This is a genomic window from Paenibacillus aestuarii (assembly GCF_027789125.1).
Lineage (GTDB): Bacteria > Bacillota > Bacilli > Paenibacillales > NBRC-103111 > Paenibacillus_E > Paenibacillus_E aestuarii.
The window spans coordinates 1-57,671 of record NZ_JAQFVF010000033.1; the positions used below are offsets into that span (position 1 = coordinate 1).

A 57,671-nucleotide genomic window follows, 5' to 3' on the forward strand; every position below is an offset into this window, starting at 1 on the left:
CATCTAAGCCGGCGTGGCGGAATGGCAGACGCGCTCGACTCAAAATCGAGTGGGAAACCGTGGAGGTTCGAGTCCTCTCGCCGGTATTAACGGGATGTAGCTCAGCTTGGTAGAGCACCTGCTTTGGGAGCAGGGGGTCGCATGTTCAAATCGTGTCATCCCGATAGGGGATCGGTCGAACAAGCATAATTCGTACAGTGAAAAACTGTCAATTATGCTTGTTTTTTGTTTTGAAGAAATACGGGTATGGCGATGCTTTATGGTAAAATAATGATATAACAAATGCCTATTTTAGCAGCGGAGGCAATCCTGTGAATAAACGATCAATGCGCGCTCATTTAACGATTACATTTGCCATAATTGCTTTAATTCCAATTCTCATTCTTGGCGGCTTTCAGGTGTCGCAGATCACGCATATTACGAAGGAAGCGAAGCAAAACCAGGAGCAGATGACATACCGGCTAGCGGATGCTGTAGACGCTTATATCAGTTACCGCCAGAATGCGGTGGAAACATTAGCGGCTACGATCAGCGCGTCGGATCCTCCTTTTCGCACGCGGGAGAGTCTGACACTGAAGCTGCAGTCGCTTCAGGAGACGTTGGCCGGTTTCAGCGGGCTGTTTGTGGTTGATGCGAATGCGTCGATAAAAGCGATGAATACGGCGGCCAATCCTAACCTAATCGGATTGGATGTGAGTCAACGCGACTACACAGAGCGCATTCGGGCTACGGGAAAAACGGTGATCTCCCCGTTATTCCGAAATCTGGAAGGAGCGAATCAGCCAGCTGTCGCGATTGCAGTTCCCATTTTTGCCGCGAACAAACGGATGGACGGATTTGTCCTAGCTGTGCTGGATTTGGCGCCGGTCAAATCGCAAGCGATCAAATACGAGTACGGCACAGGCGCGTACCCGGTTATTGTCGACCAAGCGGGGAGACTTGTGTATCATCCGAATGAAACACTGACAGCATCCTTGGCAGATTTTTCGCATGAGCCTGTCCTTCTCGATGCGGCTAGCAGGCCGAAAGGCGAAGGGACCTATAAGCTCAGCAGTTCTTTGCAAGCGGAGTTTATTACCTATGCGACAATTCCAGATATCGGATGGACAGTGTGGGTTAGCCGGTCGCAGGAAGCGGTAAATGCGGCCTTTTACGAATCCTTGCAGATTACGGTGATGCTGCTGGTGCTGACGCTGCTTGTAACGCTGCGCTAGGCAGCCTACTGGCGAAACGACTGAACCAGACGATCCATACGTTGGTCGGATATACGCAGCGGTTGGCATCAGGATCGTTCGAACAAGTCGATGACGAAGCCGTACCCAGAGAAGCGCCGAAGGAGCTGCAGCTGCTGGCAGAGCATTTTTTTCGGATGGCGACACAAATCAAAGAAAACCAACAAGCGCTGCTGCAGCTGAATGCGGAGTTGGAGATGCGTGTTGAGGAGAGAACGCAGAGCTTGCTGCGCAAAAATCAGGAGCTGGAGATTGTGAATACTTTGCTGCTGCCGTCTATTCAAGGTCGCGCGGCGGGGCAGCATATTGCCGAAGCGCTGCAGCAGCTTCGTGATTTCGTCCAGGCGGCGGTACATCTCAGGTTAGCGCATACGGGGCCATCAACATTAAGCGATGTACATGACTGGGAGAGCCTTGATGGGAGCAGCGAGACGCGAGGCCGAGCGGACTTGGAGACGCGGATCCCTGTACAAACGGGCAGCCTGGTGCTAGGGGATATGACCGTGCAGACCAGCGGGGAGGAGAGCGGACAAGCCGGCGGTCATGAGGCGTTTTTACATACTTTTGCGAATACTGTGGCCATTATCCTGCAAAATGATATTTTGCTGAAAAGCATGCAGAACGAGCATGCGACGTTGAATGCTGTGCTCGAAAGCATGTCGGATGCAATCGTGTTAGTCGATGTGCAGCATCGGGTCGTTTATGCCAATCACCGGATGTGTGACATTTTCCGCATTCCGATGGCGAATCTGCTAATGATGAGTGAACAGGATCTATTTCACGCCTTGTCCGGCATGCTGTCCGAGCAGCAGGCGGATCTGCATAAGCTTACGCAGGAGCGCAGCACACAAGGGACTTTTACACTGACAGGCAGTAATGGAAAGGAACGATTCCTCACGGTGTCGGCTTTTGAGGTTTCCCGGGAGAACCGCGTATTTGGCCGTGGTTATGTATGGCGGGATATGACGAAGGAGCATGAAATCGATGCACTGAAAAATGATTTAATCTCGCTGGCCTCCCATGAGTTCAAAACGCCGATCACGAGTATTAAAGGCAGTGTCGAAACGCTTCTAAGGACGGATGCCAAGTGGGAGGAAAGCTTTAAGCAAGAGCTGCTGGAAGGGATTCACGAGGATATTGGGCGGATTCAAGACTTGATCGAAGAGTGGCTGGATATATCCAAAATCGAAGCAGGCGCGATGCGGATTAATCCCCAGCCTTTACGTCTGGCAGACGTGGTAGAAAGCGCGAGAAGACGTTTGCCACAGCAGGCGGTTTATATCCATACTCGTTTTGAAGTAGAGCTGGATCAGGAATTGCCGCTGGTTTATGCGGATAAGCTGCGGCTTGAGCAGGTGTTAATTAATTTGTTCACCAATGCTGTGCGATACAACTTGGGCCAGCCGATGATACGGATACGAGCCAAAGTTGCGGATTCCTTCGTACGACTTGAGGTAGAGGACAACGGTATAGGGATAGCCGCTGAACATTTGGACCATATTTTTGATCGTTTCTATCGGGTAGATGTGTCCTCCATTCGCCAAACTGGGGGAACTGGACTTGGTCTCGCCATCTGTAAAGGGATTATGCAAGCGCATGGCGGGGATATCAAGGTGAAAAGTGAATTCGGCCAAGGCAGCACGTTTACGCTATTGATACCGAAGTATCAAGGAGAGGAGAAGGGTTGATGATAAATAAGCAAAAAGTCATGATCGTCGATGATGAGCCGAAGATTATCCGCTTCGTTGCTGCGAATCTGAAATCTTTGGGCTATGAAACGATGGCCAGCCAGAGCGGGCAGGAAGCGCTTGATGCGATAGATGCTTTTGATCCGGATCTGGTTTTGCTTGATTTGATGATGCCCGGCATGGATGGATTCGAGGTGCTGAAGCGGCTGCGCACGTATTCCAGCGTCCCTGTGATCATGTTGACGGCCAGAAGCAACTCGAGCGATAAAGTGCAGGGGTTGAATCTGGGTGCGGATGATTATTTGACGAAGCCGTTTTCTTTGGATGAGTTATTTGCCAGAGTGAATGCGGTTCTCCGCCGCATGAATGGACGCGTGTCTCCCCCGGCGCAGACGAGCGAAATTACGCTCGGTCCGGTAACGGTGAATTTAGCGCAGCGCAGGACATGGCTGAATGAGACGGAAATAAAGTTCACGGAGACGGAGTATAATCTGTTCACGCTGCTCTTGCAGCACGCAGGTAAAGTCATGACGCATGAGCAGCTGCTCAGCGAGGTCTGGGGAAGCGAGTACCGCGATGAGGTAGAGTATTTGCGAGTCACGATTGCGAGAATCAGGCAAAAAATCAAATCCGCAGCCGAAGGGCTGGATTTCATCGTCACGTACCCTGGCGTTGGCTATATGGCGCAGTACGAATAAAAAGAGGAGAGCCCTTGGGAAGGGACTCTCCATTTTTGTTTATTTGATCACCGTGACCCCATTCGCTGTTGCCCAAATGCCGATCGGTGTTACGTTGTACGTAGTACCTGGTACTAATTTTTCTTTGTTTAACGTTGCAAATGAAGCGACAGCGCCTTTACGGGAAGATTGCACGTATTCCGCCGTCAAGGTTTTGCCGTCGGGAGCTGTAAGCAATACTTGGCGCAGGACGAACATTTCATCTTTTGGGTCTTGCGTCATCGTGACGGTGATCGATTGCTCGTCGATTGCGGCAGCCGATTGAATGGTTAAAGGCGCGATGTCTTTCGCCACGAATGTGGAGCTGGCAAAAGTAGCCCAATCCGCCGTGACCGTATAAGTGACGCCTGGCTTGAACGTTTCGCCGTTAGGAAGAATGAATTTTGGCGCTTGTCTGCCGTCTGTCGCTTGCGTGAACGGCGAATAGGTCGCTGTCATCGGTGCACCGTTCTCAGGTGTAATCTGCACTTGGCGCATCCGCATGGACGAAAGGATTTGATAGGCTTTGCCATTGCTTACATTATTCTCGTCAACGATGAATGAACCTGGACGGCTTTTGCTGTAAGCAGCGATGACGTAACCGTAGTCGGCAATTCCGTCCTCAAGCGTGGACTCGATCTCGAACATATCGTTCGCCACTTGCTGGGTGGATTTCAGGGCGATTTTCTCGCCGCTTCCTTCGAAAGACCCAGCAGGCTGATTTTTATAAGTGAGCGTGTACAGCGTCCCCGCTTGTTGCGTCGGCGTTGGGATGATGTAGGTCGATGTGGAGCCTGTTTTCAAGCGCGGCACGTTGGAAATGGCAAGCCCGTTATCGAAGACAAAATTTTTGCTGGCCGGGCCAAGCTCCAGCTCGGCACTTGGAATCGGCGCAGAGAACGTAACCTGCAGCGTGATGGCATTCAGCGCGCGGATGCTTGTGATGTGGATTGGCGCTAGTTGTTGCGCTTGAACGATGATTAGCGCTGCCTCACCACGCGTAACTTGATCGCTGGTCAGAGCAGAACTGCCCGCAAGTTGTTGAACCACACTCTGATCAACGTGAAGCGCTCCAGCCAAAAGCTCACGAAGCTCATCCGCGGAAACGGTATGCTCAGGAGCGAACTGCTCGTTAACGCTCTTCAATCCGCCTGCCGCCGCAAGAGCAGCCACGTAAGGGTGGAACCAGTCCTCCGAGGCCACATCGTTGAATGGAACGGTTGTGGAGCTGTTTGGCTGCAGCTTCAGCGCCAGAGCTGTCATTTTGCTCAGTTCTGCGCGAGTAACGGGTTGATCCGGCTTGAAGGTGTGATTATCATAACCGGAAATGACCTGCAGACCGGCTAGTTGTTCGATAGCCGCTTGAATTTGCGGATTGCTCGCAGCGTCCGCAAAAGGGTTCGCCGCCAGTGCATGAGCAGGCAGCAGTGCAGGCATACCTACAGTGGCTGCGATCGTTAACAGGGCTAATGATTTTTTCATTTTTTTCATGTGTGCCACTCCTATTCGAATTGTTTATGATAAGTTCTAAGAATGTTCTGTGCGCTTACAACAACCATCTTACAGGCGGACGCCTTACAATCGAATAAAAATCAGAGCGATGACATTACAATTTCATAAAAAAATCGCCATCACCCAGCGTAAAAGCCGGATGTGGCGATCGGAACGACCGTTAGGGTGTAGTTAGGCAGGGAGATCCTGCGAGTTCTGCACAACATTGTGGGAAGTCGAGCCCGTTAGTCGCTGCGGCGGGAAAACTTGGCGCACAGGAGCGATGATCAGCGCGGCTGCGACCGCTTTAACGGCATCGCCGGCCAGGAACGGATAGCACCCGCTGGCCATCGCTTTGGCGAATGATAAAGTTGGCACCTTATACATCAGCCAAGGAACACCGGCAACATATTGCAGAAGAGAGCCGAAAATTTCAAGCACGAGAAAGGCGCCTATGTAACCCATAATGCCGTTCATGCGAATCCGCGGCAGAATGAGGCCAACCACCATAGCGATAAACGGCCAAATCATAATGAAGCCGCCAGTTGGTCCCAATACGATACTTAAGCCCCCTTCTCCATGAAGCATGGGAAAGCCGATCGCGGTCAAAATGACGACCAATGCCATGCTGAGGAAGCCATAGCGGGCGCCAAGCAAGCCTCCGGCCAGCATTACGGCAAGTGTTTGTAAAGTAATAGGCACAGGGGTAAAGCCGAGCGGAATTTTGACATAGCTGAATAAAACAAGTATGGCGGCAAACAAGGCGCTGAAAACAATGCCGCGAAGCGTAAGTTTCATATTGTTCATCTCTCCTATTTCTGGTATTGTTATTTTATTGTCAACCAATAAGGTGACAATTGGTTAACAATTGGAATCATATCATATCTTTTTGGAAAGTGGAAGGAATTTTTACTTATGGCAAATAAATCTGTACTCGCTTCCCTTCAGCGCGCCTCTGTTGTTTACCGGACAGAAAACGGTCAAGGGCGGCAAGTTTGGGCCGATGTCACGTTAGACATTCGGCAGGGCGATTGGCTTGTCGTCACAGGACCGAACGGAAGCGGCAAAAGCACCTTAGCCAGCGTGCTGCTTGGCTTGTGCCCGCTAACTGCCGGCCAACTGGTGCGTGATGTGGGGAGATTTCGCGGCGTTCTTCAATCGCCGGATGCGCAATGCATCGGTGACACCGTGGAAGAAGAGCTCAATGATATACCGGGCGCAATGGAGTTGACGGCAGAAGAGAGGGCTCTCTTTTATCAGGAGGCGCTCCTTGCCGTTGGGCTTAACGTTGCGCTGAATCGTACGCTGCATACGTTGTCAGGCGGTCAAAAGCAGCTGCTTAACCTGGCCTGTGCCTTGGCGTCACGGCCGGCTGTGTTGGTGCTGGATGAGCCGACAGCGATGCTTGACCCAGCGTCGCGGATCGAAGTTATCCAGGCTGTGCGGCGGGCGCACCAGCAAGGCACGTCGATCGTATGGATTACGCATCGCTTAGAGGAAGCGGCTGAGGCGAATCGAATCGTCGCTTTTGGCGGCGGACGCGTGGCTTTTGAGGGGACGCCCGAAGCGTTCTTTTATGGGAGAGACGGGGAGCAAGCGGAGGGGAGTTCACCGTGTGTGGAGCTCGGGCTGGAGCCGCCGTTTGTTGTCCAGACAGCTTGGGAGCTGCTGGCGAGAGGCGTTCAGCTTCGCTGCTATCCGTTGGACGCAGATCAGCTTGCCGAGGCGGTGACACCAGGATGACGATTGCCTTACGAGACATTCGAGTTCATGCCCCGGAGGACCGTCAGATTGAGCTTTTGAAAGGCATTGATCTTGAGCTGCAGCAGGATACGGTTACGCTTCTAATCGGTCATACTGGCTCGGGGAAGTCTACGCTGCTACAGGTGCTGGCTGGCATTCAGAAGCCTTCAGCAGGTGAAATCACATTAGACGGGGAGCCGCTGTGGCAGAAGGGGAAGGTGGATCACGCCAAGCTGCTGCGGCTTGGACTGACGTTCCAATTCCCTGAGCAGCAGCTGTTTGCGGGCAGCATAGAACGGGAGTTTGCCTATTCGCTTCGCCCGTATCGGTTGAAGCAGGCAGAGCGAGAGCGGCGTATTCGTGCGGCCTGTCAGGAGCTCGATCCGCGCGGCGTGTTCGCCATGGAGCGCTCGCCTTTTGCGCTGAGCGGCGGCGAGCAGCGCCGCCTTGCACTGGCGACGACGCTCGCCACAGCGCCGGACTGGCTCTTCATGGATGAGCCGACTGCCGGCCTGGAGGCGGCGGCGGCCGGCGAATTGCTGCGCCTCATTCGCGGGCGGGAGCGTGGCGGCTTCGTTATCGCCACGCATGATCTGGACACGTTCTTTCCGCTCGCGGATCGTGTCCTTGTGATGGACGGCGGCGCGATAGTCGCGGACGGCACGCCGGCCGAGCTCTGCCGCGCGCCGGAGCGGCTCGAGCGCGCCGGCGTCGGACTGCCGAGCAGCGTCCGCGTCGCGCAGTCGCTCGCCCGCGCCGGCATCGCCGTGGCGCCCGACCGGCTAACGCCGGCGCTTGCCGCGGAGGCGATCGCTGAGGCGCTGCGCGCACCTGCGGGCGCCTCCGAGCCGGACGCGGCTGCGCCGCTGCCTGTGGCGCAGCCGGGGGGAGCCGTCCGCGCGGTGGCGCCTGTGCCGGCAGCGCCCGACCGGCCGGCTTGGCTTCGCCTGGACCCGCGGGCGAAGTGGCTGCTCTATCTGCTGCTTGGCATCGGCACGATGCTGCAGACAAGCTGGTACGGGCTGGCCGCGGCGGCTGTGCCTGTCGCACTCGCTTGTATCGGGCTGCCGCGTGAGACGCTGCGCGGCCTGTGGAAGATTGGGCGGCCATTTCTTATTTTCATGGCCGTTACTGTCGCACTTGCCGGGCTCGATATCCAAGGGGCTGCCGGGGCCAGTCTGTCGCTAGGGTTTTCCCTGGATCGCGCCATAAGTACACTGCTGAATGTGACACGCTTATTCATCGTCGTGATCGCGGGGTACTGGCTGGCGTCAACGACCCCGTACGGTCAACTGTCGCAAGGCTTGAGCTGGGCCCTGAGCTTTTTCCAAAAGTGGAGGCTGCCCGTAGACGCCTTTGCCTTGGCGGTATCGCTCATCTTCCGCTTTATTCCGCTCATTTTACGGGAATGGCAGCGATTCTCGACGATTGTCAGAGCCCGGGGCAAGGCGGCTTTGCATCCCGGCAAGGTGCGTATGCGTGACATCCCGGCCATGGTCGTCCCCCTGCTGCTCTCGATGTTCCATAAGGCGGAAGAATTGACCGTTGCCCTAGAGTTAAAAAGAGCAGACGGCCTCCCGTTTGCTAAGCATAGCCATTTACTAGCTTGGAAGAAGGCAGATACTTGGCTTGTCGCAGGCGGGTGTATCTGCTTTGTAATCCTGGTTCTCATTCGTTAGTCAGTAGGACGGTCCGCTAAGCCGTTCTCGCGTCCAAACTGGGGAGGACACCTTCCTGATCAAGAGTGACTAGTAATGTAACCCACATAGGCGCCAACCCGTGGAATGGGTGCGTATATTTGTTAATTTACACGAGCAGCCGTAAGGCTGCTTTTTCTATTTGTATGCGCTGCAACTTCGCGCACGCACCTCGCGTATACTATACTATTGCTAAAAAAGAAGCGCAGAGGTGGTGAACGAATGGAGCCCACATATACGATCTATGAGCAGCAGACAATCCGGCAATTGAGGCGCTGGCAGATAGGGCTGCATAAGGAGCCGGGACTGCTCGAGAGAACTTCGAAAAATTTGCAGACGCGTGTGAACACGCTGATCCCTGATAAAGTGCATAAGACGATTACGGCAACGGTGAAAGGCATTGTTCAAACTTCCCTATTCGGGATGGACTTTATACCGAAGAACGAGCCGCTCACGGGGGCTACGCTGGCAGAGAGCGATGCGAAAGCAGAGGAGTTGTTGAAGCTGTACAAGAAGATAGCGGCAGCTGAAGGGGCTGGCACCGGCGCAGGCGGGATTTTGCTGGGACTGGCGGATTTCCCGATTCTGATCGGCATCAAGATGAAGTTCTTGTTCGAGCTCGCCCATGCCTACGGGTACTCCACCAAGGATTACCGTGAGCGGCTATTCATTCTGTACGTCTTCCAGCTGGCCTTCTCCAGTTCGACCAAGAAGCCGGCGCTGTACGAAACGATCCGGAACTGGAAGGCGATCGCCGCAACTTTACCGCCGGCTGCCTCCTACACGGAGCAGATCGACTGGCAGCAGCTTCAACAGGAGTACCGAGATACGATCGATTTCCGTAAAATGCTGCAGCTTGTTCCAGGCATTGGGGCGGTCGTGGGCGCTTGGGCCAACTACGGTTTGCTGGAGGAGTTAGGCGTGGCCGGTATGAATAGCTTCCGTATACGTAAGATTATGGACAAAACAGCGGGGGCGGCAGAGGCGGAATTTTTTTGAAAATAGGGTGAAAAATGAAATAGCTTTCAGAAATGCTAGATATTCGACGAAAATAAACGAATCCTACGATTGTAAGCGCATTATTGCTTGTTTGTGAGCATGCGATGTAACTTTTTTACTTTATTCCCCCCTTTACTATGACGTGCTAAGAGAGTAGTATTCAATCGTACGTTACATTTGAATAGATTTCGCTGAATTTTCTAGCCGAAAAGCGGGGGAACCAAAGGTTTCTTGGGGTGAATAGAGGTGCAGGCAAGGTGCACTGATTAGGGCTTATTCTCGCAGTCCGAACCCGACAGCTAACCTCGTAAGCGATTGTGAGAAGGAGAACGCGTGGTAAACACAAGGTCTATCCTTGTGTTTTTTTGCGCCCTAAAAAGCAATAACAGGCTTGCACGTTGCAGAAAAACTGGGGGAACTACCAAGAATGACTAGTGATTCATTAAAGAAGATCGTGTTCGGAAAGCCGCTGAAGTCTAGCGAGATGGAATCAGAAAAGATGCAAGTCTGGAAAGCGCTGCCGATCTTGTCTTCAGACGCTTTATCGTCGGTTGCCTATGGTACCGAGCAAATTTTGCTGGAGCTTGCTACCGTCGGCGTTGCGGCCTTTGCTTTCTCTTTGCCGATCGCCATTTCCATTATTGCTTTGATCGCTATTCTGGTTATCAGCTATCGGCAGGTGATTGAGGCTTATCCGCAAGGCGGCGGGGCTTACATGGTTTCCAAAGAGAACCTGGGGATGACCTGGGGGAGGTTAACCGGTGTATCGCTGTTGATCGACTACACCTTGACCGTAGCGGTTTCAATATCAGCCGGGGTGCAGGCGATTACGTCAGCGTTCCCAGTGACGGTGCCGTACATCGTCCCGATGGCCGTGCTGCTCGTGTGGACGATGGTGTGGTTGAACCTTCGCGGAACCTCGGAATCAGGCACGATTTTCGCCATTCCTACTTATTTTTTCATCTTATGTATCCTGCTTCTCGTAGGAAAAGGTATATTTGATCTCATGACCGGAGCGGCTCACACGCAGCCCGTTCACGTCATGCCAAGCGCTATGACACACGGTTTAACACTGTTTGTTCTGCTCAAAGCGTTCTCTTCCGGTTGTTCGGCGGTGACGGGCATTGAGGCGATTTCCGATGCGGTGCCGCATTTCCGCACGCCTTCCGTGAAGAATGCCAAAAAGACATTGGCTTCGCTGGGCGGGCTGTTGGCGGTTATTTTCGGCGGCGTCACGCTGCTCAGTCTCGCTTATGGAATTGCGCCCGACCCGAATGGGCATACTTCTGTACTATCAATGGTTACCGAGCAGGCATTTGGCCGGGGCGCGATGTATTACGCGACGCAGATTGCCACGATGCTGATTCTGACATTGGCTGCCAATACGAGCTTTAACGGTTTTCCGATTTTGGCTTCGATTATGGCACAGGATAAAAACTTTCCGCGTATGTTCTCGTTTCGGGGCGACAGGCTCTCGTTTAACTATGGTATTATTACATTAGGCGTGCTGGCGAGCGTGCTGCTGATCGCCTTCAAAGGGAAAACAGACGGTCTGATTCCGCTGTATGCGATCGGCGTTTTCTTATCTTTTACACTGGCGCAAAGCGGTCTGGTTCGCAAATGGCTCAAGGAACGCGTAGCCGGCTGGCCACGCAAATTGGTGATTAACAGTCTGGGCGCTCTGGTCTCGTTTGCGGTGCTGCTCATCTTCTGCTTCACGAAGTTTACGGAAGGCGCGTGGATTGTCATTGTCGTCACACCGTTGATTCTGTGGATGATTACGAAGGTGAACCACCATTATGATGATGTGGCGAAACAATTGCGGATCGATCTCGAGCAAGACCGCGTCTGCACGAAGGAGTCTTTGATTATCGTACCGGTTGCGGGCATCCACCGTGCAGTGGCGCAGTCGTTGAATTATGCGAAATCCTTATCGCCGAATGTGATCGCGTTTTATGTATCCTTTTCGGATGAAGATGAAGTTATTATGGAAGAAAAATGGGAAAAATGGAACCCAGGCGTACGCCTTGTTGTGTTCAAATCCCGCTATCGCACAATTGTGAAGCCGTTGGCGGAGTTCATTGAGCGGATCGATACGCACGTATCGGAGAAGCAAGCGATTATGGTGATTTTGCCGCAGTTTATTCCGAAGCGCTGGTGGCATCGTCTGCTTCATAACCAGTCTGCATCACGGATTCGTTCCAAGCTGCAGTCCGATAAAGATATTGTGGTGGCGACTGTGCCTTATCATTTGAATGAGTAGTGAAATTAGAGAAGAAATCTGAGGTGACAGAAAGTGGCGAAGAAAAAATGGTCGTCCTCGGCTCCGGACCCGGCGGCCCAAGATAAACCGGCGACGTTGAAGGATATGCTGAATCCGGACATTGTCAATAAGCTGAAAATGCAATCCGACGCTATGAAAGCGGAAGAGCAGGCGCGTAAGGAAGCCGCTAGACAACAGGCGGAAGCGGCGCGTAAAGCGGAAGAGAAGCGCTTGGAGAATGACTTCGGTCACTTGCTCAGCCAAAGCAAGCTGGATTGGCGCAAGCATAAGTAATACCAGCGTGAAACGTTAGTCCTTGAGGGACTAACGTTTTTTCATTTCAAAAAACTCACAGACTTCGCGCTCGTAATAGGTTAAGTCGCTGACTGCGGTTTGTACGACGACGGTAGTTTCGCTAAAACGTAAAATAACGGCGTTCGAATCGACGACGTGATCGTCTTTGAAAATGCGAATGCTGGCTTGCCGGTCAATGGCTTCCTGGAAATCAGCGTCCGTGACTAATCGGTGGTTGCGGGCCATAGTTCAATCCCTTTCTATGTAATACTTTCATTGTAACACAGGTGATGGACATCCTTATAATCGCCCGCAGGCGCGGGAACCGACGCCCAGGCCCATGCATAGACTGTAGCACAATCTTGTGCAAGGCAGAGAGGATGCGTGGGTCCCGATGGATATACAGTTGCTGCCGCTTCATTGGGTGTATTTGGTATTTATTGGCTTTATTCTCGCCATGCTGATTAAGCGTCGTGATACGACGATGATCTGTGTCGTCGGTATTTTTGCGCTTGGTTTGATGGCGACAGAGACGCTGAGCGGTTCCATTTCGGGCGTGTTCAACAGCTTTATTTATGCGACAAAAGAGTTAATGGGCACGATTATGATCATCTCGATTATCGTCGCGATGAGCCGGGTATTGATTCGTACGGGAATCAATGAAACGATGGTAGCGCCGCTAACCCGCTTTATGAGAACGCCTTCAATGGCATTCTGGGGGATCGGGATTATCATGATGGTGACTTCCTGGTTCTTCTGGCCGTCACCAGGGGTGGCGCTTATCGGCGCGGTTTTGCTGCCGGTCGCGGTTCGCGTCGGCCTGCCGGCGCTTGGCGCTGCGATGGCGATGAACCTGTTCGGTCACGGGATCGCTCTCTCCGGTGACTATATTATTCAGGGCGCGCCAAAGCTGACGGCGGATGCCGCAGGACTGCCAGTAACGGCGGTCATGGAAGCGAGCGTGCCGCTTGTCATCGTCATGGGGCTTGTGACGACGATCACGGCCTTCTGGATGATGAGCCGGGATATGAAGAACGGCACATGGCGAGACGGCCTCGTAGCCGGCGGTTCTGCTGCGGCAGGAATTGCCTCCGGCGACAACGAGGCGGAGAAAATTGTGTTAGCTCCCGGGGTGAAAAGGTGGCTGGCTGTGATCATCCCGCTGCTGTTTGCACTGGACGTGGTTGCGATGTTCGTGCTGAACCTGCAAGGCGGGGATGCGACAGCGCTTGTCGGCGGGACGGCGGTGTTCATTCTGATCCTCGTCACGCTGCTGGCCCACCGCAATCAAGGCTTGGAGCAAACGACTTCTTACCTGATCGAGGGCTTCGTGTTCGGGTTCAAAGTGTTCGGTCCCGTCATCCCGATTGCCGCGTTCTTCTATTTGGGCGACGCCGCCTTCGGGGAGCTGTTCGGTAAAGTGCTGCCGGAGAGCTCGCACGGCATCGTCAACGACCTCGGCGTCGCGCTTGCGGGCGTCGTGCCGCTCAATGGCGCTGTCGGCGCTGTAACGCTCACCGTCATAGGAGCGATCACCGGACTCGACGGCTCCGGCTTCTCGGGCATCTCGCTCGCAGGCTCGGTTGCCCACCTGTTCGGGAGCGCGATCGGCTCCGACGGCGCTACGCTGACTGCGCTCGGGCAGATTGCCGCCATCTGGGTCGGCGGCGGGACGCTGATCCCGTGGGCGCTGATCCCTGCCGCTGCGATATGCGGCGTAAGCCCGTTCGAGCTGGCCAGGCGGAATCTGCTGCCTGTGCTGATTGGTCTCACGGTCACGACAGTTGTCGCGATGTTCTTGATTTAATCGTTTTGCGGATAACCCGTTACAGCCTTGACGTGCGCAAGGCTGGGGCGGGTTATTTCAATCTGCAGGAGGATTTGCCCCTAATTCGTGCTACAATGAAGAGAGTGCTGCGAACATAGTCCTGAGACTGAGAGGTTGATAGAGCGATGGAAGCTAAATTTTGCATGTCCTGCGGGGCAGAGTTGGAAATCAGAGACGTGGACGGAACGATGCGCAGAGCTTGTACGGTGTGCAGCTTCGTGCATTGGGGCAATTACAGCGTAGGCGTCGGAGCTCTCGTCATGAGAGAGGGCAAGATGCTGTTGGTACGCAGAGCACAGGAACCTGGCAAAGGCAGATGGACGAACCCTGGCGGTTACATCGAGCAGCATGAGTTGATTCACGATACGATTCGGCGTGAGGTTCTGGAGGAAACTGGAGTTTCAGCGGAAGTGAAGCGGGTGGTCGCGGTACGCGACTTGCCGAGAAACATACATAATCTGTATGTCGCTTTTGAAATGGAGTATGTTGACGGTGAACCGGTTCCGGATGGCGTGGAGGTTGATGCGGCAGGCTTCTACAGCCTTGAGGAGATGCAGGGCTTGAATGTGGCGGATTTTACGCGCTGGCTGATCGACGTGGCAATGCATGCCGATTCCGCAGGGCTGGTGACGGATGCCAATCCGATCGTGCAGATGGACGGATACGGCTTGTATCGGGTTCCGGCAGCGCGCGCCGGTATAGGCGATTAGGGGAGAGGCCAAAAGAAAGCCAATAACGGAAGTTTTTCTTCCGCTATTGGCTGCGTTAAGCGATGCTGGGTGTTCGAAGGAGCTCCCGGCGTTATTTTATCAGCGTATTTTTCACAAAGTCCCAACCGCCAACGATCGGTGTTCCTTTGGCGCCTGAGTTTGTCATAGGCGTGTAAGTCAGCTTGAGACTGGTCGTTTTCAGCGTAAGCTCTTCGTATGTGTCGGAAAAAGAATAATCGGTCACGAAGACATTTTCCAAATCAATGGTGAGGACCGGGAGTGGCGCCATATCCCCCGTTTTGCGAACAAGGACGATTTGACCCTTTGGAATGGCCTTGCCAGACATCAGATTCAAGAACAAAGGAACGGATGCGGAATCAATGGTTTTCTGGATGGTGAAGCTTTCCAGGGAAGCTTTGCCCGCGCCAGCTCCAGCGCTGGCAGTCGCGATGCTTTTGTTGTTGGTGGCATCGAATTGGATGCCTGTTAATGGAATCCACTTCTCATATCCTTTCGCCAAGGAATCACCCTGAATGCCGTCGAGCTTCAAATACACATTAAAATCAGCCTCATCAGCGGCAGCAGGAACGGCCAAGAAAGCGAGCGCTAACAGGAGAATGGCGGTTAAGGCGATAAACTGTTTTTTAAAGGTTTTCACAAAGTCACTCCTCCTCATTTTTGATACATTATGTATCACAATGATCAAGTATAAAGCCTGTGGCTGACTTTGTATATAGATCTGCCGTATTTAATTGAAGACTAGGAAAGAGGGCGTGTTCATGAAGATCGGGCTTAGGGGGCATCATCTGCTTTGTTTGTTGGGGTATAGAGGCATGGGCTACTCCGCTCAATTCTGTGAAAATATGACGGCTGTCTATGAAACGCTGCGCAGCAAGCCGGATACGATGATCCGCGTCGTGCTGGGGCCAGATGATCTGTGCGCAGCCTATCCGCAGGACCAGGAGCCACACTGCGAGAACAGGACCGTGTATCAGCGGGACGCCGAGATCGTTGAGCGGCTCGGCTTAGCGGTCGGCATGGAGCGGAGCTGGGCGGATATATGTGCGCGGGTTGCCGAGCAGGTTACGCCTGGCGATATCGGCCATCTGTGCGCGACCTGTAAGTGGGAGCCGTACGGCGTCTGCGCGGACGGGGTGCGCTTGATCGGCAGTGGCGAGGCGCTGCCGCCTGTGCCGCCGCGGAAGGAGTAACGCCGCGCGAAAAGGAGCTAAGCATCTTGTATGCTTAGCTCCTTTGTTTTAGATCAGCACACCCGCATCAGTGACAATGTCCATCTTCGCTTGTGGCGAATCCAGTACTCTGGCGATCATCAACAGCTCGTCCATTGGCTGCAGCATATCGCTGAGTGCATAGGGATCTTTGTTCTCCGGCTTCAGCCACTCGTCGGCCTGCTCAGGGCTTAGAATCGCCGGCATGCTGCTATGATACGGGGAGACGAGCGAGTTTGCTTCTGTCATCAGCATCATGCAGGTGCGCAGCTCTTCATCTCCGGATGGCGAGCGCCAGACATCGTACAGTCCGGCAATGCCGAAGGTGCCGCTGCGCATTTTGTAATAAATCCACTTCGTCTCTTTACCCTCGGTCCGGCTGACATAAAAGCCGCTGCAAGGAATGATGCAGCGCTGTTTTTGCACGATGCGCGCGAACACTTCGTTCGTAAAAATCGAACGGCGGTCACCGCAAACGGCTTCTTTGGCCCAGAACGGCATCAGCCCCCAGCGACATTCGTCCAGTAAGCGCTCCTTATTGCGGTTGACGGTGATGCAGGACAGCGATTCCGTCGGACGCACCTCGTAGCGGTTGGACTGATAAGCAAGTAAGCGGTCGATTTGAAATTGTTTTGTAAGATCAGCGACATCAGCGACTATAGAAATAGAAGTACACATGGGCTACCACCTCGTTTGATTTTGGCTATTATTTGCCTATTTCACCAAATTCATGTACAGCCGGCAGCAAAAAAACCAAGCCGGTCACGGACCAGCCTGGTTCTTCATTTCGAGAAATGGGAGTGAATCTGATTCTTACCGCTTCGTTTGGCCATGTACAGGCACTCGTCGACGAGCTGAAACCATGCTTTCTTCATGGTGTTCCGATTGTAAGGAGCGAGTCCGATGCTCATGGTCAGCTGCTGGCCGGGCATCTCCGGAATAACGGTGCTCCGGACCGTGGACATTACATGTTCGCAGAGTACGGTAATCTCTTCATGCGTTTTGCCGACAAAAAGCACAGCAAACTCTTCGCCGCCATACCGGAACGCCATGTCATCGGTCCCCAGCACCTCGCGGAGCAAGCTGCCGACAGTTTTGAGCACGACGTCACCAACCCAATGGCCGTAAGTATCGTTAATCTGCTTGAAATTATCGATATCCATCAGCGCTAATTCAAGGGGGGTGTCACTGGGCATATGGGAGATCAGATGGTCCGTATGCTCTTGGAAGGAGCGGTGATTAAACAGCTCAGTTAGCGAGTCCACCTTGGACAAACGATCGGTCATCACGTTGCGGATCAGCAGATCCTGCTCCCGAACGATCGACACTTTTAACTGATTGCTCAAATCAAGCCCTTTATTCATAATCATTTTGCAAATGAACGCCGTTGCGGTGATGACAGCTATGGGTACGATAAACTGGTAGGGCGTTACTTCATGCCCGCGATACAGCGTAATCACCGTGAGCCCGAGGAAACAGAAAAGCCCTAAACTATAGGAAAATACGATGAATTTGCGCTGAAAATAAATGGAAGATAAAATAATAGGCACGCAAAGCAGTTCATATTCGCTCATGAGTTCGGGAATGCAGACGATAAAGATGCAGGCCATTGCTGATGTCCAAACGATCATGATGTAATTGCTGAATGCGGCAAAATAGTGTACGCCCGCATATCCGATCCCCATAAGAATCAGCAGCAGGCTAGTGGGCATTGCTTGGAATTCGAAAAAATGAGACAACGAAAAACCTAGACGTTCGCGATGTTCCATAAAAAAAGCGAATATGGTGGCTAGTTCGTATCCGATCAAGACCCACCATAAGGTTTGAATAAGTTGGCGATTCCAAGCATGGTCATTTGCCGGAAGCTGTTCCATCAGGATGAGGCCCCTTCCTATTAAGGCGGCAGCAATCTATGTGAATGAGCAGTGTTGTTGTTTTAGTAGCCGATACTATTATTGTAAAGAAATGTACCACTTTTAGGCAAGTGGTTTGCAAAGATATTAACACCATTTGGGTAGTTATTGCGTGAAATTCATGAATTCATATATGATAAATCAATAAGAAATTGACCAACGGCTGGAGTGAATGCGATGTTGAAGCTTTCGATAGATAATCCGGAGGAGCTGGCTAGAGTCGCTCATGCGCTATCAACGGATTTGCGTGTGAAAATGATTCAGCTGCTGAATGTGAAACGCTTGAATGTGAATGAAATCGCAGAGGCGCTGGATATCCCTGTGTCCACGGCGGCATCGAACATCAAAGTGCTGGAGCAGGCACAATTGATTGAGACGGAGCTTGTCCCCGCATCGCGAGGTGCGATGAAGGTATGCAGACGGACATATGACGATATCCGGATTATTTTGAATGCGCAGGCATTTACGCGAAGTGCAGAGGGCCAAGTCTACGAAATCGAAATGCCAATTGGCAGTTTCATTGCGTGTGAGATTGCCCCAACCTGCGGAATGGTCAGCGAGGAGAGGCCGATCATTCCCGAAGATTCGCCGGCGGGATTTTTTCATCCGCACCGTATAGCCGCCCAACTGATCTGGCTCCGCAAAGGGTATTTGGCTTACCGCTTTCCGCTTGAGTTGCCGCCGCATGCCAAGGTGAGCTCGCTGCAATTCTCGATGGAGCTGTGCTCGGAGGCTCCCAATTATGACAATGATTGGCCGTCCGATATTACGCTGTGGGTGAATGAGCTTGAAGTCGGCACATGGACGTGCCCGGGTGATTTTGGCGGTCGGCCGGGGAGGCTGAATCCTGGCTGGTGGCACATGAATGGCACACAGTTCGGATCGCTGAAAACCTGGAGTATTGACAGGGAGAAGTGCATGCTCGATAACATGGAGGTCTCAGGCGTGGGGCTCGAGCAGCTTGCTTTATTCAACCGACCCTATGTCGATCTGCGAGTGGGTGTTAAAGAGGATGCGCACAATAAAGGCGGCTTGAACCTGTTCGGCAAACGATTCGGCGATTATGAGCAGGATATCGTGATGAAAATATTTTACTCGCTATAGTATGAAGCAGCCCTTGGGCTGCTTTTTTCGTATGCTTCCCGACTCGTTACGCAGTCCGGATTTGCCTGATTATGAAAGTAACTCTCCATCCGAATGCTGCTCGAGCTGGATGATACCCAATTGCAGAGGCTAAAACATACATCTCCACGCCAAATAGCCCCTGTTGTGAGGCAATTTCGCATTGGAGTCGTTCTTTTCGCTCATGGCCCCTCTGTAGTTGGCAAAACCGGATTACAGCAGCACTCTTAGTATAGGAGAGGTAAGGAGAGCTTAAGGAGACTATTGACAATTACCCGGAATCGGCATAGATTATAATTATTAATACAATAATTCTGTAATAAAACAAAATAATTGTATCAAAAGGAGCTGACTGACGAGCATGACCACACAGGCGTATATGAAGGACTATCCAAGACCGCAATTTGTCCGTAAAGATTGGCATTCTTTGAACGGTGAATGGGATTTCCGGTTTGACGATGATAATCGCGGGGAGCGGGAGCAGTGGTACGCACAGCTTAAAGGGGATCGACGAATTACTGTACCTTTCACTTACGAAACGAAGGCGAGCGGGATTGGGGAAGAAGCTTTCCATCCTAACGTCTGGTACCAGAGAGTCGTTGAGCTTCCGTTGGAGCGGCAGGGGCAGCGGACGATTTTGCATTTTCAAGCTGTTGATTATACGGCCAAGCTGTGGGTGAACGGCATTTATGTCGGGCAGCACCAGGGCGGGTACGCCGCTTTTTCTTTTGATATTACTCCGTATGCCGTTTATGGCGGTGCCAACCGTCTCGTTGTGAAAGTGGAAGACAGCCAAAGCTGCACGCAGCCTCGCGGTAAGCAGCGTTGGATCAATGACAACTTCGAATGCTTCTATGTGCAGACGACGGGCATCTGGCAGAGTGTATGGCTGGAGCACGTGTCACTGTCTCATCTGAAAGCGGTGAAGATGACGCCTGATTTGGACGCGCGGACGGTGCGCTTCGAATATCAGACGGAAGCTGCGGCTGGAGCGGGCGCACTGCAAGTGGAAACCCGCATCAGCTTCAAAGGCCAACTGCTGAAGACGGCCAATCTTGTGATCGACCGCCCTTGGCTGCAGTTGGAAGTCGATTTGTTCCACGAGGCGAATGGCCCTTGGCGTATGAAGACGTGGTCTCCTGAACAGCCGAACTTATATGATGTAGAGTTTATTTTATTTGAAAATGGTACGGAAGTTGATCGGGTGCATTCTTATTTTGGCATGCGGAAGATTTCCATTAAAAATGGGCAAGTATTGCTCAACAATAGGCCTTACTATCAGCGCCTCATTCTGGATCAAGGCTACTGGCCGGAGAGTCATCTGACTCCGCCATCGGAAGAGGCGATTCTCACCGATATTGATGCTGTCCTCGCGATGGGGTACAACGGGGTTCGGAAGCATATGAAAATTGAGGACGCCCGATTCTTGTACTGGTGCGATGTGAAGGGTTTGCTCGTATGGTCGGAGATGGCAGCTACCTATGAATTTAATGATGAGGCGATCGAGTCGTTTACTCGCGAGTGGGTAGAAATCGTCAGACAGCAGTACAACCATCCGTCCATCGTGACGTGGGTTCCTTTTAATGAGTCCTGGGGCATTCCGCAAGTGTTGACGCAGGTGAAGCAGCAGCGTTTTACGGAGAGCATTTATCATCTGACAAAGTCGATGGACCCGCATCGCCCTGTCATTGTTAATGACGGCTGGGAGCATACGGTCTCCGATATTATCACCCTGCACGACTATGAAGAAGTGGGGAGTAGGCTTTTGTCCAGATATGCCGATAAGGACACTTTACTGAATGGCAGCATTGCATTTAACAACTCGAAATATGCCATGGCTGAAGGTTATGCCTATCGCGGACAGCCGATTATCTTGAGTGAGTTTGGCGGCATCGCCTTCAATACGGGCAAAGGCTGGGGTTACGGGAACCAAGTCGCGACGAACGAGCAATTTATCGAACGGTTCAAAAACATTACGCAAGCGATTAAAGACACGGACTATATATGCGGTTATTGTTATACGCAAGTGACGGACGTTCAGCAGGAAGTGAACGGATTATTGACGGAGGGCCGGGAGCCCAAAGTGTCGTTGGAAATTATTAAGGCCATTAATTTGGCGTAACATGATGCAGCTTGTCCTGTTTGCGGATGCAATGCAGGGCAGGCTGTTTTTTGTGCTGGAAGGTGGTTTGCTCATAAGATTTTGCGAGCAGCGTAAGAATGTCCGCCTGATATTGCGGGAAAGCGTAATTTTGTTCCCCTTATACGTGCAGATTGTAGGTGTCGGATGGGAGCCATGGCAAGGTAAAATTAACTTTGTCTCTTGGTTGTAAGCGCTTTATTTTTGAGGGTCGAAAAGGAGGGAAATCGAAGAGACCACGGGGTGGCGTGGTACACCTGAGCAATTCCATAACTGACATGGGAGGAAAATGAAATGTTAAAAAGGACATTGTCTGCCTTTAGTATTTTACTTTGCTTCGTTTTATTGATGGGTGCTTTGCCTGCTTTTGCAGCTAACGGTCCGATTACGTGGGGCTCCACCTCAACTGTGACAAATATCAATACCTTCACCGATGCAGGCACCGATGCCCGAGGCTTGCACCCCGGCACCTTCGGTTCGGAGTACCCTCGTATGCTGAAGTTAGCCAATGGGGACTGGCTGGCCGTGGCCGCTATTTATGACAATAACGGCTACACCAAGGTGTCCTGGGGCGGTACGCGTCTTCAAGTGTTCCGCAGTACGGACAACTGCCGTACGTGGAGCTTGGCGGCGACGCTGTGGGAAGACGGCCGTGATCTGGATAACGGACAGCTGGCACAGCTGCCGAATGGTGACATTGTGCTGGCGATGCGGTCTGTCCGCTGGCAGGAGTCGTACCAGTTAAAGGTGTACAAGAGCACGAATAATGGCACCAACTGGAGCTACCTGAGCATGATTGACCAGAACAATGGCTCGCCGGGCGCGCTTGGAAACCCTGACAAAGGTGTCTATGAGCCACATCTAGGCTTCCTCAATGACGGCTCGCTGACGGTTATGTACGCGAATGAAAAGCATGTGACAGAGAACCCATCCTACAGTCAAATTATTTCACAAAAAATATCGACCGACGGCGGCGCGACCTGGGGGAATGAGATCTTCGTCGCCTGGGATCCGGGCAATGCTGCTGCTCGTCCGGGTATGCCGGTATGGACGAAGATGGCGAACGGCCAGTACATGGTGGTATTTGAGGTGTGCGGCACGCAGAGCTGCAATATTTTCTACAAGAAGAGCAGCGATGGAAAAACGTGGGCTAGCGGCATTGGCACACAAATCGCTAATCAGGCGGGAGGGCCGTACCTGCTCTCTTTGACGGACGGAAGGCTTGTGGTGAGCTCGAACTCCAATGTTGTCAGTATGAGCAACGATTACGGCGCGACCTGGTATACAAATGACGCTGCGGCGTTCGGCAATACGTTATGGGGCGCTCTCTATCAGACCGGCGCGAATGAAATCGCCTTTATCGATTCCGTCGACCGCAGCGTCGGGGGACATAATGTTCAAGTGAGATTCGGCACGTTAACGGGGACGTATTCCAATGACTTCTCAGCCAATGATAACGGCTGGGCGCATTATGGCGGCACCTGGAGCGTCAGCGGTGGCACGTATAATTTGACTGCCAGCAGCGCGGAGAAATCGGTGCTGACACCGTACCCGTCCCTGCGTAATTATACGCTGGAAGGGGACATCAAGCTGAACAATGCTGGGCAGGGCAGCTTGATCTTTAACGTGATGAATCCGGCGACAGGGACGGACAGTTTGTCCGGCTATGGTGCTGGCATTGATTCGACGGGGTTGATTTGGCTGGGCCGCTTCAACAACGGCTGGACGCAGTTAAGCTCGGTGAGTACGCCGATCGCGACGAACACTTGGTATCATATGAAGGTTGTCGTCAACAATGGCAACATCAAGGTGTATGTCGGCGACATGGCGACGCCGAAGATCAGCTTTACCGATGCGACGTTCGCGAATGGGACGATCGGCGTGCGTGGCGGTTTTGGCAATAGTGTCAGCTTTGACAATATTCAGGTGTATTAAAAGGGGGCCTTCGGGCCTCTTTTTTGTTGCACGGCGTTAAAGTTGCTTTAGAGATCGTCGCTGAGGGTTTGGTGGTCTACTAAGCGGAAAGTCGCTTTAGAGATCGTCGCTGAGGGTTTGGGAATTTGCAAAGCGAAAAATTCGCTCTAAAGAGCGCACTACGAGCGAGCCTGGGAGTTTCACTCCCTTTCATTTCTCCACCAATCATAACATTTTCTACTCCACCCCCATGAGAGCGCTTTACATACCGTAAATATGCCCCCCTTTTATGTGTCTTTTATCGGTTCAGCTGACCGCCAAAACGCGTTAAAGTTATAAACAAGGAAGCCCTAACACGAACACAAAAACAGTAAAGCATCCATATGAAAGGGCTTACGCTAGTCAGTTAGTCTTTAACTACATGAAGAGAGGGTTGTATCGAACATGAAGAAAAAATTCGCAAGCACACTCACCGCAAGCGTAGCGGCATTGGCCCTGATCGCGACGGGATGCTCGACGGGCACGCAAGAAAGCGCTGCCACTGCAAAGCCGGCTATAAGCCCGTCAGCAGCAGCAACGGCCAAAGCCGAGGCGAAAGCCGCCAGCCCGGTTGAAATTACGTTCTGGAATATGTTCGGCGGAGGTGAGGGCGACTTCGTCGACCAAATCATCAAAGGCTTCAATGATTCGCAGAAGGAAGTCACGGTGAAGCAGCTTCGCCTAGAGTCGAACGAGTACTACGCCAAGCTCAGCACAGCGCTGTCCTCTTCTAAAGGACCGGATGTCGCTGTCGCACACGTAGACCGCATCTCGCCGTTCGTCAAAGCGAAGCAGATCGTGCCGATCGATCAACTGGCCAGCAAAGTGGGCTTCGATCTCACGCATGTTTCGGAGTCTAACATCAAAAGTGTAACCTATAACGGCAAGCCCTACGCCGTTCCATTGGACACCCACTTCCATATGTTCTATTACAATAAAGATTTGCTGAAAAAAGCGGATCTCCTAAACGATGACGGCACGCCAAAACTGGGTGATATGACACCGGCAGGCTTCGAGAAAACACTCGCGCAAATCCAAGCAAAAGTGCCGGACGTGCAAGCGCTCGCAGTGAACACGCCGTATTTCCAAGAGCCGTTCCTCAACCTGTACTATGAAGCGGGCGGCGATCTGTTGAACGCTGACAATACGAAAGCAGCCATTAATAATGACAAAGCGCTAAGTGTACTGAAGTTCTATATGGACCTGTATAAGAACAAGTACGCCGATTTGAACGACAAGAGCCCTTGGGACACGTTCCATAACGGTAAAGCGGCTTTCTGGTTCGGCGGTGTCTGGGAAGCGGGCTTGCTGCTAGGCGATAAATCGCCGAACATCGGGGCTATGCCACTTCCCCCAATTTTCGGAAGTCCTACGCACTGGGCTAGCTCGCACACACTTGTGGTGCCTGCTTACGTAGCGCCGGAGAAGCAAGAAGCGGCTGCGAAGTTTATGAAGTATTTCTCTGAAGTAGGCGGTAAAACATGGGGTCAAGCGGGTCACGTACCAGCGAATAGCGCGGTTACAACGAGCGATGAGTTCAAAAAGCTACCGTACCGCAGCTTCTTCCTTGAAGCTCAAAAAACAGTGAAATTCGCACCGCAAACGGACAAATACACGACCATCATCACAACGGTGTCTGAGTCGCTGCAAAATATTATTTTCAGCAAGCAGACTCCGGAAGATGGCCTGAAAAACATGGAAAAACAAATTAACGATATTCTATCGAACTAATCTTAACTTACCGTCCGGCGGGCACCATTTCCTGGGGGGCACACGCGGTGCAATAAAACGCAATTAAAGAGGCTAGGGTGGAGTCGCCGCAATCCAAACGGCGGTTTCACCCTTCATTTTAGAGAGATCAAAGGAGAGTAACCAATGGATATTAAAGTGACAGAGAGCGAAAGGACATTGGTCCTCCGCAAGCCCCAGAAGGCAGCGCGCATGACTGCCGAAGTGAAGGCCATCGCTTACCTGCTTCCTTTTCTCATTCCGTTCGCCGTCTTTTACTTATGGCCGGTATGGCGGGGCGCCTGGATGAGCTTGCACGTCTGGAGCATCCAAGGGATGCAAAAGTTCGTGGGCTTGGCCAACTATAAAAAGATTTTTACCGATTCCGATTTTTATCTGTATCTCTGGCATTCGTTTTACTTCGTTATTCTCAACGTACCAAGCGTCATCATCCTTGGGTTGCTGCTGGCCCTGTTGATTAATCAAAAAATCTGGTTCCGCACAGCGATCCGTTCGGTGTTTTTTATGCCGTATGTCCTGTCCGTATCCGTTATTAGTTTCATTTGGCTGCGCCTGTTCGATTCCAAATACGGGCCGATTAATGCCTTCCTCAAACTGATCGGCGTACCGGGGGATTTGCACTGGCTGACCGATAAAAACTTGGCCTGGCCGGCCATTACGCTTACAACCGATTGGTGGACAGTCGGCTTTGTCATGGTTTTATTTTTGGCAGGATTACAAGAGATTCCTACGGATCATTATGAAGCTGCGAAAATAGATGGCGCTGGCGCCTGGAAGCAATTTTGGCATATTACGCTGCCCGGTTTGTCGAGAGTCATGAAAATACAAGTGTTTTATCAGGTGATTGCCGGCTTGAAGCTGTTCGGACAAGTGCAAATTATGACCGGCGGCGGACCTGGCGATTCCACCAACACGATGATTCGCTACATTTATGTGACAGGGTTCAAAAAGGACATGTTCGGACTCGCCTCCGCACAGTCGATTGTTTTTTGCTTGATCATGCTGCTGATTGCAGTCTTACAATTTAAACTTACAGACAGTAAAGACTGACGGAGGTTCAGGATGAAAAGATTGCTTCTTAACGCTATCGCTGTGCTTCTCGCGCTGCTATTTATTTTTCCGCTGATCTGGATGCTGCTCGTGTCCCTTAAGCCCGACGGTGTCAACGTCTATACGCTTAAAGATTGGGTTACGTTCTCGGATCTGCAGCTTGGCAATTATGTCAAGGTGATCACAACGTCGCAAATTTTGCGCTGGACCTGGAACAGCACGCTGATCGGGGAAATTACGACAGTTATTTCCTTGCTCTTTAGCTCGTTAGCGGCTTTCACCTTTTCCAAGATGCCTTTCAAGTCCAAAGGCTTGTTCTACGTGCTGATCGCATCAGGGCTGCTTATTCCGACGGAAGCGATTCTTATTCCGCTGTATGAGACGACGCTGCATTTGAAGCTGATCGACAACATCTGGGCCATCATTCTTCCAGGCTTGACCAATCCGATCGGGATTCTGCTGCTTAAGCAGTTCATGGACGGCGTTCCGAAGGACTACATCGAAGCCGCCCAAATCGACGGATGCCCGAGCAGCGGCCTCTGGTGGCGCATCTGCCTGCCTTTGACCAAATCAGCCATGGTCTCCGTCGGCATCTTTTATTTCATCATGTCATGGAATAACTTCCTCTGGCCTTATTTGTCCATCACTTCACAAGAGAACATGATCCTGTCGGCAGGACTACCTACCTTTTTGTCGAATAATATAATGTCGTTGAACATGATCATGGCGGCGAGTGCCATAGCGGCCATTCCAACGATTATCGTCTTCATCGTCCTGCAGCGCCACATCGTTCAAGGCGTCGCGATGTCAGGCATTAAGGGGTAATCAGCGACACTGATTCAAGGGAAGGAAAGGGCCGGCCACATGACCCAAAGATTCGGAAAAAAATCCGGGTGGCACAAGCTGTCCCCCTGGATACGCATATGGACGAGCAGCATACGTTATAAATGGATGCTGCTTTTATTTCTATTTTCCCTGACGCCCTTGCTGGCCATGGGATTTATTTCGTATTCGATCTCAAAATCGACGATTAACTCGAAAATAACGGAATACTCCGAGCAGCTGCTGAAACAAACCGCGGACAATATGGATACCCGCCTAGGTATTTACAAGGATATGATGATGCAAGTTGTAGGCAACAATGAAATCGTTTCCATGCTGCGGGCCCTGGATGGCACAGATGGTTCGCAGTACGATCTGGACAGCTTATCGCTGACAACGAAGCTTTCCACGATTATTGCGATTAATCAGGACTTCCAATCGATCTCTTTTTTATCACCGAAGCATTATATCAAAGGTATTTATCGTTGGAGCGATCGTTCGGTCGGCATCGTTTCGCCGTTTCTCCGCACACTGGAGGATGGCAGTAACTTCCGCTGGTTTCCCACCCGAATCGGCACTTATGTCGACAGCTTGAACTCGCAGAGTGTACCTGTATTTTCACTCGCCAAACAGATTTATAAGACGTCGGATGATAGTCCCGTCGGTATTATCGCTGTGCTGGATATTCGCGAAGATGTGCTGAAGGAGATTGGGACGAAGACGACCAAGAGCAATCTGGACATCCAGAGCTTTGTCATCGATGGGTCCGGCCTGATCGTATCCTATCCGGATAACCAGTTCCTGGGCAAACATGTCAGAGAAGTACTGGGAGAGGACGGTTATGCGCAGATCTTGAAGTCGCAGCCGCAGACGAGCGGCTTTCCGCTGATATACAAGGGGCACCATATGATCGTCAATTACAAAAAGCTGCATACAAACGACTGGATGGTCGTAAACGTCATCTCAGAGTCGTCGATGTACAAAGATTCGAACCGCATGCTGCAAATCATCATGATTATTGCGGTCATTTGTATTATTTTTTCCATCGTGACGGCAATGTTTCTGGCGAACTCCATCTCCAGGCCGATTCTCAAAATGACCCGCCTCATGCGCCAGGTCATGTCCGGCGATTTGAGTGTTCGCTTTATGGCGAAGCGGAGAAATGACGAATTTGATATACTGGGCGAGAACTTCAATTATATGGTAGCCAAAATCGATGAGCTGCTCAAAGCGGTCTATGAGGAGCAGAACCATAAGCGGGTCGCCGAGCTCAAAGCGCTGCAGGCGCAGATTAATCCTCACTTTTTATATAACACGTTGGATATTATTAAATGGACGGCTTTGCTGCAGAAGGCTGGGCATGCCGCCGAAATGGTCAGTCTGCTTTCCCGATTGCTGCGCATCAGCCTTGGCAAAGGCGAGGAGACTGTCACCGTTGAGGAAGAAATCGAGCATGTGCAGTGTTATCTGGGCATTCAGAAGTTCAGATTCAACTTTAACATTCAGACGTATGTCCACCTCGACGATGAAGTGCGGCTGCTGCGGACGCCAAAGCTGATCCTGCAGCCGATTGTGGAGAATGCGATTCTTCACGCTTTTACTGAGCGCGAAGATGCAGGCGGAGAGATTCACATTCGCTGTGGCATGCACCCGGACAGGGGCATTCGGTTTGAAGTCGCGGATAACGGTCGGGGCATGGACCCGGCTACAGTGGAAAGCTTAGGTGCTCCCAGTGACAAAATGGGCGGGATCGGTCTGGCTAATGTCGATGAGCGCATTAAGCTGATCTGCGGCACAGACTATGGACTGGACATTCAGAGTGAACCTGGCAGGGGGACGACCATCCGGATTCGGCTCCCTTTCATGAGGTAGGAGGAACATCATCGTGCGAGTGGTCATTGTGGAAGATGAATATATTGTCAGGTTCGGCATCCGGTCGATGATCGACTGGGATAAGCTCGGCATGACAGTGACAGGCGAGGCCGCTAACGGTCAAGAAGCGCTGGAGTTGATGCGCGATGAGCTGCCGGACATATTAATTACGGATATCAAAATGCCGGTTATGGACGGTCTGGCGCTCATTGCCGAAGCCCGGCAGTTGAGCCCGCAGCTGAAAATTTTGATTCTCAGCAATTTGGAGGATTTTCAATATGCGAAGGAAGCGATTCGTTACGGCGTCTCGGAATATTTGATTAAATCGGACATGATGCCGAGGGACTTTGAGCGCGCCTTACTGCAAGTGAAAGAGGTGATTGAGCGTACGGCTCAGACCGGCGGCGAGAAAAAGGAAGCGGCCATGGAACCGATGCGCCGGGAGAAGCTGCTGCTTGATCTCGCAGAGGGAATATGCGACGATGCAGCCAACCTGTGGGAGGAATTAGGACTCCCCGCATGGGAAGCGCCCGTGTATGTGCTTCATCTTTGCAGAGAGGGGATGGAGCAAGGGGTTACCGCCGGGCAAGGGCAGCAATTCCGGGAGATGCTGGAGGATATGCTGGCGGAGCGGGAAGCGGACTATGAAGCGTTCGCCGATCGTCAGGGGGAAATAAATATGCTGCTATTTCCCGGCATGCCAGCTGCGCAAGCACACAAGTGGGTGTCGGGTTTGGCAGACACCTTGATTCAGCAGTTGAAGCCATCCGGTATGCGGTGTACGATCGGTATTAGCTCCGGCGTGGAGGAAGCCGGGAAGCTGCAGCAAGGTTTTGAACAGGCCAAATTGGCGGTCAAATATAAAATGTTTGTCGGCAGCGGCAGAGCGATCGCCTTCGGCGAAGATTACGGACCTGCTGCGGGCAACCGTCCCCAAGAGCCGCTTCGCGTGAGCGCGAGCCACATTCACTCGATGGTCTATGCCTTTCAGGCCAAGGAGCTGCGTCTGCATTTGGAAACGTTGTTCGAACAGTTGGCTTTGCGCAAAGATTTGGATATGGTGCAAATTATTTCGTTGGAGCTGCTCATTATGCTTACAAGCCTGTGGTCGGATGTGAACAGCGATCAGGAAAGCATGATTGAGTTGAAAAAGCAGTACTACGACCAAATCTCCAAGCTGGAAACGATTCATGAGAGTAAAGCCTGGTTTATTCAAGCGTTTGATGAGCTGATTGCCCATATGGTTGGCGTCTACAACAGTGACCGAAACAGCATTATTAAAGCGACACAATACATTCAGCAGTATTACCATCAGGAAATTTCCTTGCAATCGATCAGCAGCTTCGTTCATTTAAGCAAAAACTATTTTGCCAATCTATTCAAAAAAGAGATGGGAGAGAGCTTTCTTGAGCACTTGACGCGTGTGCGCATTGAGAAAGCCAAGACGCTGCTGACCGGTGAGCTGAAGACGGCGGATATCGGTCATTTGGTAGGCATACCGGATCCAAAGTATTTCTCTAAAGTGTTTAAAAAAATTGCTGGCGTATCGCCTTCCGAATATCGTCATCGAGCCAAAGGTTAACTGCAAACGCTTACTGAGAAGAGGGGGTCACAGATGCAAAAAGCGTATCGCCGAGGCCGGCTGCTGTTCATCGTTCTCACGCTTAGCCTCTATGCGACCGGATGCTCGGGTGTCTGGAGCGGCCGCTCCACCGGACAGATGGATCAAGCTGCTATGAGGCAGGAACAGGCTCCGGTGGAGCTCACGTTCTGGAATCCGTTCGGGGGCGGCGAGGGGGACTATGTCGAGCAGATTATTCATGATTTTAATGCATCCCAGCAGCGGATCCAAGTGAAACAGCTGCGCTTGGAATCCAATGAGTACTATGTAAAGCTGGGTACTGCGCTTTCTTCAGGCAAAGGCCCTGACGTGGCCGTCGTCCATGCCGACCGGATTTCGCCCTTCGTCAAGGCGAAGCAGATTATTCCGCTGCAGGCGCTGGCCACTGAGGCCGGGTTTGCTTTTCAAGAAATCGAGGATGCCAATGTCGCGAGTGTCAGCTTTGACGGTCAGCCTTATGCCGTGCCGCTCGACACGCACTTTCACATGCTCTATTACAATAAAGCGATATTCCGGCAGGCAGGCTTATTGAACGCGGATGAGACTCCACAGCTGGGCGAAATGACGCCGGAAGGGTTTACGCGAATGCTGCAGCAAATTCAGCAGAAAGTGCCGGACGTTCAGCCGCTGGCGGTGAACACGCCGTTCTTCCAGGAGCCGTTCCTGAATATGTACGACGAAGCGGGCGGCGAGCTGCTGACGCCGGATATGACGAGAGCGGCTATTCATAATGATAAAGCGCTGCGCGTGCTGAAGTTTTATCAGCAGCTATACGCCGAAGGGCTGGCGGACATTCACGATAAAACGCCGTGGGATTCGTTTCATAACGGCAAAGCCGCCCTATGGTTCGGCGGGGTATGGGAAGCAGGCCATCACCTGAACGACGCCTCGCTGTCGGTCGGCATGATGCCTCTTCCGCCGATATTCGGCAGCTCCGTGCATTGGGGCAGTGCACATACGCTGGTCATCCCGGCTTATGTGGTGAGGGAGAAACAGCAAGCTGCGATGGAGTTTATGAAATATTTTTCCGAAGTCGGCAGCCTGACGTGGGGGCAGGCGGGGCACGTGCCTGCCAATCGCGCTGTCGTACAAAGCGCATCCTATCAGGAGCTGCCGTACCGCAAGCTGTTCATTGAAGCGCAGCATCAGGTGAAGTTCGCGCCTCGCACCGATAAGTACGGGACGCTGTTCACGGCGCTGTCCGAAGAGCTGCAGAGCATCGTGCTGAGCGGCAGAGACCCGGACGAAGGCTTGGCGGCACTGGAGAAAAAGCTGAACGATATTTTAGCCAATTAAACGTATATGGCGTTAAATAAACAAGCGGCAACCCGGAGCATGAACGATCATGTCAGGGTTGCCGCTTTTGTCATTTGTGAAGTGCTATAAGAACCTGCTGCAGCCAAGCGGCCAACTTGCCATCCAGCTTGCCTTGGCTGGATTGCGTCTGTACTTCGCTGCTTAATTGATCCAGGACAGCGTTCAATTTGCTGCCGTCCAGCTTTTGCAGCAGGCTGGTCAAGGCCTTGAGGGCTGTATAGGCCTGCGGATGCTTGATCCAGCCGTTGTTTTTGGCGATCAGCAGCAGTTCATCCAGGTGGTTGATGTCCATGACGACTTGGAAGGACATGGAGCTGACGGACGTATTACCGGCATTATCGGTTGCGGACACCTCGATGAGGTGGCTGCCGAGCTGCAGCGACAGCGGCTCCAAGGCAGCCGGAACGCTGATCGGGGCGCCATCCAGCTTCACGGCAAATTGGTTAACGCCGCTAAGCGTATCACTCACAGCCACTTGGAGCTGGACAGTATCCGTAAGGTAGACGAGCGGGCTTGCCTGTATGCGGATCTCGGGTCCGGTCGTATCGGCCGGAGGCCATTCTTCTGTAGCCTCGACGCCGGGATCTTTCTCGTAATTCGTCCCGAGACTGGCTACCTGGTTGCCTTTTAGCTCAATCCCCGTACCTGCCTCGAGCTTAATTCCATTCGTGTTGCCCGCCAGCGAGTTATTGTAGATTTGCACGTTTTGAGGCTCGCCTTTGCCGATGTTATTGGCATTTTGATCACCATTATCGTAGGCCAGCAGGATCCCCCAATAATTCACTGCTGTATTGTTGCGAATGATGTTATCACGAATGACCGTCCCTGGCCCGTTTAGAATACGGATCCCGACCGCGTTATCAATGGTGGTTGTATTTTCCAAAATATTGTGTTCAATGATCGTATCCGGCGTGCCCATTGACACATTCACACCTTCGCGCGTGTTGCGAATGAGATTGTCATGGATGTAGTTGCGCGGCCCCGATTTGCTGTGATTCGTCGGTGCCGTGCCGCCGGTGTTGCCGAGACCGACTGCGCCGCCCGTGAAAATATCCGTCACCTGATTACCGTAAATTTCGTTGAAGTATTCCAACTCACCGTGCATATCGATCGCATCCAGCTTTGTCCGGTTAAACGTACTGTTGCGGATGACGTTGTTATGAGCCACGTTCTGAATCAAGGCGCCGTGGCGCATGTAGGGTCCTTCAAACGATGAATCTTCAACAAGGTTCCAGCGCGTATCATTGTCAAAGCCCAAGCGGTCCACCTTGGGGATACCTTGGAAGGAGACACCGTAACCGGCTCCACCAGGGCCGACATCCGTCGCATTGCGAAAGGTGCCATTTCGGATCACCACATCGTGGCTGCTTTCCACCCGGATGCCCATGCGGCTGAACTTCTCTACCGTCACATGATCAATCGTGACATTGTAGGAAGGCTCCTCACCGTAATTTGCGACGATGATCGCACTGTCCGGGCCGCCGCCGTCCGGATTATTCACAGTGTGATCCGTGGAATAGGCACCGGTCCAAGATGAGGTCACCGTCAAGTTGGAGATGACAAAATCGTGCTGACGGACGGATTTGAGTGCGGTACTGTTTTTAACCTTATTCAGCGCCGTTTTGATGATCGCGCCTGCTTGGTTTTCTCCGCGCAGGTTGACGCCGGATTTCAAGGCAATATTCATCGTCCCGTCAGGGGCGCTGTTCAAGTTGTAGACGCCGCTGGGCAGATAAACTTCGTCGCCGCTGACAGCCGCATTGATTGCCGCCTGCAGCGCCGGGCGGTCGTCATTACTGTTGTCGGCCGGATCCGCGCCGTAATCGAGCACATTCAGCGTCCGGCCGGTGACCGGGTTCGGCGTGTGCAGCACGTGCTCGGAACCGTCCGGATTCGTCATGCCCGGCTGCGTGAATGGCAGAGTTCCCGGCGGCGGGCCAGGCACATAATAAGGGATGATGGCAACGGGTGTGTCCCCATTGGCAAACGGGGCATACATATGCACGTCCGTCAGGCTTGTGAACAGGGAGGCGTCGGAGTTGCCGTGGCCGGTGATCCTTATGTAGCGAGCGGCTGTACCGGGGATGTCGAAAGGCTGCATCGCCGTTGTCCTGCCGCTGCTCTGGCCGCTGAACGCCGGCGACCAATGCTCGGCGTCCGTAGACGTCTCGATGTCAAACGTCGTCGAGCGCATGTCCCCCTTGTAGAAGGCAATACCTACATAGCCGACCTGAACGATATCATCGAGATCGTACATAATCCATTGACCGTCGCCGGAGGCGGACCAGCGCGTAAATAAGTTGTTATCGATCGTATTAATCTCGATATTGCCGTCATTGCTGCTGGCCGTAACGCCAACCACTGGTATCGGCTGAATAGGCTCAGCAAGCGTCTTGCGATTGAGGCTCAAGCCGCTTGTGCTGTAATTGCCGGCCGCATCGCCGGCTTCGACGGTGAATGTGTAGTCCGTATTCGGCGTCAAACCGTTCACATCATAATAAGTGGCGCCGTAAACTGTTGCCAGCACCGTGTTATTATTCGAGATGCGGTAGTTTGTAACGGCCGTATTGTCTGCAGCTGCAGGCCAGGCCAGACTGATGAAGTTCGTACCCAGATTGCCCGCTTTCAGGCTGCTGCCGCCAGGCCATGCGGGAGGCGTCGTATCACTCGTCTCATCAATCACCTGCTTCACGGCGAGCCTTGGCTTTGGATTGCTGCCAGTCGCTTCTTTGGTGTAGATGTTCAAGCTGACGCCTGTGCCAGCCGGATCCGCCACGATAAACGTCACAGCCCCACTGTTCAGATGGCTGCGGACATAGTCGGATACATCTACGGTGTGCAGGACCGGCGTGACATTGTTTGGCGTAGTTACGGTAAACTTGCCGAGCGAGACGGCGGTGACGAGATCTTTGCCCGGCGCGTTGTCCCAGGTAAGGGTCGTCTCTGACCACGACGTGTCTTCCAGCCCGAGGACGGAGAGTTCAACGTTCGTATTGGAGGAACCTTTTTTGGCGCTGACTTGAAAATAAAACTTGTTCGTCACGTCGTTGAAGCCCGTGAGATCGAATTTATAGTAGGCATACCGTTTGGTCGTAGCCGTCGAGCTCATGCTGAACAGCCCTTCGGATGTTCCTGTCTTGCTGTTGATGTTGGTGGCAGGCTTGCTGCTGTCGATCAAGGCATCGTCTGTTTGCAGGGCGTTGCCGGCATCCAGCTCCAGGGCATGTCCCAGAGCAGGGAAAAGGACGAGCTGCAGGAGCAGGCTGAAGATGAGTAGAGCGGAGATGCGCTTGCGATTGGATTTGAATAACATCAAATTGTCACCCCTATCAAAATGTGGTCTTGCTGCCAAGCGCCGCTAGCTTACGTGAGGCTTGCTGCAGAATGTTGGCAACGCTTACAAATTGCGGTGCGAAGGCAAAGCGAAGCTGCGTTTCACCTCACAGTTGGACAAAATTGGCTTAGATCTGCCGTATCTTTTTTACTATAAACGTTTCGTTTGGACAGGAAGGATAGGTTTTTTTTATATCCCATTGTGTATTTTCCATATCTGCACAAAGAAACAGCCAGCCGCGAGGGACTGACTGTTTTCCTTTACAGGTTCTCTTTTTCCAGCAAATATACGCGCACATTTTTCTTAATACCGAACTCCTGCGCATCGCCCAAATCGTTCATGAAGACGTCGATCCGCGACCCGCGAATGGCTGAACCGATGTCCTCTGCCTGGCGAATCCCAATTCCGTCAATAAATACGGTAGAGCCTAGCGGAATCACATTCGGGTCGACGGCAATGGTCCGGCCCTCCTGCGCTTTCATACCGCTGTAAGTAATGCCGTATTCGGGATGCGAGCTTCGCTTGCCGGTCGATTCATAGCCGGCGGTATAGGCGGTGAGTGTCGTGTTCAGCACTTTTTTAATAATTTGATGCTGGCCGCCCGGCATCGAGATGCTGCCAGTCCCAGTAGGAATCAAAAGAGTTTGCCCAACCTGCAGGCTCTTTGGATTTTGAATATTATTGGCGCTCATGACATCGTCAACACTGACACCGAAGCTAGAGGCGATTTTGAACAACGTATCCCCACGATTGACTTGATATTTCGTTTGTGATGGAAGCGATACGGTAGGCTCTGTTTCCGCCGGAGGCTCCGTACTGCTGGAAGCAAGGCTATACGATGAGGGAATTTCGCCGCCGTCTTCACTGGCAGGGTACGAGTAAGCTTTATGAACAGGAAACAGACTGATTAAGAACAGTGAGCTAAGCAGCAAAGTGATAAGCAGCATTTTACGACTATTACTAAACATAGTATTTCCTCCTATTAGAAAAAAGTAGAATTATAGATACTAGATTTGCCTAAGATTTGGGAGAATATACGTTAGCGTTATATTTTTTGAAAATAGCTTGAACATTGCTTGGCAAGTTGATGGAAAGCTGATGGAAAGCTGCCCCCGATCTGCCATCGTTCCGACATTGTTCTGACATGGTATATCGCCGGGAGACTATGATAAGCTATAACTAAGAAAAAAGGAGGCGATGATTGTGATCCAAGTATTTCCCGCAGCATCACGGAGTTCGATGGATATAGGTTGGCTGAAGACGCACCGCAGCTTTTCGTTTGGCGATTATTTTGATGAGGGCAATACGGGCTTCGGGGTCATGCGCGTTTGCAATGATGACGATATTGCGCCAGGGCGCGGATTCGGCCCGCACCCGCACAGCGATATGGAGATTGTCACCATCGTGCTCAGCGGAGCGATTAAGCACGAGGACAGTCTCGGCCACGTTGCGGTTACGACGGCGAGCGGCGTGCAGCGGATGTCTGCAGGGACAGGTGTTGTACATGCGGAATATAACGCGTCAGAGACGGAGCCGCTAACGCTGTTGCAGCTGTGGTTCATGCCGTCAGAGCGGGGGTTGGCCCCATCATTTGAGAACGTGACTTATGTATCAGAAGCAATGCACAATGCGCTGCTGCCCGTTGTCACGCCTGAAGGCGGCGAGCATGCAGCCCAGATTCATCAGGATCTGAGCATCTTCTTGAGCAAGCTGGAGAGCGGCAAGCAGTTGACGCACCGCCAACATGGGGAGCGCCGGGTGTTCCTCATGGTATTTAGCGGCAAATTGGCGGTGAATGGCACCGTCTTGGCAGAGAAAGACGCCTTGCGGATCACCGCCGAGCCAGCTATTGAGCTGAATGCTTTGGAGAACGCTCATTTCATGCTCATCGATTTGCCATAATATGGGGAGGTTCGTGCAAATGAAAGAGACATTTTTGGTCAAACATGCCGTCGGGGGCCGATCCTTCATTGACACTGGCAAGCATCCGCTTCCTTACACGTGGCAGCAGGATGGGGATCAATGGATATTTACGGTTCAGATCGAAAAGAACGAAACTGCGGAGCTGCTCAAATGGAAGGACGAACTGAACGTTTTTATCTTCCAGGAGTTTGAGAACGAACCAACACGGAAATTATGGTTCTATGTCCTCCAGGGTCCGGTTCGTTATGAGGAAGAAAGCAAGCAGCTCGTCATTGTGGCGCAATCCAAGATTGAATATATCCCCGATCTTTTTAGCACACAGTTATAACGTGCCTGGGGCCAGATAGGTGAAGGGGAGCAAGAGCCCGGGCAAAGTGCTGCTCGGTGTTCGAGCTTGATATGGATAGGAGAACAGCAATGAAAGACCGGGAACAACTTGTACAGGAAGCAGCATCTTTTATTACTGAATGTTATGGCGAGCTGGGCAAGAGCCGGCAGGAATTGGAAGCGCGTCTGGCCGAAGTTACGCAGCACGTACAAGAGACAGGCTATTATGATCATACGGCGGAGGAGCTGGAGCATGGGGCCAAGATGGCCTGGCGCAACAGCAACCGCTGCATTGGCAGACTGTTCTGGGAGACGCTGCAAATTCAGGACGCGAGGCATGCGGATACAGAGGAACAGATGACTGAAGCGCTGGTTCAACATATCGCAACGGCCACGAATAACGGTAAAATCCGCCCTATGATTACCGTCTTTCAGCCTGCACACACACCTGAGCGCACGGTTCGCGTGTGGAACGACCAGCTGATCCGTTACGCCGGATACGAGACGGAGCACGGCATGCTGGGCGATCCGGCTTCGCTGAAGGTGACCGAGCTTTGCCGGTCGCTGGGCTGGGAAGGAGCGGGAACGCACTTTGACGTGCTGCCGCTGGTCGTGCAGATCGGCGAGCGAGCGCCGCGCTATTTCGAAATTCCGCCGGAGCTCGTGATGGAGGTGGAGATTACTCACCCCGAAATTCCCGACTTTGCCGATCTGCATCTCAAATGGTATGCGGTGCCTATCGTATCCAATATGCGCCTTGAAATCGGCGGGCTTGTATATCCAGCTGCACCTTTTAACGGATGGTATATGGGGACGGAAATCGGGGCTAGAAATTTCGCCGATCAAGCGCGGTATGATATGCTGCCGCGCGTTGCCTCGCTGCTGGGGTTGAATACACGCCGGGAAGCAACGCTGTGGAAAGATAAAGCGCTTGTGGAGTTGAATGTAGCGGTGCTGCATTCTTATCAGAAGCAGGGGGTTACCATTGTTGACCATCACACCGCTGCACAGCAGTTTATGCGGTTCGAGGAACGGGAACAGCGGAGCGGGCGTGAAGTGACGGGGAATTGGACGTGGCTGATTCCACCGATGTCGCCTGCGGCCACGCATATTTTTCACACGCATTATGAGAATAAAGTGAAAACCCCGAACTTTTTTTACCACAATCGATGAAGGAGACGGCTATGTCGACATATTCCATACAGGCACGCCAATGGGAGCAGCTCGAGCTGCTGAAGCAAATTTTGGACGAGGCAGGGCTCATTACCAACCTCATGGAGAAGTCCGAGACCATTCCGCTTCATATGCTGATCGCGGCTTTTCAAGAGGATAGCAAGGGGCGGGACCGGTTTCTGCACTTCAGCTTCTTGCCCTTGGATGAGGAGGACATGACGGCGATTCATTTGCTGCAGATCTATAGCACACTTCCGTTCTCATTAAAGGAAGGGCAGCGCGACGCCGTGGCTGATTTGCTGCTGCGCATCAACTCCCGGCTGCCAATCGGCCATTTTGGACTGAATGAGCAGGACGAGCTGCATTATCGCTACGTGTACAGCGTGTCCGCTTCACGCTTGTTCGGCAGCGAGGAAATGCTGGACATTCTCAGTCTGTTCGTTTATATATGCGACATGTTTGCCGATCCGATCGAGCAGGTTGCCAGCGGGGAAGCTGATGTTGCGCAAGTATTGGATATGTGAAAGTATACGCAAGAAGCTGCCCTGAAATCGTCGCAGATGACGAGGGGCAGCTTTTTTTCTTTTTAAGATGAAATTTTCCTAGCTGTTAAACTCGTGGGACCGGGCACTTTTGTCAAAGCATACTGCTTATTCAGCAAATAGCCGAAGAGCGAGGCGAGCGACTGCTGGAACAGCATGCAGAGGATAACGGGAATGGCGACCGGAGCTGGAAAATAAGCAACGGCAATCACCGCCCCGGCGCTAATATTGCGCATGCCGCCATTGAAGGTTAGTGCGACGACAACATCATCCGGCCAGCGCATCAGCTTGGCGATCAGCCAGCCCAAGACGTAGCCCAGAGCGGTCAGGAAGAGGACGAAAACAGCCAACCCGATCAGTTTGCTGTTAATATCCCGCAAATAGGGGGCGATCACCGAGCCGTTAATGGCCACGACAATCCCCATGGCGATTTTGGAGAAAGGCCCTAAACGGCCGCTCCATTGTTCTTTGATTTTGCCCTGTGTGAACTGATTTAGCATCATCCCGATTAAAGAGGGCACTACGACCATGATGAGCATCCCTTTCATCATACCGAACGTGTCCAGATGCACCTTCGCTCCGACAAGCAGCGACATGGTATAAGGGACGATAAACGGTGAAAGCAGCGTATCCACTAATATAATCGAGAGCGTTAGCGCGATATGTCCGCGGTAAATAGCAACCCAGACGAAACTGGTAATGCCTGTTGGGATAGCGGCGGCCAAAATAAGGCCGGATATCGTGAAGGAGTCGCTGCTAAACACGACATGCCCCAATCCCATGGCAAGTAAAGGCATCAACACATGTAAAATAAGCAGTGTAATAATGAGTGGCAGCGGCTGGACGACGACTTGGACAAATTCCTTGAAGCTTGAACTGATGCTCCCCGAGAACGTCATAAAAGCAAAAATCCAGGGCGATAAGTAAGCATACCCGGATAAATGGCTGCCCAACAGAACGCCGGTCAGAACGCTAACGGGAGTAATCAATGGCATGATCTTTTCCATTTTTTTATTGAGTTGCGGCAGCAAGTGGAGGACTTCCTTCCCTGAAGATTGTTGTAATGCCTAATGGCGCAGCACGCACACGGGCAAATGCGGTTGTTCCCATTATAGAAGCTTTAGGGCGGTTGGTAAATTCCCTATTTCCAAGCGTTGGCAGGCGTGCTATGATAATTAACAATAAAATGAAGTGTTTCCCTAGGGGCGCCGTAAGGCTGAGACAGAGTAATCTGAACCCTTTGAACCTGAACTGGGTCATACCAGCGGAGGAAAGTGGAATTTGAAGGATAATCAAACTAGCTGCGCATGTATATGCATGTTTGGCATAGGGCGGACGATTCAACCACTTTCCTCATGGAAAGTGGTTTTTTTGCGTTCATTTTTTATCGCAGAGGGGAGGGGATGGGAAATGGCCGGTTATGAACTGCATGTCATTTCAAACGGCAAGCTGGAGGAGGCGACATTCGCCCGGATTGCAGGTTGCATTCATCCTTACGTCACAGCCATACATATTCGGGAAAAAGAGAAGCCCGCCGAGCAGGTGCTCCGCCTCATCGGGGCGGCGCTGGCAGCAGGAGTGCCCGCCGAACGGTTGTACGTGAACGGCCACCTGTCCATTGCCGCAACCGTTACACTGGGTGGCTTGCACATGGCGGGAAGCAGCCCGCAGCTGACATCCTTGCACGATATGTCCAACCGAGCCCTACGGACAGGGGTATCTGTGCATGGCGTCAATGAAGCGCGGCAGCGCGAGCAGGAGGGAGCGGATTACCTGGTGTTCGGACATATTTACGAGACGGGATCCAAGCCGGGGCTGCCTCCAAGAGGATTGGAGCTGCTAAGCGAAGTGACAGCTGAAGTCTCCATTCCCGTTATTGCCATTGGCGGGGTGACGCCAGAGCGGATCAGGCCTGTACTTGAGGCGGGCGCTTCTGGTGTAGCGGTCATGAGCGGTATTTGGGATGCGGCTGATCCGGAGCAAGCTGTTCGGGCTTATGCGAATGAGTTAACGATAAAGGAGTCGAAACAACGATGAACACAGCCTATGTTCCACAACGTCATCATCATGTCCTTATTGTCGGCGGCGGCGTCATCGGCTGCGCCATAGCGTACTATCTCGCCAAGCGCGGGCAGGCCGTCACCGTGCTGGAGCGCGGGCGGGCAGGCGCCGAGGCTTCGGCGGCAGCGGGCGGCATGCTCGGCGCACAGTCCGAGATGGAAGACACCGGCCCGCTGTTCCAGTGGGCCCGGCGCAGCCGGGGCATGTTCCCGCAGCTGGCGCGGGAACTTAAGGACCTCACGGGCATCGACATCGGTCTCGTCCGTGAAGGGCTGTTGAACGTCGCGCTCAGCGACGCTCAAGAGGAAGAGCTGCGCGCGCGCGAAAAGCTGCAGTGCGCAGCAGGCGAGCCAGCCGAGTGGCTGAGCGCAGCTGCAGCCGCCCGGCTGGAGCCGGCCTTGAGCCAGGACGTGCGCGGAGCGCTGTACCTGCCCGAGGACGGGCAGGTGGAGGCGCCGCTGCTGGCTCAAGCTTTTGCGCAAGCAGCCAGGCTGCTTGGGGCGAACGTGCAGGAATTCGCCCACGTGCAAGGGCTGCTGATTGAGCAGGGCCGGGCCGTCGGCGTCATGACGAGCGAGGGCCCGCTCTACAGCGAGCGCGTCGTCGTCGCCTCGGGGGCATGGAGCGGCACGCTGCTCGCGGGCATCGGCGTGGAGCTGCCTGTATTCCCCGTTAAAGGGGAATGCTTCTCGGTCATCACGCCGCAGCCTGTGCTGCGCAAAACCCTATTTACACCGGGTTGTTATATCGTGCCCAAGGCCGGCGGCAGACTGCTGGTCGGCGCCTCAGTCGTGCCGGGTAGCTATGACCGCAAAGTCTCGCTGGCTGCGCTGGCCGAGCTGATGGAGCGGGCGAAGCAGCTCATGCCTGCGATCGGCCAAGCGGAATGGGAGCGCGCCTGGTCGGGCTTGCGCCCGCAGACGCTGGACGGACTGCCGTACATCGGCCGTGTGCCGGGCTGCGACGGTTTGTACGCGGCTTGCGGCCATTACCGCAACGGCATTCTACTCAGTCCGATCACGGGCAAGGTGGTGGCGGATATGGTGGCAGGCGATACGTCCGGAGTGGATTTGGGAGCGCAGCTGGAGCTTGAATTAGATGAAATAGAAGTAGTATCAAACAGAACTACGCTGGATCGTGAAGAGCAAATGAGCTTGTCGTGGAGGGAGGCTTTTGGTCCGGAGCGGCGGCAAGCGGCGGGCCTAATTAAGGAAACGGAAGGAGTCGTCAAGTCGTGAAGCTGCACATTAACGGTCAGACGGTAGATGTACCGGATACGATCACCACAGTTACGGAGCTGCTCGCCCATTTCGATCTGCTGGGCAAGATGCTGGTTGTCGAACATAACCAGACCATTTTACAGAAGGAAGACCATACACAGACGGAGCTGGCTGAAGGGCATCGTATTGAAATCGTTCATTTTGTTGGAGGGGGATAAAAAATGTTAAAAATTGGTCATTACGAGTTTCATTCACGTCTTTTGCTCGGTACGGGGAAGTTCCCCAATTTTGAGATTCAAAAACAAGCTGTGGATGTCAGTGAATCACAGATTTTAACGTTCGCGGTGCGGCGAATGAATATTTTTGAGGCGAGCCAGCCGAATTTCTTATCGATGCTGGATGTCTCGCAGTTCACGCTGCTGCCGAACACAGCCGGGGCCAAGACGGCGGAAGAAGCGGTGCGCATCGCTAAGCTGGCTAAAGCTTCGGGTCTCTGCGACATGATCAAGGTCGAGGTGATCGGCGACGAGCGCACCTTGCTGCCTGATCCGATCGAGACTTTGAAGGCGTCGGAGATGCTGCTTGCCGAGGGCTTTATCGTGCTGCCTTACACTTCGGATGATGTGCTGCTGGCCAAGCGTCTGCAGGATCTGGGCGTGCACGCCATCATGCCGGGCGCATCGCCGATCGGTACCGGCCAAGGCATCGTGAATCCGCTCAACCTGAGCTTTATCATCGAGCAAGCGACTGTGCCGGTTATCGTGGATGCCGGAATCGGTGCGCCTTCGGATGCGGCGCTGGCGATGGAGATGGGCGCTGACGGCGTACTGTTGAATACTGCGGTATCAGGGGCGAAGGATCCGGTCAAAATGGCGCTGGCGATGAAGCTCGCGATCGAGGCGGGGCGCGCCGGTTACGAGGCGGGGCGTATTCCTAAAAAGCGCTATGCTTCGGCAAGCAGCCCGATGGAAGGGTTCAGCCGGGTATAACGAACGGCATAATGGCATCAAGGAGGGGAAAGACCAGCCAGATGATGAATGAGCAACAGATCAGGCAGGCGCTGCGCCTGTATTTGGTGATGGGCAGTCCGAACTGCGGCGGGGCGGACCCGGTCCGTGTGTTGGAGGCTGCGATCGCAGGCGGCATCACGATGTTTCAGTTTCGCGAGAAAGGTGCCGGAGCCCTGCAGGGGCAGGCACGTCTCGCGCTGGGCGCAAGGCTGCGGCGGCTGTGCGCGCAGCATGGGATCCCGTTCATCGTGGATGACGATGAACGGCTGGCTCTAGAGCTGGCGGCCGATGGCATTCACATCGGCCAGGAGGATGCGCCAGCCGCCGCTGTGCGCGAGCGGCTGCCGCAGATGATCGTGGGCGTGTCAGCCCACGATCCGGCGGAGGCATCGGCGGCGATGGCCGCAGGCGCCGACTATTTGGGCGTCGGGCCCCAATACGCCACACGCACCAAGCTCGATGCGCGTGAGGTCCGGGGCCCGGCCATGATAGCCCGGATGCGCGAAGCGGGCATCCGGCTCCCGCTCGTCGGCATCGGCGGGATCGATGCCGGGAACTGTGGCGCCGTCATCCGCGCAGGGGCGGACGGCGTGGCGGTCGTGAGCGCGATCACTGAGGCGCGCTCGCCGCAGGAGGCAGCCGCCCGCTTGCTAGGGGCGTGTTTATAATTCTAAGGGGCATTTCTGTTGAAAGTGATGACAGAAACGCCCCTTTTTGCTACCATAGAGAAAAGCTATCGTTCGTTACCCCTTTAACGCGTTGATCGGAGTGCGTGAAATTATGTTCAACGCTTACAAATGTTTAATTGACATCATTTTCTTTTGGCATTATGATACGGTTAAAAAGATTTGACCGTCGTCCAATTAATCTCTCTATGGAGAGTAAGTACTGGCCGATAGCTCGCATGAGCGCGATGCTATGGGTGATTAGAGGGAGGTCGAATCCAAGATGAAGCTGCAGCCGATTTATATCATTGAAGATCTGGAGCAATTGAAAACCGTTAGTGACCCGCTGCGCGCCAAAGTGCTTCAATTGCTGATCGAGAAGGCGTATACAGGTCAACAGTTGGCTAAACTATTAGATATGGCGCGTGCGAAGGTGCATTATCACTTGAATGAGCTGGAGAAGCACGGCTTCATTTCGGTCATTCGTACGGAGCTCAAGAACGGCATCGTACAAAAGTTTTATCGTGCGGTCGCCCGTGGTTTCGTACCTAGCGAGAAGCTGCTGCCGTATGTCTCGGAAGTGGAGAGTTATTACCGTGAACGCACGTTAAGCGTGCTTGCCCGTGCCAGGCGCAGGGCGCTCACTGCACCAGAAGAGGCATTCCAGATTCAGTCATCCGACCGCTCACAATGGCCGATCATTATGACGCAGGTCGAAGTGAAGATGAAGAAAGAGAAGTATGCGGAGTGGCTGCGGAAGTTTCGCAATCTCATTTTTGAGCTGGATGCCAACCAGGATGAAGACGGGGAATGGTACTACTTGACTACGGTCGGGTTTCAGACGAATGGACCCCTGTTTGCCCCAGTCGAAGAAGAAGAGGAGAGATGACGATGTTGGACCCAAGATTAACGAAGCTGGCTGACGTGCTCGTGAATTATTCCGTGAAAGCGCAGCCTGGCGAAAATATTTTGATCGAAGCTTACGGTATCGATAATGCCTTGGTAAAAGAGCTTGTCCGAAAAGTTCATGAAGCCGGCGCTCATCCTTTTGTCAATGTGCGTGATCACGCCGTGATGCGTCAGATGATCATGAATAGCACGGAAGCGCAAATGCAGAAATGGGCGGAGATCGACGCTTTCCAAATGAAGCAAATGCAAGGATACATAGGTGTGCGCGGCGGCGCGAATATTTACGAGTTGTCCGATATTCCTGCGGATCGCATGAAGTTCTACAACTCGATCTACTATCAACAGGTTCATTTTGATGTACGGATTAAAGATACAAGATGGGTCGTTCTGCGCTATCCGACGCCTTCCATGGCGCAGTTGGCCAGCATGAGCACAGAAGCTTTTGAAGACTTCTACTTTAATGTATGTACGATGGATTACGGCAAAATGTCCAAAGCGATGGACGCGCTCAAAGAACTGATGGATCGCACGGACAAGGTTCGTCTGGTAGGTCCTGGCACCGACTTGACGTTCTCGATCAAAGGCATCGGCAGCGTAAAATGCGATGGCGGCTTGAACATTCCGGATGGTGAAGTGTACTCCGCTCCGGTTCGTGATTCCGTTAACGGCGTGATTTCCTTTAATACGCCTACGCCGCATGACGGCTTTGTTTTTGAAAATATTCGTCTGGAGTTCGCCAACGGTAAAATCGTCAATGCAACTGCAAATGATTCCGATCGTATTAATGAGATTCTCGATATGGATGAGGGTGCGCGTTATGTCGGTGAATTCGCCATTGGTGTGAACCCGTACATCCAGCATCCGATGAAGGACACGCTGTTCGACGAGAAGATCGACGGCAGCTTCCATTTTACGCCGGGCAATTGCTACGACGATGCGTACAACGGCAACAAGTCCTCGTTGCACTGGGATATCGTCAATATTCAGCGTCCGGAATACGGCGGCGGCGAAATCTGGTTCGACGATGTGCTGATCCGCAAAGACGGCATTTTCGTTCTGCCTGAGCTGCAGCAGCTGAATCCTGAGAATTTGAAGTAATGTAAAAAGACCACCGGGTAGTTGGCTGCCCGGTGGTTTTTTGTCGTGTTTTGTGGTTCAGGTGAAGCGAGAGAGTTAGCGTCGTCGCCCGCGCCCCTACCCCTGGCGCGCACCGATTTCCTCCAGCATGCGCTGGATCATCGCCTGCATAGGCAGCGCTCCGAGATCGCCTTCCTGCCGCTTTCGGACGGCTACGTGGCCCGCTTGCTTTTCCGCTTGGCCGACGACGAGCAGGTAAGGGACCTTCTCCAGCTGGCCCTGACGGATTTTGTAGCCGAGCTTTTCGCTTCTGCCGTCGATCTCGACCCGGATGCCCGCTGCTTGCAGCTGCGCCTTCACTTCAAAAGCGTAGTCCAGCTCGTTGTCGGACACCGGTATTATTTTTGCCTGCACCGGTGCGAGCCAGAGGGGGAAGGCTCCGGCAAAATGCTCCGTGAGAATCCCCATGAACCGGTCGATGGAGCCATAAACCGCACGATGGATCACGACCGGCCGTTGCTTCTTATTATTTTCACCGATATAGGAAAGGTCGAACTTCTCAGGCATTTGAAAATCCAGCTGAATCGTTCCACACTGCCAACTGCGTTTTAGGGCGTCCATAATGTGAAAATCAATCTTCGGCCCGTAGAACGCCCCATCGCCTTCGTTGACCCGATAAGCGATGCCTCGCGCATCCAAGACGTTTTGCAAAGATTGCTCAGCACGCGCCCAAAGCTCTTCTGAGCCCATGGAATCCTCCGGCCGTGTGGATAGCTCGACGCGGTACTCGAAGCCGAAGACTTGATAAATATGATCAATTAACGCGATAACTTGACTAATTTCCTCTTCAATCTGATCAGGGCAGACAAACAGATGGGCGTCGTCCTGGCAGAACGTCCGCACACGCATCATGCCGCTGAGCGCTCCGGAGTACTCGTGGCGGTGTACTTGCCCGAACTCAGCCATGCGAAGGGGCAGCTCCCGGTAAGAGCGCAGACTGTTTTTAAAAATCAGCATATGCCCCGGGCAGTTCATCGGCTTAAGCGCATAGTTCGCTTCATCGACCGCTGTGAAGTACATGTTCTCTTTGTAATGATCCCAATGGCCGGACTGTTCCCACAGGCGGTTGTTCAGCATCAGTGGTGTGCGCACTTCGTCGTAGCCGTTTTGCCGCAGCAGCTGTCTTTCGAATTCCTCTAGCTCCGTGCGAATCGCCATCCCCTTGGGCAAGTAAAACGGCATGCCGGGGGCTTCATCCGAGAACATGAACAGATCCAGTTCTTTGCCCAGCTTCCGGTGGTCGCGCTTCTTAGCCTCCTCCAGCACATGCAAATGCTCGTCAAGCTGCGCTTTATTCGGGAAAGCTGTGCCATAGACGCGCTGCAGCATCTTCTTATTGGCATCGCCGCGCCAATAGGCACCAGCTACATTCAACAGCTTGACGGCTTTGATCCGGCCAGTCGAGGGCAGATGCGGTCCACGGCAAAGATCGACGAACTCGCCCTGCTCGTAAAGACTAATGACCGCATCGTCCGGCAGGTCGCGAATCAGCTCCAGCTTCAGCGGATCCTGAAGCGCCTCGAAGACAGCGATGGCTTCCGCGCGGCTGACTTCACGCCTGACAATGGGCAGATTCTCTTGAATAATCGCCTGCATCTGCTTCTCAATAACGGCGAGATCGCTGATCGAGAGCGGTGCGGGGAGATCCATATCGTAGTAAAAGCCATCTTGGATGACCGGCCCGATCCCCAGTTTCACGGCTTCATTGCCGTACAACCGCTTCATGGCCTGGGCCATCAAGTGAGCTGCACTGTGGCGATGGATGTCTTGGCCTTCCTGACTGTCCAGCACAATAATTTCAAGTTCACAATCCTGATCAAGCGGCTTACTCAGATCGACAAGCTTACCGCCGATCTTGCCGGCGACGGCGTTTTTCTTCAAGCCAGCGCTTATGGACGCCGCCACTTGCTCGACTGTGGTTCCAGCCGCATACCTCCGATCTTTTCCATCTGCTAATCTGACTTGAATTTCCATGAAAAACGCCTCCATTTCTTGATTTTTAACACAAATATAAAAAAGCGAACGCAAAAAAACGCCTCTATCCCTAACAGGGACGAGTGCGTTTACGCTCGTGGTTCCACCCTAATTCGACCTGCACGTGTGAAGCCTTGGCGATCAACGCCACAGGTGCACTTACAGGATCCTCATTGGTATCCGCTAACGGGGATAAATCGGTGCCGCTTACTGCCGCTGCCATCAGGCTGCAGGTTCAACGCCACGGCTGCAAAGGGGTAATTTCGATCCGGTCTCTGAAGAAGCTCGCAGCGAATGCTTCTCTCTCTGGGCAGTCCGTTAAGGAAATCATGTCTTTGGTCATAGCCTTGTATGTTGCTTGATTCAAAACTATAAAGGAGCAAGTATGCCAAAGTCAATAGGCGAATTCTAAAATAGGAATTTTTTCAAAAAATTGGGCTATACGCGCCGCTGCTGAGACTGGTATTGGCGGGGCGGGAGACCAACCGCTTTTTTAAACGTGCGGATGAAGTTCGAATAATCGTTAAACCCGACCAGCTGGCAGGCATCGGTCACGGTGCAGCCTTCCCGGAGCAGCTGCTTCGCCTTGGCAATGCGTTTGAATAAAATATGCTCGTGAATGGTGCTGCCGGTATGCTTTTTAAACAGTCTGCACAAGTAGGAACGGTTCATGAACACGACCTGCTCCAGCACATCCAGCGTCAGATCCTGCTCCAGATTCTCGTCGATGTAAGTGAGCAGCGAAGCTAGCTTGTCCGGCAGCATGCCCTGCTCCTTATGATTGCCTTGGTTCTGAAAAAGGCGGTTAATAAAGACGAGCAACTCGATAAAGGTGGCGACATAGAGCACTTCAGACCCTGCTTTGGCTTGGGAATGGTGGATTTCCATCCGCTCGTACAGCTTCATGATATCATCGATCTGCTGCGGGGTTAGCCGCATGCGGTTTTGCTCGCCCATGACGCGGTTGTTGAAGCAGGCCAGCAAGTCAAATTGCGGCGAACTGAACGCCTCGGCCAGCTTTGGATTGAAGTGAATGACGACGTTTTCGTAACGCTGCTTTTTGGATTGAAAATTAGGCCGGTGCAGCTCGTTGCTATGCATAATGAGGAGGTCGCCGTACTGCAGAGGATACACTTGCTTTTCTATAAAATAATGCACGTCGCCTGACAGAAAAAAGTAAATTTCATACAAATCGTGATGTTTGTGGAATTCTTGATGGCCAGGTTCATAACTGATGCCATGCCTAAAAGTAAGCGCATTCTTCAAGTCTTGGTAAAGGTCCTGCACGATCGGTTCCCTCCTTTGGTGTGGAGTCAATATTAGCATGATTTTGCCCAATTATTGCAATGAATATGTTGATATTATACTGCAAAATAGAAGGGAGTTAAACTATTAACGAGATTCATCTTTGAGGAGGATCATGATGAAACTGTCCGTATTTACCGTTGCAACCCCAGACCTGACACCTGAAGAGCTTGCTAAAGCAGCCCAAGACGCAGGGATCGAAGGCATTGAATGGCGCTATAAAGAAATCCCGGCTGAAGTTGCCAATGAGAAGCCTTCTTTTTGGAGAAATAACCTTTGCTCCATCGATCCTTCTGCTTCGGATGAAGAGCTGGAGCGCTTCAAACGCGCTGCCGCGGACCATAACCTGGTCAACCTGAGCGTAACGCCATACTTGACATGCGGCGATGTTGCCGGCACAGAGCGCGTGATGCAGGTAGCAAAGAAAGTTGGCGCTTCTTACATTCGCGTCGGCGTGCCGCACTATGATGGAACTGCAAACTATAATGATTTATATAAGCAAGAAATCGATTATCTGCACCATGTGCAGGAGCTTTCCCAACAGTACGGCGTGAAGGGACTTGTGGAAATTCACCACAACACGATTGCGCCAAGTGCCGGCTTAGTGCACCGTCTCGTATCCGGTTTCAATCCGGAGTATATCGGTGTGCTGCATGATGCGGGCAACATGGTGCACGAAGGCCAGGAGAACTTCCGCATGGGCCTGGAGCTGCTCGGACCTTACTTGGCACACGTGCATGTGAAGAATGCGCGCTGGGTGCCAACAGGTGAGGTCCAGGATGACATCACACTGTGGAGAAGTGAGTGGGCTCCGCTGGATCAAGGTATCGTGAACTGGAAAAAGCTGCTCGGCGAATTGAAAGCTGTCGGCTACGACGGTTACCTGGGCATCGAGGATTTCAGCGCCCAGTACGCATCGGCGGAAATGCTGAAGAACTTTGCTGCCAAAGTAAAAGCTTGGTTGGCTTAAGTCTTCAAGAGTTAGGAAACCTCACTCGTGTGCGAGCACGAGCGAGGTTTTTTGTCGTCCAACGGAAAGGACCGAGTTTGATTTGGCCCTGGTAGTTTGTGTAAAATGTTGGTGTCAAAACCAACAAGAATGCGAGGTATGTTCATGGTGCGCTCAAAGCCGCTATGGCTGCTGCTCATCTGGTTCACAGCGGCCGCGGCCTGTTTGCTCGTGCTCAAGTTTACCGATGCATGGCCGCATCTGGATAAGACGAGCTTAACGGATTGGCTCAGGGCGAACAGCCTCCAGGGCGGTGTTATCTACATCATCGCCTATACACTTAGACCGCTGCTCTTATTTCCGGCAACGCCGTTAACGCTGTATGGAGGCTATGTGTTCGGCGCCTTGTGGGGCTCCGTGTTTGATATTATTGGGGCCGGCGCCGGGGCGCTGCTGTCTTTTTATATTGCCCGCAAATGGGGGAGAACAGGCTTTCAGAGCCTGCTGAAGAATAAGAAGGTGCAGGCCTTCGATGAGAAAGCAGGGAAGAATGGCTTCCTGGTTGTGCTGTATATGCGGTTGATGCCTTTTTTTCCCTTCGATGGTGTTAGTTATGGAGCCGGGCTCTCCAAAGTCAGGTTCTGGGATTACACGTGGGCAACGCTGATCGGCATTATCCCGGGCGCCATCGTCTATAATGTGTTTGGTGCCTCGCTGCAGCATATCGGATCCTCTGGCTTCTATTGGGCGGTGGCGATGTATGCAGTTTTTGCGCTCGTGCCGCTTGCTTTTCGCAAACGCTCCAAAGACCGGTTAAACAAGGATAGGGATGGGCTGCGCGATTCGAATTGAAATTGTGGGGGGATTTGGGGATGGCTGGGAAGCGGTTGTATAGAGATTTATTTTGGGGATTGGCGGCGGCATGTGTGTTTCTGGCCGGCTTTATTGTGCTCTCGCAGAGCATATCCTCCGGATGGTTGAAGAGTTTAGATGATAGCGTGGGGGAGGCAGTTCGCTCGTGGAGAAGCGACGGCTTTACGCAGATCGCTATGGTTTTCAACACACTCGGTAAGAGTACAACGGAGATCATTCTCTTTTTAGTCGTGGGTGCGATCCTCTACTTTAAATTCAAGCGCCGCTGGGAGACGCTCATGTTGTTTCTCGCCGTGCTAGGGACATGGGGGTTGAACACGATGCTCAAAGGGATGTTCGAACGGGAGCGCCCTGCCGGCTTTATGCTGGTTGAGGAAGGTGGTTTCAGTTTTCCAAGCGGCACGCGATGGTCTCCAGCTTGTTCTACGGCTTGGTTGGATATCTGTTGTGGATCAATCTGCGACGCAGATGGCGCTGGACTTGGCTGATTCCTGTAATAACAGCCCTGATCGTCCTGTGTATCGGGCTAAGTCGAATTTATTTGGGCGTCCATTACCCAAGCGATGTCCTGGCAGGATTCGCTGCAGGAACGGCCGTGTGGACGGGCTGCGTCATGGGTGTGCATACGATTGATCATCACCATTCAGATAGGTTGGGAGTATAGGCTCCCGGCCTATTTTTTTTTACATTTTTTTACGAAATTTATTGTTCCCAGAATCCATAAAGCGTGCTATGATAGGTGACGTTCAAGTATTTCGTATGCGAAATATTTGTAAGGCGAAATAAGTGAGTAGTCTTAAAGGGGATCAATTTAGTAAGGGGGAAGTGGTTTGGATTCAGTCAGGGATCTTGTGGCGGACTTAGGGCGTCTGCAGAAATTGCGGGTTGCTCTCACGTTTAAGGCTCTCCAACGAGAGAATATGACAGGACCTCAGCTGTTTATTTTAAGAGAGCTGTTTATGAATGAGCCAAGGAAGCTGGGCGATTTGGCGCAGGCTGTCCACTTAAGCAACAGCACGGTTTCCGGCATCGTGGACCGGTTGGAGCGGGACGGTCTTGTAGAGCGCAGAAGAGATGAGCAGGACCGCAGAGTGGTCTGGATCAATACGACAAATTTTTGCCAGCAGATGAAGAAAGCGAATGTTGAGGGCCTTAACCGTGAGTTTTATGTGGGCTTGGAAGATAAGTTCACGCCTGAACAAATTGCAATGTGTAAGGAAGTCATAAATACCCTCATCAAACATATCGAGGGAAAGTTGGAGGGACTGGAATGAAACGAAAAATGATCTTATTTATTATTCTTGCCGTGATGGTAGTCAGCGGCGCAGGCATCGGCGGTTACTATTGGTATGAAGGTGCTAACTTCGTATCCACAGATAACGCGCGCGTAGCTGGCGACATTTATCGCGTCATGCCTAGAATTTCCGGGAAAATCAATACGCTCGGCATCAAGGTAGGCGACACCGTTGTTGCGGATCAAATTGTCGGCCAGCAGGACATTACGAATTTGTCCAACAGCTTGCTTGATCAGGCTGCCCTGCGTTCCCCAATCGGCGGAACTGTGATTCAAACTGCAGCTAGAGTCGGCGAGGTTGTCTCCCCAGGTCAATCGGTTGCGATGATCGTGGACAAAAATGCAGTGTACATATCTGCAGATGTGGAAGAAACCAAGATCAAGAAAATTCGTGTCGGCCAGCCGGTTGAATTCACAATCGATACGTACGAAGGCGCGAAATTCACCGGAAAAGTGACTGAAATCGGAGAAGCTACGGCTTCGACGTTCTCGCTGATTCCATCTGTAAGCACAAGCGGCAATTTCACGAAGGTGACGCAGCGCCTTAATGTGAAAATTTCCATTGACGATCATAAGGGATTTGATCTTGCACCGGGTATGAATGCAGTGATCAAGATCCACATCAAAGGGGAGTAAGGTGACACCCATGAAAAAACATCTGAACGTTATGCTGTCCATTAGTGTGCTGGCAGGATCCATGATTATGATGAGCGGCTGCGGAGCGCCATCGAATGCGGCTAGCACGCAATTGCCTTCGGTTAAAGTAATTACACTGGGCAGCACGAATGCGGCCGGTGCCAGCGGTAAATTAGCTGCAGACCAAACGGTCCAAGTTGTATCCAAAATCAGCGGCAAAGTAGCCTCTGTCCTTGTAGAAGAAGGCGCGAAAGTGAAGAAAGGCGATGTGCTCGTCCAGATCGATACCGAAGATCTAACAGAGCAGCTGAACCAGGCGCAAGCAGGTCTGGCGGCGTCGCAAGCGAAGCTGGCGGATACGGAAGCGGGAACGCGCTCGCAGGATCTGCAAGCTGCATCAGCAAGTGCGGGGCAGGCCAAAGCCGGCGTGAATCAAGCGGCTGCAGGCGTCGCGCAAGCGCAAGCTTCGCTGGACCTCGTGACCAAAAATTATAATCACGCGAAAAATGCTTATGATCAAGGCGACATCAACCAGGATGATCTGGATAAAGCGACGGCGGACTACGACAAAGCTAAAGCAGCCTATGACGCAGCAGTTTCGCAGCAGCAATCGGCTAGTGCGGCATTATCCGCTGCGGAAGCGAAGCTGAGCCTGGCCAAAGAAGGGGCGACAGCCAACACCCTGGAGCAGTTGAAGGCGGATGTAACGGCCAAGCAAGCGGCATTAACGCTGGCGCAAAATGCGGTTAAGAATGCAGGCGTCGTATCGCCGATTGATGGCATCATTGCCAAGAAGAGCATTAACGCAGGTGAAATGGCGCAAGCTGGAGCTGCATTGCTGACAGTTGTCAGCATGGATCAAGTGAAAGTTGAAGTGAGTGTAACGGAGGATATGATTGGTTCCATTCAGCAAGGAGCCAAAGCGGCTGTTGTCGTGCCGAGCGTACCTGGCAAAACGTTTGAGGGCTTGGTCACTTTCGTTAGTCCGGTTTCCGACACGAACAACAATACATTCCCTGTGAAGCTTACAGTGAGCAACACTGACGGTTCCTTGCATGCAGGGGCAGTAGCGAACGTGGCCTTTGGCGGCAGCGACGGCGTGAGCCGGATTGAAGTACCCAAAGCGGCGATCGAGCAAAAGGACGGCAAATCCATCGTCTTCAAGCTGAGCGGAGAGACTGTTCATCCTGTTGAACTGCAAACCGAGGAGAAGAATCAGGATTGGGTTTACATTAAAGGGCAAAGCGAGTTAAAGCCGAATGATAAAATCGTATTGAATCCAGGCGATAAGTTGGCCGACGGTACGAAGGTTCATGCCGAATAAAGGGGGCGACTAGCATGGCTACAGCAGCAGCAACAGCAGCCCCAGCGGAAGAGAAGCAAGAGGAGAAGATTACCGGCTATCAGTGGCTTGCCTTGGTCGTGCTTATTCTCGGTACGTTCTTGGCGATTTTGGATAACAGCTTAATGAACGTTGCCATCCCGAAGCTGATGTCCGTCTTTGGCTCCACCTCGACGGAGATTGAGTGGGTCGTCACCGGCTACATGCTTGCATCAGCTGTCGTGGTGCCGATGGGCGGGTTTCTCTCCGACCGATTCGGATACAAAACTACGTTTCTATCGACGGTCATTGCGTTTATTATCGGGTCCATCTTGTGCGGAGTCGCCTGGAGCGACACGAGTTTGATCGTGTTTCGGATTATTCAGGGCTTGGGCGGCGGCTTTATTATGCCGGTTGGTATGGCGATGTTGTACCAAATTATGCCACGGAGCAAGATTCAAGTGGCGATGGGGATTTGGGGGATCGCAGCGATGGCGGCCCCGGCAATGGGCCCCACGCTAAGCGGATATTTGGTCGACAATTTCAGCTGGCGCTACCTGTTCTACATCAATGTACCGATTGGTATTCTTGCCGTTGTGCTCGGGTTCATTATTCTCAAAGAAACGCCGAAACGCGAAGGCTTGAAGTTTGATTTCACCGGCAGCATTCTGTCCATGATCGTATTCGCCACGCTCCTGTTGGCATTAACCGACGGTCAATCGGACGGCTGGACGTCACTGTATATCGTCAGTTTGTTTTTTATTTCGTTTTTCAGTTTTGTTCTGCTCATCTGGGTGGAACTGGGCAAGGACAATCCGATTCTCGATTTCCGTCTATTTAAGAACCGGATTTTCACCTTAAGCCTGGCGGCTTCCAGCTTCGTCATGATTTCCATGCAGGGCGGGATCTATATGATGCCGATCTTCATGCAGAACGTCATCGGATTGACTCCGATGGAAACAGGACTTGTTATGATGCCGCAGTCAATTGCAATGGCCGTCATGATGCCAGTCACCGGCAAGCTCGTGACCAAATTCGGCGTCGTTCCGCTTGGCGTTATCGGGCTATTGATTATCGGCCTCACCACGATGGAATTGCATGCTCTATCCCAACTGACCTCTACACATTGGATCAGCGGTATCCTTATCATCCGTGGGATTGGGATCGGCTTGTGCATGATGCCGCTGTCCTCGGCGGGGATGAACACACTGCCTAACCATATGATCGGCCGGGCGTCATCCGTGTCCAACGTTATTCGTAACGTCATGGCTTCCCTCGGTATTGCCATGCTGACAAGTATGATGAACAACCAGTCTACCAAGTATGGGGCTGTGTTCAATGAGGATATTTCTACGAATTCGCCGGCTTACGCCGACTTCTCGACGAATGTTGTACATCGTTATCTAGAGCTGGGCACCGATTCGGGTTCGGCGGCAAGCAGTGTCGTAGGCGTATTGTTCGGTTTAGTGCAAAAAGAGGCGTTGACGCGAGCGATCGCAGATACACTCGTGATCTCGGCGTTCCCTGCCTTCATTTCGATCGTGCTTGTTATCTTAATGAGACAGAGAAAGAAGAAAAAAGCCGAGGCCGCAGCCGAAGCCGGTGCAAACGCCGATTCTCAGCATCATGTCATGATCGAAATGTAATAGGCATAAAACGTTCCTGCTCCCATACACTTATTATGTATGCCCGCAATCGGAACGGTGATCGACAATTATTCTCAATTACTCAAGCAAAGGGACAACGCCAGGTATGCGGCTTGTCCCTTTTTTTACGTTTGATGAATACGCGGGCGTCAGGAATATAAGTATTTCTCAATCTTTATGCGGAGCGGTATAATGATTGTCATGAAGATGGCATTCGGTGAATGAACAGAAGGATAGAAAGAAGGTATGAATGTGCTGAAGCTAAGTATACTCGACCAGTCGCCGGTTTCGATCGGCTTCACGCATAGCGAGGCGCTGCAGCAAACGATTCAGCTGGCGCAAGCGGCGGATCGCTTGGGGTTTACCCGGTTCTGGGTGTCGGAGCACCATAATTCAGCCGGGCTCGCGGGCTCGTCGCCAGAGGTGCTCCTGTCTACGCTGGCCGCCCGCACCAACCGCATCAGGCTTGGCTCCGGGGGCGTACTGCTGCCTCATTACAGCGCCTATAAGGTCGCTGAAAATTTTCGCATGCTCGAGGCGCTGTACCCGGGCCGCATCGATTTAGGCATTGGGCGTGCGCCGGGCGGCACGCCGCATACGGCGAAAGCGCTGCGTGGCGCGGACGCCGATCTGTTTGAAGGACTTGAGCGGTTCCCTGCGCAAGTCCATGATTTGCTGCGGTTCCTGACGGATTCCGTGGAAGCAGGGCATGTGTTCGAGGGCATCCGGGCCACCCCTCTGGTGACCGGCGTGCCCCAAGTCTGGCTGCTCGGCTCGACCGGGCAGAGCGGGGTGTACGCCTCGCAATCGGGCGCGGCGTTCTGTTTTGCGCATTTCATCAACGGTGCCGGAGGCCAACAGGCGGTGCGCAGCTACCGCAAGTCGTTCCGGCCGTCCGCGCTGAACGTCGTGCCGCAGACAACGGTCTGTATTCATGTGCTCTGCGCAGAAACAGACGCAGAAGCGGAAAGGCTGGCGGCTTCATCGGATCTGCGCATTTTGCAAGTGGAAAAAGGGGAGTTTGAAGGTGTGCTGCCTCCGGAGGAAGCGGCGAAATATCCGTACTCCGAGTGGGATCTCACGCGGGTACGGGATAATCGTTCTCGCATGATCGTTGGCAGCGCGAGTCGTGTCAGAGAGCAGCTGCTGTCGCTGGCAGCCAGCTATGAGGTCAATGAAGTGATGATTGTAGCCGGAGGCTACCAATTTGAGACGCGCTTAAAGACGATCGAGCTGCTGGCTGAGTCGTTCGGTCTTGCATAAAAGAGAAGGGAGCCTCAGAAGGCCCCCTCTTTCTTCCAATTTTGACTAGCGACGGCGCTTAGGTCTTTTGTTGATTTCTTCTGTGACGATGAAGGCAAGCTCTTCGTTACCGAACAGTGACAATACGCCAAGCAATGTGTCGTCCGGCACTTTGCCGGCCTCTTCCTTCGGTACGGTAAGCGCAAGCGCTTGCTGCAGTGCGATATTGTCCGCTTGGTCCGGGTAAGCTTGACGGTACAGCTCAGCCGGATTGAGATCGTGATTGATACACCACTGCGCAAACACGAGGATCATCATTTGCTCATCGCGTTCATAATTACGTATAATTTGTTCTTCCATCTCTTTTTTGCTCATAGCGAAGCAGGCATCTCCTTGTCGACCGATAAAATGTTGGCAGGGTTCATTATAACGAAAGTGAAAGTGCAGGTGCAATCTTGATTAAAAATGAAAAAATAAAAGCATCCGAAGTTCAGTTGACCGGCGTGAACGGGGAAGATCTCGGGGTCATGGCGACAACAGAAGCGCTGGCGCTGGCTAAGCGGCTCAAGGTGGATCTGGTCTGTACTTCATTGATGAGCAGCCCGCCGCCATGCAAACTGATCGGCGCAGGACAAGCCAAGCAAGAAGCGCTCCAGGAAAAGCACCAGGCGCGTAAACAAG

General features: G+C 52.6%; 54 protein-coding genes, 2 tRNA genes and 2 riboswitches (1 of these 58 running past the window's edge). Of the genes, 44 read left to right on the top strand and 12 right to left on the bottom strand.

Going from position 1 to position 57,671, the window contains the following annotated elements; translation table 11 throughout:
* Window positions 1-7: 7 nt before the first annotated feature.
* The 5 genes from O9139_RS15135 to O9139_RS15155 all read left to right on the top strand — a co-directional run bounded on the left by O9139_RS15135 (window position 8) and on the right by O9139_RS15155 (window position 3,618).
* Window positions 8-86 (top strand) — tRNA-Leu (locus O9139_RS15135).
* Window positions 87-90: 4 nt separating this feature from the next.
* A tRNA-Pro gene (locus tag O9139_RS15140) sits at window positions 91-164 on the top strand.
* Between the two features lie 147 nt (window positions 165-311).
* Window positions 312-1,214, top strand: a complete 903-nt coding sequence (locus O9139_RS15145) for a cache domain-containing protein (protein ID WP_270880308.1) — start codon at window positions 312-314, stop codon at window positions 1,212-1,214.
* Window positions 1,215-1,276: 62 nt separating this feature from the next.
* On the top strand, window positions 1,277-2,920 hold the full coding sequence (locus tag O9139_RS15150; RefSeq protein WP_270880309.1) for an ATP-binding protein: 1,644 nt from the start codon (window positions 1,277-1,279) through the stop codon (window positions 2,918-2,920).
* Window positions 2,920-3,618 carry a response regulator transcription factor gene (locus O9139_RS15155; RefSeq protein ID WP_270880310.1) on the top strand — a complete coding sequence of 233 codons (699 nt, stop codon included), beginning with the start codon at window positions 2,920-2,922 and terminating at the stop codon, window positions 3,616-3,618. The genes O9139_RS15150 and O9139_RS15155 overlap by 1 nt, the downstream gene beginning before the upstream one ends.
* Before the next feature lie 39 nt (window positions 3,619-3,657).
* Here the strand turns inward: O9139_RS15155 and O9139_RS15160 are convergent, their stop codons facing one another.
* Window positions 3,658-5,127, bottom strand: a complete 1,470-nt coding sequence (locus O9139_RS15160) for an S-layer homology domain-containing protein (protein ID WP_270880311.1) — start codon at window positions 5,125-5,127, stop codon at window positions 3,658-3,660.
* A gap of 192 nt (window positions 5,128-5,319) precedes the next feature.
* Window positions 5,320-5,925, bottom strand: a complete 606-nt coding sequence (locus O9139_RS15165) for a biotin transporter BioY (protein ID WP_270880312.1) — start codon at window positions 5,923-5,925, stop codon at window positions 5,320-5,322.
* 117 nt (window positions 5,926-6,042) lie between these two features.
* Between O9139_RS15165 and O9139_RS15170 the strand changes: the two genes are divergently transcribed.
* The 5 genes from O9139_RS15170 (at window position 6,043) to O9139_RS15190 (ending at window position 12,123) form a co-directional block, all read left to right on the top strand.
* Entirely contained in the window at window positions 6,043-6,870 is an 828-nt protein-coding gene (locus O9139_RS15170; RefSeq protein WP_270880313.1) for an ATP-binding cassette domain-containing protein, read from the top strand.
* Entirely contained in the window at window positions 6,867-8,549 is a 1,683-nt protein-coding gene (locus O9139_RS15175) for an ATP-binding cassette domain-containing protein (protein WP_270880314.1), read from the top strand. The genes O9139_RS15170 and O9139_RS15175 overlap by 4 nt, the downstream gene beginning before the upstream one ends.
* 240 nt (window positions 8,550-8,789) lie before the next feature.
* The gene (locus O9139_RS15180; RefSeq protein WP_270880315.1) at window positions 8,790-9,566 is read left to right on the top strand and encodes an EcsC family protein; all 777 of its coding nucleotides are present in this window, start codon (window positions 8,790-8,792) and stop codon (window positions 9,564-9,566) included.
* 179 nt (window positions 9,567-9,745) lie between these two features.
* A riboswitch (cyclic di-AMP (ydaO/yuaA leader) is annotated at window positions 9,746-9,895 on the top strand.
* A gap of 98 nt (window positions 9,896-9,993) precedes the next feature.
* Window positions 9,994-11,829, top strand: a complete 1,836-nt coding sequence (locus tag O9139_RS15185; protein ID WP_270880316.1) for an APC family permease — start codon at window positions 9,994-9,996, stop codon at window positions 11,827-11,829.
* A gap of 33 nt (window positions 11,830-11,862) precedes the next feature.
* Complete coding sequence (locus O9139_RS15190) at window positions 11,863-12,123, top strand: YqkE family protein (protein WP_270880317.1); 261 nt, start codon at window positions 11,863-11,865, stop codon at window positions 12,121-12,123.
* A gap of 30 nt (window positions 12,124-12,153) precedes the next feature.
* Here O9139_RS15190 and O9139_RS15195 read toward each other — a convergent pair whose 3' ends face one another.
* A complete protein-coding gene (locus O9139_RS15195; protein ID WP_270880318.1) occupies window positions 12,154-12,369 on the bottom strand; it encodes a hypothetical protein in 216 nt (71 codons plus the stop codon).
* A gap of 148 nt (window positions 12,370-12,517) precedes the next feature.
* Between O9139_RS15195 and O9139_RS15200 the strand changes: the two genes are divergently transcribed.
* Both O9139_RS15200 and O9139_RS15205 read left to right on the top strand, forming a co-directional pair.
* Window positions 12,518-13,930: a hypothetical protein gene (locus O9139_RS15200; protein ID WP_270880319.1), complete on the top strand. Its 1,413-nt coding sequence runs from the start codon at window positions 12,518-12,520 to the stop codon at window positions 13,928-13,930.
* A 146-nt stretch (window positions 13,931-14,076) separates the two neighbouring features.
* Window positions 14,077-14,661: an NUDIX hydrolase gene (locus tag O9139_RS15205; protein ID WP_270880320.1), complete on the top strand. Its 585-nt coding sequence runs from the start codon at window positions 14,077-14,079 to the stop codon at window positions 14,659-14,661.
* A gap of 91 nt (window positions 14,662-14,752) precedes the next feature.
* On the opposite strand, the gene O9139_RS15210 is transcribed toward O9139_RS15205, so the two are convergent.
* Window positions 14,753-15,319 (bottom strand): Hcp family type VI secretion system effector, encoded by a 567-nt coding sequence (locus O9139_RS15210; RefSeq protein WP_270880321.1) that lies wholly within the window; start codon window positions 15,317-15,319, stop codon window positions 14,753-14,755.
* Window positions 15,320-15,440: 121 nt separating this feature from the next.
* Here O9139_RS15210 and O9139_RS15215 point away from each other — a divergent pair, with 121 nt between their 5' ends.
* On the top strand, window positions 15,441-15,872 hold the full coding sequence (locus O9139_RS15215; RefSeq protein ID WP_270880322.1) for a DUF1284 domain-containing protein: 432 nt from the start codon (window positions 15,441-15,443) through the stop codon (window positions 15,870-15,872).
* 48 nt (window positions 15,873-15,920) lie between these two features.
* Here the strand turns inward: O9139_RS15215 and O9139_RS15220 are convergent, their stop codons facing one another.
* Both O9139_RS15220 and O9139_RS15225 read right to left on the bottom strand, forming a co-directional pair.
* Window positions 15,921-16,568: an SOS response-associated peptidase gene (locus O9139_RS15220; protein WP_270880323.1), complete on the bottom strand. Its 648-nt coding sequence runs from the start codon at window positions 16,566-16,568 to the stop codon at window positions 15,921-15,923.
* 104 nt (window positions 16,569-16,672) lie between these two features.
* On the bottom strand, window positions 16,673-17,764 hold the full coding sequence (locus O9139_RS15225) for a GGDEF domain-containing protein (RefSeq protein ID WP_270880324.1): 1,092 nt from the start codon (window positions 17,762-17,764) through the stop codon (window positions 16,673-16,675).
* A 216-nt stretch (window positions 17,765-17,980) separates the two neighbouring features.
* Between O9139_RS15225 and O9139_RS15230 the strand changes: the two genes are divergently transcribed.
* From O9139_RS15230 to O9139_RS15270, 9 genes are all read left to right on the top strand, one after another.
* Entirely contained in the window at window positions 17,981-18,907 is a 927-nt protein-coding gene (locus O9139_RS15230) for an ArsR/SmtB family transcription factor (protein ID WP_270880325.1), read from the top strand.
* A gap of 379 nt (window positions 18,908-19,286) precedes the next feature.
* Complete coding sequence (locus tag O9139_RS15235) at window positions 19,287-21,047, top strand: glycoside hydrolase family 2 protein (RefSeq protein WP_270880326.1); 1,761 nt, start codon at window positions 19,287-19,289, stop codon at window positions 21,045-21,047.
* A gap of 312 nt (window positions 21,048-21,359) precedes the next feature.
* On the top strand, window positions 21,360-23,000 hold the full coding sequence (locus O9139_RS15240; protein ID WP_270880327.1) for a family 16 glycoside hydrolase: 1,641 nt from the start codon (window positions 21,360-21,362) through the stop codon (window positions 22,998-23,000).
* A 423-nt stretch (window positions 23,001-23,423) separates the two neighbouring features.
* Entirely contained in the window at window positions 23,424-24,749 is a 1,326-nt protein-coding gene (locus O9139_RS15245; protein WP_270880328.1) for an ABC transporter substrate-binding protein, read from the top strand.
* Between the two features lie 144 nt (window positions 24,750-24,893).
* The gene (locus O9139_RS15250; RefSeq protein WP_270880329.1) at window positions 24,894-25,817 is read left to right on the top strand and encodes a carbohydrate ABC transporter permease; all 924 of its coding nucleotides are present in this window, start codon (window positions 24,894-24,896) and stop codon (window positions 25,815-25,817) included.
* Window positions 25,818-25,829: 12 nt separating this feature from the next.
* Window positions 25,830-26,642, top strand: coding sequence for a carbohydrate ABC transporter permease (locus O9139_RS15255; RefSeq protein ID WP_270880330.1), 813 nt, complete (start codon window positions 25,830-25,832; stop codon window positions 26,640-26,642).
* Window positions 26,643-26,681: 39 nt separating this feature from the next.
* Window positions 26,682-28,511 carry a cache domain-containing sensor histidine kinase gene (locus tag O9139_RS15260; protein ID WP_270880331.1) on the top strand — a complete coding sequence of 610 codons (1,830 nt, stop codon included), beginning with the start codon at window positions 26,682-26,684 and terminating at the stop codon, window positions 28,509-28,511.
* 13 nt (window positions 28,512-28,524) lie between these two features.
* Window positions 28,525-30,093: a response regulator gene (locus tag O9139_RS15265; RefSeq protein WP_270880332.1), complete on the top strand. Its 1,569-nt coding sequence runs from the start codon at window positions 28,525-28,527 to the stop codon at window positions 30,091-30,093.
* A gap of 33 nt (window positions 30,094-30,126) precedes the next feature.
* Window positions 30,127-31,428 (top strand): ABC transporter substrate-binding protein, encoded by a 1,302-nt coding sequence (locus O9139_RS15270; RefSeq protein WP_270880333.1) that lies wholly within the window; start codon window positions 30,127-30,129, stop codon window positions 31,426-31,428.
* A gap of 70 nt (window positions 31,429-31,498) precedes the next feature.
* Here O9139_RS15270 and O9139_RS15275 read toward each other — a convergent pair whose 3' ends face one another.
* Complete coding sequence (locus O9139_RS15275) at window positions 31,499-34,762, bottom strand: CBM96 family carbohydrate-binding protein (RefSeq protein ID WP_270880334.1); 3,264 nt, start codon at window positions 34,760-34,762, stop codon at window positions 31,499-31,501.
* Window positions 34,763-35,043: 281 nt separating this feature from the next.
* On the bottom strand, window positions 35,044-35,751 hold the full coding sequence (locus O9139_RS15280) for a 3D domain-containing protein (RefSeq protein WP_270880335.1): 708 nt from the start codon (window positions 35,749-35,751) through the stop codon (window positions 35,044-35,046).
* Between the two features lie 235 nt (window positions 35,752-35,986).
* Between O9139_RS15280 and O9139_RS15285 the strand changes: the two genes are divergently transcribed.
* The 4 genes from O9139_RS15285 to O9139_RS15300 all read left to right on the top strand — a co-directional run bounded on the left by O9139_RS15285 (window position 35,987) and on the right by O9139_RS15300 (window position 38,730).
* On the top strand, window positions 35,987-36,685 hold the full coding sequence (locus tag O9139_RS15285) for a pirin family protein (RefSeq protein ID WP_270880336.1): 699 nt from the start codon (window positions 35,987-35,989) through the stop codon (window positions 36,683-36,685).
* A 19-nt stretch (window positions 36,686-36,704) separates the two neighbouring features.
* Window positions 36,705-37,034, top strand: coding sequence for a hypothetical protein (locus O9139_RS15290; RefSeq protein WP_270880337.1), 330 nt, complete (start codon window positions 36,705-36,707; stop codon window positions 37,032-37,034).
* Between the two features lie 89 nt (window positions 37,035-37,123).
* Window positions 37,124-38,206: a nitric oxide synthase oxygenase gene (locus O9139_RS15295; protein WP_270880338.1), complete on the top strand. Its 1,083-nt coding sequence runs from the start codon at window positions 37,124-37,126 to the stop codon at window positions 38,204-38,206.
* 11 nt (window positions 38,207-38,217) lie between these two features.
* Window positions 38,218-38,730: a YbjN domain-containing protein gene (locus O9139_RS15300; RefSeq protein ID WP_270880339.1), complete on the top strand. Its 513-nt coding sequence runs from the start codon at window positions 38,218-38,220 to the stop codon at window positions 38,728-38,730.
* A gap of 62 nt (window positions 38,731-38,792) precedes the next feature.
* On the opposite strand, the gene O9139_RS15305 is transcribed toward O9139_RS15300, so the two are convergent.
* On the bottom strand, window positions 38,793-39,779 hold the full coding sequence (locus tag O9139_RS15305) for a bile acid:sodium symporter family protein (protein WP_270880340.1): 987 nt from the start codon (window positions 39,777-39,779) through the stop codon (window positions 38,793-38,795).
* A 160-nt stretch (window positions 39,780-39,939) separates the two neighbouring features.
* A riboswitch (TPP riboswitch) is annotated at window positions 39,940-40,038 on the top strand.
* A gap of 120 nt (window positions 40,039-40,158) precedes the next feature.
* Here O9139_RS15305 and O9139_RS15310 point away from each other — a divergent pair.
* The 7 genes from O9139_RS15310 (at window position 40,159) to O9139_RS15340 (ending at window position 45,711) form a co-directional block, all read left to right on the top strand.
* Window positions 40,159-40,785 (top strand): thiamine phosphate synthase, encoded by a 627-nt coding sequence (locus O9139_RS15310; RefSeq protein WP_270880341.1) that lies wholly within the window; start codon window positions 40,159-40,161, stop codon window positions 40,783-40,785.
* A complete protein-coding gene (thiO, locus tag O9139_RS15315) occupies window positions 40,782-42,047 on the top strand; it encodes a glycine oxidase ThiO (RefSeq protein ID WP_270880342.1) in 1,266 nt (421 codons plus the stop codon). Before O9139_RS15310 ends, thiO begins: the two co-directional genes overlap by 4 nt.
* A gap of 2 nt (window positions 42,048-42,049) precedes the next feature.
* Window positions 42,050-42,247: a sulfur carrier protein ThiS gene (gene thiS / locus O9139_RS15320; protein ID WP_270880588.1), complete on the top strand. Its 198-nt coding sequence runs from the start codon at window positions 42,050-42,052 to the stop codon at window positions 42,245-42,247.
* A 3-nt stretch (window positions 42,248-42,250) separates the two neighbouring features.
* A complete protein-coding gene (locus O9139_RS15325; RefSeq protein WP_270880343.1) occupies window positions 42,251-43,018 on the top strand; it encodes a thiazole synthase in 768 nt (255 codons plus the stop codon).
* Between the two features lie 44 nt (window positions 43,019-43,062).
* Window positions 43,063-43,707 (top strand): thiamine phosphate synthase, encoded by a 645-nt coding sequence (gene thiE, locus O9139_RS15330; RefSeq protein ID WP_270880589.1) that lies wholly within the window; start codon window positions 43,063-43,065, stop codon window positions 43,705-43,707.
* A gap of 280 nt (window positions 43,708-43,987) precedes the next feature.
* Entirely contained in the window at window positions 43,988-44,593 is a 606-nt protein-coding gene (locus O9139_RS15335) for an ArsR/SmtB family transcription factor (RefSeq protein ID WP_270880344.1), read from the top strand.
* Window positions 44,594-44,595: 2 nt separating this feature from the next.
* Window positions 44,596-45,711, top strand: a complete 1,116-nt coding sequence (locus O9139_RS15340; RefSeq protein ID WP_270880345.1) for an aminopeptidase — start codon at window positions 44,596-44,598, stop codon at window positions 45,709-45,711.
* Window positions 45,712-45,807: 96 nt separating this feature from the next.
* Here O9139_RS15340 and thrS read toward each other — a convergent pair whose 3' ends face one another.
* The gene (gene thrS, locus O9139_RS15345; protein ID WP_270880346.1) at window positions 45,808-47,724 is read right to left on the bottom strand and encodes a threonine--tRNA ligase; all 1,917 of its coding nucleotides are present in this window, start codon (window positions 47,722-47,724) and stop codon (window positions 45,808-45,810) included.
* 83 nt (window positions 47,725-47,807) lie between these two features.
* Between thrS and O9139_RS15350 the strand changes: the two genes are divergently transcribed.
* Window positions 47,808-48,086 (top strand): hypothetical protein, encoded by a 279-nt coding sequence (locus tag O9139_RS15350; RefSeq protein ID WP_270880347.1) that lies wholly within the window; start codon window positions 47,808-47,810, stop codon window positions 48,084-48,086.
* Between the two features lie 76 nt (window positions 48,087-48,162).
* Here the strand turns inward: O9139_RS15350 and O9139_RS15355 are convergent, their stop codons facing one another.
* Entirely contained in the window at window positions 48,163-49,011 is an 849-nt protein-coding gene (locus tag O9139_RS15355; protein WP_270880348.1) for a helix-turn-helix domain-containing protein, read from the bottom strand.
* Window positions 49,012-49,147: 136 nt separating this feature from the next.
* Between O9139_RS15355 and O9139_RS15360 the strand changes: the two genes are divergently transcribed.
* The 9 genes from O9139_RS15360 (at window position 49,148) to O9139_RS15395 (ending at window position 57,011) form a co-directional block, all read left to right on the top strand.
* Complete coding sequence (locus tag O9139_RS15360; protein WP_270880590.1) at window positions 49,148-49,999, top strand: sugar phosphate isomerase/epimerase family protein; 852 nt, start codon at window positions 49,148-49,150, stop codon at window positions 49,997-49,999.
* 144 nt (window positions 50,000-50,143) lie between these two features.
* Window positions 50,144-50,830: a TVP38/TMEM64 family protein gene (locus tag O9139_RS15365; protein ID WP_270880349.1), complete on the top strand. Its 687-nt coding sequence runs from the start codon at window positions 50,144-50,146 to the stop codon at window positions 50,828-50,830.
* Between the two features lie 20 nt (window positions 50,831-50,850).
* Entirely contained in the window at window positions 50,851-51,339 is a 489-nt protein-coding gene (locus O9139_RS15370) for a phosphatase PAP2 family protein (RefSeq protein ID WP_270880350.1), read from the top strand.
* Window positions 51,258-51,515 (top strand): phosphatase PAP2 family protein, encoded by a 258-nt coding sequence (locus tag O9139_RS33325; RefSeq protein ID WP_377523413.1) that lies wholly within the window; start codon window positions 51,258-51,260, stop codon window positions 51,513-51,515. The genes O9139_RS15370 and O9139_RS33325 overlap by 82 nt, the downstream gene beginning before the upstream one ends.
* A 166-nt stretch (window positions 51,516-51,681) precedes the next feature.
* Complete coding sequence (locus O9139_RS15375; RefSeq protein ID WP_270880351.1) at window positions 51,682-52,125, top strand: MarR family winged helix-turn-helix transcriptional regulator; 444 nt, start codon at window positions 51,682-51,684, stop codon at window positions 52,123-52,125.
* A complete protein-coding gene (locus O9139_RS15380) occupies window positions 52,122-52,781 on the top strand; it encodes an HlyD family secretion protein (RefSeq protein ID WP_270880352.1) in 660 nt (219 codons plus the stop codon). Before O9139_RS15375 ends, O9139_RS15380 begins: the two co-directional genes overlap by 4 nt.
* Before the next feature lie 10 nt (window positions 52,782-52,791).
* Window positions 52,792-54,105 (top strand): efflux RND transporter periplasmic adaptor subunit, encoded by a 1,314-nt coding sequence (locus O9139_RS15385; RefSeq protein WP_270880353.1) that lies wholly within the window; start codon window positions 52,792-52,794, stop codon window positions 54,103-54,105.
* A 14-nt stretch (window positions 54,106-54,119) separates the two neighbouring features.
* Window positions 54,120-55,748, top strand: coding sequence for a DHA2 family efflux MFS transporter permease subunit (locus O9139_RS15390; RefSeq protein ID WP_270880354.1), 1,629 nt, complete (start codon window positions 54,120-54,122; stop codon window positions 55,746-55,748).
* A 252-nt stretch (window positions 55,749-56,000) separates the two neighbouring features.
* A complete protein-coding gene (locus O9139_RS15395; protein ID WP_270880591.1) occupies window positions 56,001-57,011 on the top strand; it encodes an LLM class flavin-dependent oxidoreductase in 1,011 nt (336 codons plus the stop codon).
* Window positions 57,012-57,056: 45 nt separating this feature from the next.
* Here O9139_RS15395 and O9139_RS15400 read toward each other — a convergent pair whose 3' ends face one another.
* On the bottom strand, window positions 57,057-57,365 hold the full coding sequence (locus tag O9139_RS15400) for a hypothetical protein (RefSeq protein WP_270880355.1): 309 nt from the start codon (window positions 57,363-57,365) through the stop codon (window positions 57,057-57,059).
* Window positions 57,366-57,445: 80 nt separating this feature from the next.
* Between O9139_RS15400 and infC the strand changes: the two genes are divergently transcribed.
* Window positions 57,446-57,671 carry the 5' portion of a translation initiation factor IF-3 gene (gene infC, locus O9139_RS15405; protein WP_270880356.1) on the top strand. Its footprint extends 260 nt past the window's final position, so 226 of the gene's 486 nt are visible here — the first part of the coding sequence; it begins with the start codon at window positions 57,446-57,448; the stop codon falls past the right edge of the window.

Bases quoted from the DNA above. Each gene is read 5' to 3' on its own strand.
- O9139_RS15155 (WP_270880310.1), top strand. From the start codon at position 2,920: ATGATAAATAAGCAAAAAGTCATGATCGTCGATGATGAGCCGAAGATT.
- O9139_RS15160 (WP_270880311.1), bottom strand. From the start codon at position 5,127: ATGAAAAAAATGAAAAAATCATTAGCCCTGTTAACGATCGCAGCCACT.
- O9139_RS15165 (WP_270880312.1), bottom strand. From the start codon at position 5,925: ATGAAACTTACGCTTCGCGGCATTGTTTTCAGCGCCTTGTTTGCCGCC.
- O9139_RS15170 (WP_270880313.1), top strand. From the start codon at position 6,043: ATGGCAAATAAATCTGTACTCGCTTCCCTTCAGCGCGCCTCTGTTGTT.
- O9139_RS15175 (WP_270880314.1), top strand. From the start codon at position 6,867: ATGACGATTGCCTTACGAGACATTCGAGTTCATGCCCCGGAGGACCGT.
- O9139_RS15180 (WP_270880315.1), top strand. From the start codon at position 8,790: ATGGAGCCCACATATACGATCTATGAGCAGCAGACAATCCGGCAATTG.
- O9139_RS15185 (WP_270880316.1), top strand. From the start codon at position 9,994: ATGACTAGTGATTCATTAAAGAAGATCGTGTTCGGAAAGCCGCTGAAG.
- O9139_RS15195 (WP_270880318.1), bottom strand. From the start codon at position 12,369: ATGGCCCGCAACCACCGATTAGTCACGGACGCTGATTTCCAGGAAGCC.
- O9139_RS15200 (WP_270880319.1), top strand. From the start codon at position 12,518: ATGGATATACAGTTGCTGCCGCTTCATTGGGTGTATTTGGTATTTATT.
- O9139_RS15205 (WP_270880320.1), top strand. From the start codon at position 14,077: ATGGAAGCTAAATTTTGCATGTCCTGCGGGGCAGAGTTGGAAATCAGA.
- O9139_RS15215 (WP_270880322.1), top strand. From the start codon at position 15,441: ATGAAGATCGGGCTTAGGGGGCATCATCTGCTTTGTTTGTTGGGGTAT.
- O9139_RS15220 (WP_270880323.1), bottom strand. From the start codon at position 16,568: ATGTGTACTTCTATTTCTATAGTCGCTGATGTCGCTGATCTTACAAAA.
- O9139_RS15225 (WP_270880324.1), bottom strand. From the start codon at position 17,764: ATGGAACAGCTTCCGGCAAATGACCATGCTTGGAATCGCCAACTTATT.
- O9139_RS15230 (WP_270880325.1), top strand. From the start codon at position 17,981: ATGTTGAAGCTTTCGATAGATAATCCGGAGGAGCTGGCTAGAGTCGCT.
- O9139_RS15235 (WP_270880326.1), top strand. From the start codon at position 19,287: ATGACCACACAGGCGTATATGAAGGACTATCCAAGACCGCAATTTGTC.
- O9139_RS15240 (WP_270880327.1), top strand. From the start codon at position 21,360: ATGTTAAAAAGGACATTGTCTGCCTTTAGTATTTTACTTTGCTTCGTT.
- O9139_RS15245 (WP_270880328.1), top strand. From the start codon at position 23,424: ATGAAGAAAAAATTCGCAAGCACACTCACCGCAAGCGTAGCGGCATTG.
- O9139_RS15250 (WP_270880329.1), top strand. From the start codon at position 24,894: ATGGATATTAAAGTGACAGAGAGCGAAAGGACATTGGTCCTCCGCAAG.
- O9139_RS15255 (WP_270880330.1), top strand. From the start codon at position 25,830: ATGAAAAGATTGCTTCTTAACGCTATCGCTGTGCTTCTCGCGCTGCTA.
- O9139_RS15260 (WP_270880331.1), top strand. From the start codon at position 26,682: ATGACCCAAAGATTCGGAAAAAAATCCGGGTGGCACAAGCTGTCCCCC.
- O9139_RS15270 (WP_270880333.1), top strand. From the start codon at position 30,127: ATGCAAAAAGCGTATCGCCGAGGCCGGCTGCTGTTCATCGTTCTCACG.
- O9139_RS15275 (WP_270880334.1), bottom strand. From the start codon at position 34,762: ATGTTATTCAAATCCAATCGCAAGCGCATCTCCGCTCTACTCATCTTC.
- O9139_RS15280 (WP_270880335.1), bottom strand. From the start codon at position 35,751: ATGTTTAGTAATAGTCGTAAAATGCTGCTTATCACTTTGCTGCTTAGC.
- O9139_RS15290 (WP_270880337.1), top strand. From the start codon at position 36,705: ATGAAAGAGACATTTTTGGTCAAACATGCCGTCGGGGGCCGATCCTTC.
- O9139_RS15295 (WP_270880338.1), top strand. From the start codon at position 37,124: ATGAAAGACCGGGAACAACTTGTACAGGAAGCAGCATCTTTTATTACT.
- O9139_RS15300 (WP_270880339.1), top strand. From the start codon at position 38,218: ATGTCGACATATTCCATACAGGCACGCCAATGGGAGCAGCTCGAGCTG.
- O9139_RS15310 (WP_270880341.1), top strand. From the start codon at position 40,159: ATGGCCGGTTATGAACTGCATGTCATTTCAAACGGCAAGCTGGAGGAG.
- thiO (WP_270880342.1), top strand. From the start codon at position 40,782: ATGAACACAGCCTATGTTCCACAACGTCATCATCATGTCCTTATTGTC.
- O9139_RS15325 (WP_270880343.1), top strand. From the start codon at position 42,251: ATGTTAAAAATTGGTCATTACGAGTTTCATTCACGTCTTTTGCTCGGT.
- thiE (WP_270880589.1), top strand. From the start codon at position 43,063: ATGAATGAGCAACAGATCAGGCAGGCGCTGCGCCTGTATTTGGTGATG.
- O9139_RS15335 (WP_270880344.1), top strand. From the start codon at position 43,988: ATGAAGCTGCAGCCGATTTATATCATTGAAGATCTGGAGCAATTGAAA.
- O9139_RS15340 (WP_270880345.1), top strand. From the start codon at position 44,596: ATGTTGGACCCAAGATTAACGAAGCTGGCTGACGTGCTCGTGAATTAT.
- thrS (WP_270880346.1), bottom strand. From the start codon at position 47,724: ATGGAAATTCAAGTCAGATTAGCAGATGGAAAAGATCGGAGGTATGCG.
- O9139_RS15360 (WP_270880590.1), top strand. From the start codon at position 49,148: ATGAAACTGTCCGTATTTACCGTTGCAACCCCAGACCTGACACCTGAA.
- O9139_RS15365 (WP_270880349.1), top strand. From the start codon at position 50,144: ATGGTGCGCTCAAAGCCGCTATGGCTGCTGCTCATCTGGTTCACAGCG.
- O9139_RS15370 (WP_270880350.1), top strand. From the start codon at position 50,851: ATGGCTGGGAAGCGGTTGTATAGAGATTTATTTTGGGGATTGGCGGCG.
- O9139_RS33325 (WP_377523413.1), top strand. From the start codon at position 51,258: ATGGTCTCCAGCTTGTTCTACGGCTTGGTTGGATATCTGTTGTGGATC.
- O9139_RS15380 (WP_270880352.1), top strand. From the start codon at position 52,122: ATGAAACGAAAAATGATCTTATTTATTATTCTTGCCGTGATGGTAGTC.
- O9139_RS15385 (WP_270880353.1), top strand. From the start codon at position 52,792: ATGAAAAAACATCTGAACGTTATGCTGTCCATTAGTGTGCTGGCAGGA.
- O9139_RS15390 (WP_270880354.1), top strand. From the start codon at position 54,120: ATGGCTACAGCAGCAGCAACAGCAGCCCCAGCGGAAGAGAAGCAAGAG.
- O9139_RS15400 (WP_270880355.1), bottom strand. From the start codon at position 57,365: ATGAGCAAAAAAGAGATGGAAGAACAAATTATACGTAATTATGAACGC.